The 57,152-nt window shown below is 65.2% G+C and carries 46 protein-coding genes and 1 pseudogene (1 of these 47 cut by a window edge); 33 read left to right on the top strand and 14 right to left on the bottom strand.

The features are described 5' to 3' along the window. Window positions 1-164: 164 nt before the first annotated feature. Both BBA01S_RS21370 and BBA01S_RS21375 read right to left on the bottom strand, forming a co-directional pair. Window positions 165-410 carry a hypothetical protein gene (locus tag BBA01S_RS21370; protein WP_027818235.1) on the bottom strand — a complete coding sequence of 82 codons (246 nt, stop codon included), beginning with the start codon at window positions 408-410 and terminating at the stop codon, window positions 165-167. 241 nt (window positions 411-651) lie between these two features. Continuing rightward, window positions 652-1,392 carry a YdcF family protein gene (locus BBA01S_RS21375; RefSeq protein WP_174479175.1) on the bottom strand — a complete coding sequence of 247 codons (741 nt, stop codon included), beginning with the start codon at window positions 1,390-1,392 and terminating at the stop codon, window positions 652-654. 299 nt (window positions 1,393-1,691) lie between these two features. Here BBA01S_RS21375 and BBA01S_RS21380 point away from each other — a divergent pair, with 299 nt between their 5' ends. Then, window positions 1,692-2,015, top strand: coding sequence for a hypothetical protein (locus BBA01S_RS21380; protein WP_027818237.1), 324 nt, complete (start codon window positions 1,692-1,694; stop codon window positions 2,013-2,015). 236 nt (window positions 2,016-2,251) lie between these two features. Here BBA01S_RS21380 and BBA01S_RS21385 read toward each other — a convergent pair whose 3' ends face one another. Together BBA01S_RS21385 and BBA01S_RS21390 are read right to left on the bottom strand one after the other, a co-directional pair. Beyond that, on the bottom strand, window positions 2,252-2,563 hold the full coding sequence (locus BBA01S_RS21385; protein WP_027818238.1) for a hypothetical protein: 312 nt from the start codon (window positions 2,561-2,563) through the stop codon (window positions 2,252-2,254). Between the two features lie 383 nt (window positions 2,564-2,946). Continuing rightward, window positions 2,947-3,342, bottom strand: a pseudogene (locus tag BBA01S_RS21390) (transposase); the annotation flags it as partial. A 427-nt stretch (window positions 3,343-3,769) separates the two neighbouring features. Here BBA01S_RS21390 and BBA01S_RS21395 point away from each other — a divergent pair. From BBA01S_RS21395 to truB, 9 genes are all read left to right on the top strand, one after another. Continuing rightward, the gene (locus tag BBA01S_RS21395) at window positions 3,770-4,669 is read left to right on the top strand and encodes a LysR family transcriptional regulator (RefSeq protein WP_027818240.1); all 900 of its coding nucleotides are present in this window, start codon (window positions 3,770-3,772) and stop codon (window positions 4,667-4,669) included. Window positions 4,670-4,779: 110 nt separating this feature from the next. After that, window positions 4,780-6,021, top strand: a complete 1,242-nt coding sequence (locus tag BBA01S_RS21400; RefSeq protein WP_027818241.1) for a pyridoxal phosphate-dependent aminotransferase — start codon at window positions 4,780-4,782, stop codon at window positions 6,019-6,021. 350 nt (window positions 6,022-6,371) lie between these two features. Then, complete coding sequence (gene scpB / locus BBA01S_RS21405) at window positions 6,372-7,379, top strand: SMC-Scp complex subunit ScpB (protein WP_027818242.1); 1,008 nt, start codon at window positions 6,372-6,374, stop codon at window positions 7,377-7,379. A 62-nt stretch (window positions 7,380-7,441) separates the two neighbouring features. After that, window positions 7,442-9,268 carry a 23S rRNA pseudouridine(2605) synthase RluB gene (gene rluB / locus BBA01S_RS21410; protein ID WP_027818243.1) on the top strand — a complete coding sequence of 609 codons (1,827 nt, stop codon included), beginning with the start codon at window positions 7,442-7,444 and terminating at the stop codon, window positions 9,266-9,268. A gap of 473 nt (window positions 9,269-9,741) precedes the next feature. Beyond that, window positions 9,742-10,200, top strand: coding sequence for a ribosome maturation factor RimP (gene rimP, locus BBA01S_RS21415; protein WP_027818244.1), 459 nt, complete (start codon window positions 9,742-9,744; stop codon window positions 10,198-10,200). Further along, entirely contained in the window at window positions 10,197-11,672 is a 1,476-nt protein-coding gene (gene nusA / locus BBA01S_RS21420; protein ID WP_027818245.1) for a transcription termination factor NusA, read from the top strand. The genes rimP and nusA overlap by 4 nt, the downstream gene beginning before the upstream one ends. Before the next feature lie 177 nt (window positions 11,673-11,849). Further along, window positions 11,850-14,795 carry a translation initiation factor IF-2 gene (gene infB / locus BBA01S_RS21425; RefSeq protein ID WP_027818246.1) on the top strand — a complete coding sequence of 982 codons (2,946 nt, stop codon included), beginning with the start codon at window positions 11,850-11,852 and terminating at the stop codon, window positions 14,793-14,795. A 210-nt stretch (window positions 14,796-15,005) separates the two neighbouring features. Then, the gene (gene rbfA, locus BBA01S_RS21430) at window positions 15,006-15,371 is read left to right on the top strand and encodes a 30S ribosome-binding factor RbfA (protein WP_027818247.1); all 366 of its coding nucleotides are present in this window, start codon (window positions 15,006-15,008) and stop codon (window positions 15,369-15,371) included. Between the two features lie 10 nt (window positions 15,372-15,381). Continuing rightward, window positions 15,382-16,341 carry a tRNA pseudouridine(55) synthase TruB gene (gene truB, locus BBA01S_RS21435; protein ID WP_042297648.1) on the top strand — a complete coding sequence of 320 codons (960 nt, stop codon included), beginning with the start codon at window positions 15,382-15,384 and terminating at the stop codon, window positions 16,339-16,341. A 112-nt stretch (window positions 16,342-16,453) separates the two neighbouring features. On the opposite strand, the gene BBA01S_RS21440 is transcribed toward truB, so the two are convergent. The 4 genes from BBA01S_RS21440 to BBA01S_RS21455 form a co-directional block, all read right to left on the bottom strand. Continuing rightward, window positions 16,454-18,022: a DHA2 family efflux MFS transporter permease subunit gene (locus tag BBA01S_RS21440; protein ID WP_027818249.1), complete on the bottom strand. Its 1,569-nt coding sequence runs from the start codon at window positions 18,020-18,022 to the stop codon at window positions 16,454-16,456. 55 nt (window positions 18,023-18,077) lie between these two features. Further along, a complete protein-coding gene (locus tag BBA01S_RS21445) occupies window positions 18,078-19,301 on the bottom strand; it encodes an EmrA/EmrK family multidrug efflux transporter periplasmic adaptor subunit (protein ID WP_027818250.1) in 1,224 nt (407 codons plus the stop codon). Window positions 19,302-19,377: 76 nt separating this feature from the next. Beyond that, window positions 19,378-20,967 (bottom strand): efflux transporter outer membrane subunit, encoded by a 1,590-nt coding sequence (locus BBA01S_RS42100; protein WP_084162431.1) that lies wholly within the window; start codon window positions 20,965-20,967, stop codon window positions 19,378-19,380. Between the two features lie 136 nt (window positions 20,968-21,103). Then, on the bottom strand, window positions 21,104-21,637 hold the full coding sequence (locus BBA01S_RS21455; RefSeq protein ID WP_027818251.1) for a MarR family winged helix-turn-helix transcriptional regulator: 534 nt from the start codon (window positions 21,635-21,637) through the stop codon (window positions 21,104-21,106). Window positions 21,638-22,106: 469 nt separating this feature from the next. Between BBA01S_RS21455 and typA the strand changes: the two genes are divergently transcribed. The 6 genes from typA (at window position 22,107) to BBA01S_RS21485 (ending at window position 31,917) form a co-directional block, all read left to right on the top strand. Then, entirely contained in the window at window positions 22,107-23,927 is a 1,821-nt protein-coding gene (typA, locus tag BBA01S_RS21460; RefSeq protein ID WP_027818252.1) for a translational GTPase TypA, read from the top strand. A gap of 362 nt (window positions 23,928-24,289) precedes the next feature. Next, window positions 24,290-27,154 carry a 2-oxoglutarate dehydrogenase E1 component gene (locus BBA01S_RS21465; RefSeq protein WP_027818253.1) on the top strand — a complete coding sequence of 955 codons (2,865 nt, stop codon included), beginning with the start codon at window positions 24,290-24,292 and terminating at the stop codon, window positions 27,152-27,154. Between the two features lie 107 nt (window positions 27,155-27,261). Beyond that, entirely contained in the window at window positions 27,262-28,536 is a 1,275-nt protein-coding gene (odhB, locus tag BBA01S_RS21470) for a 2-oxoglutarate dehydrogenase complex dihydrolipoyllysine-residue succinyltransferase (protein WP_027818254.1), read from the top strand. A 124-nt stretch (window positions 28,537-28,660) separates the two neighbouring features. Beyond that, window positions 28,661-30,091, top strand: a complete 1,431-nt coding sequence (gene lpdA, locus BBA01S_RS21475) for a dihydrolipoyl dehydrogenase (RefSeq protein ID WP_027818255.1) — start codon at window positions 28,661-28,663, stop codon at window positions 30,089-30,091. A 129-nt stretch (window positions 30,092-30,220) separates the two neighbouring features. Beyond that, on the top strand, window positions 30,221-31,318 hold the full coding sequence (zapE, locus tag BBA01S_RS21480; protein ID WP_027818256.1) for a cell division protein ZapE: 1,098 nt from the start codon (window positions 30,221-30,223) through the stop codon (window positions 31,316-31,318). Between the two features lie 143 nt (window positions 31,319-31,461). Beyond that, window positions 31,462-31,917, top strand: coding sequence for a transposase (locus BBA01S_RS21485; protein ID WP_027818257.1), 456 nt, complete (start codon window positions 31,462-31,464; stop codon window positions 31,915-31,917). Between the two features lie 105 nt (window positions 31,918-32,022). Here the strand turns inward: BBA01S_RS21485 and BBA01S_RS21490 are convergent, their stop codons facing one another. The 4 genes from BBA01S_RS21490 to BBA01S_RS21505 all read right to left on the bottom strand — a co-directional run bounded on the left by BBA01S_RS21490 (window position 32,023) and on the right by BBA01S_RS21505 (window position 37,851). Further along, entirely contained in the window at window positions 32,023-32,496 is a 474-nt protein-coding gene (locus tag BBA01S_RS21490) for a DUF2147 domain-containing protein (RefSeq protein WP_042297649.1), read from the bottom strand. Between the two features lie 200 nt (window positions 32,497-32,696). Further along, a complete protein-coding gene (locus tag BBA01S_RS21495) occupies window positions 32,697-34,415 on the bottom strand; it encodes a ShlB/FhaC/HecB family hemolysin secretion/activation protein (RefSeq protein ID WP_027818259.1) in 1,719 nt (572 codons plus the stop codon). A 236-nt stretch (window positions 34,416-34,651) separates the two neighbouring features. Beyond that, the gene (locus BBA01S_RS42105; RefSeq protein ID WP_042297650.1) at window positions 34,652-36,160 is read right to left on the bottom strand and encodes a collagen-like triple helix repeat-containing protein; all 1,509 of its coding nucleotides are present in this window, start codon (window positions 36,158-36,160) and stop codon (window positions 34,652-34,654) included. Between the two features lie 83 nt (window positions 36,161-36,243). Beyond that, window positions 36,244-37,851: a collagen-like triple helix repeat-containing protein gene (locus tag BBA01S_RS21505; RefSeq protein WP_027818260.1), complete on the bottom strand. Its 1,608-nt coding sequence runs from the start codon at window positions 37,849-37,851 to the stop codon at window positions 36,244-36,246. Window positions 37,852-38,549: 698 nt separating this feature from the next. Here BBA01S_RS21505 and BBA01S_RS45495 point away from each other — a divergent pair. The 14 genes from BBA01S_RS45495 (at window position 38,550) to BBA01S_RS21580 (ending at window position 52,656) form a co-directional block, all read left to right on the top strand. After that, window positions 38,550-38,741 carry a Flp family type IVb pilin gene (locus tag BBA01S_RS45495; RefSeq protein WP_027818261.1) on the top strand — a complete coding sequence of 64 codons (192 nt, stop codon included), beginning with the start codon at window positions 38,550-38,552 and terminating at the stop codon, window positions 38,739-38,741. A gap of 133 nt (window positions 38,742-38,874) precedes the next feature. After that, the gene (locus BBA01S_RS21520; RefSeq protein ID WP_027818262.1) at window positions 38,875-39,375 is read left to right on the top strand and encodes an A24 family peptidase; all 501 of its coding nucleotides are present in this window, start codon (window positions 38,875-38,877) and stop codon (window positions 39,373-39,375) included. Next, window positions 39,372-39,872 carry a TadE/TadG family type IV pilus assembly protein gene (locus tag BBA01S_RS21525; RefSeq protein ID WP_042297652.1) on the top strand — a complete coding sequence of 167 codons (501 nt, stop codon included), beginning with the start codon at window positions 39,372-39,374 and terminating at the stop codon, window positions 39,870-39,872. The genes BBA01S_RS21520 and BBA01S_RS21525 overlap by 4 nt, the downstream gene beginning before the upstream one ends. A gap of 91 nt (window positions 39,873-39,963) precedes the next feature. Beyond that, complete coding sequence (gene cpaB / locus BBA01S_RS21530) at window positions 39,964-40,914, top strand: Flp pilus assembly protein CpaB (protein WP_027818264.1); 951 nt, start codon at window positions 39,964-39,966, stop codon at window positions 40,912-40,914. 55 nt (window positions 40,915-40,969) lie between these two features. Further along, complete coding sequence (locus BBA01S_RS21535; RefSeq protein ID WP_042297653.1) at window positions 40,970-42,409, top strand: type II and III secretion system protein family protein; 1,440 nt, start codon at window positions 40,970-40,972, stop codon at window positions 42,407-42,409. 108 nt (window positions 42,410-42,517) lie between these two features. After that, window positions 42,518-43,756 carry a P-loop NTPase family protein gene (locus BBA01S_RS21540; RefSeq protein ID WP_027818266.1) on the top strand — a complete coding sequence of 413 codons (1,239 nt, stop codon included), beginning with the start codon at window positions 42,518-42,520 and terminating at the stop codon, window positions 43,754-43,756. A 3-nt stretch (window positions 43,757-43,759) separates the two neighbouring features. Beyond that, window positions 43,760-45,100 carry a CpaF family protein gene (locus tag BBA01S_RS21545; protein WP_027818267.1) on the top strand — a complete coding sequence of 447 codons (1,341 nt, stop codon included), beginning with the start codon at window positions 43,760-43,762 and terminating at the stop codon, window positions 45,098-45,100. Next, entirely contained in the window at window positions 45,093-46,178 is a 1,086-nt protein-coding gene (locus BBA01S_RS21550) for a type II secretion system F family protein (RefSeq protein WP_027818268.1), read from the top strand. The genes BBA01S_RS21545 and BBA01S_RS21550 overlap by 8 nt, the downstream gene beginning before the upstream one ends. After that, on the top strand, window positions 46,175-47,209 hold the full coding sequence (locus BBA01S_RS21555) for a type II secretion system F family protein (protein ID WP_027818269.1): 1,035 nt from the start codon (window positions 46,175-46,177) through the stop codon (window positions 47,207-47,209). Before BBA01S_RS21550 ends, BBA01S_RS21555 begins: the two co-directional genes overlap by 4 nt. A 40-nt stretch (window positions 47,210-47,249) precedes the next feature. After that, window positions 47,250-48,131: a tetratricopeptide repeat protein gene (locus BBA01S_RS21560; RefSeq protein ID WP_027818270.1), complete on the top strand. Its 882-nt coding sequence runs from the start codon at window positions 47,250-47,252 to the stop codon at window positions 48,129-48,131. 44 nt (window positions 48,132-48,175) lie between these two features. Then, the gene (locus tag BBA01S_RS21565; RefSeq protein ID WP_027818271.1) at window positions 48,176-48,526 is read left to right on the top strand and encodes a DUF3613 domain-containing protein; all 351 of its coding nucleotides are present in this window, start codon (window positions 48,176-48,178) and stop codon (window positions 48,524-48,526) included. Between the two features lies 1 nt (window position 48,527). Continuing rightward, entirely contained in the window at window positions 48,528-50,456 is a 1,929-nt protein-coding gene (locus tag BBA01S_RS21570; protein WP_027818272.1) for a TadG family pilus assembly protein, read from the top strand. Window positions 50,457-50,465: 9 nt separating this feature from the next. After that, window positions 50,466-51,854 (top strand): sigma 54-interacting transcriptional regulator, encoded by a 1,389-nt coding sequence (locus BBA01S_RS21575; RefSeq protein ID WP_027818273.1) that lies wholly within the window; start codon window positions 50,466-50,468, stop codon window positions 51,852-51,854. A 55-nt stretch (window positions 51,855-51,909) separates the two neighbouring features. Then, on the top strand, window positions 51,910-52,656 hold the full coding sequence (locus BBA01S_RS21580; protein WP_027818274.1) for a DUF2968 domain-containing protein: 747 nt from the start codon (window positions 51,910-51,912) through the stop codon (window positions 52,654-52,656). 132 nt (window positions 52,657-52,788) lie between these two features. Here BBA01S_RS21580 and BBA01S_RS42115 read toward each other — a convergent pair whose 3' ends face one another. Then, window positions 52,789-52,980, bottom strand: a complete 192-nt coding sequence (locus BBA01S_RS42115) for a hypothetical protein (RefSeq protein WP_042297654.1) — start codon at window positions 52,978-52,980, stop codon at window positions 52,789-52,791. A 156-nt stretch (window positions 52,981-53,136) separates the two neighbouring features. Continuing rightward, entirely contained in the window at window positions 53,137-53,646 is a 510-nt protein-coding gene (hfq, locus tag BBA01S_RS21590; RefSeq protein WP_027818275.1) for an RNA chaperone Hfq, read from the bottom strand. A gap of 853 nt (window positions 53,647-54,499) precedes the next feature. On the opposite strand from hfq, the gene BBA01S_RS21595 reads away from it, so the two are divergent. The 3 genes in view from BBA01S_RS21595 to BBA01S_RS21605 are tightly spaced (at most 19 nt apart) and all read left to right on the top strand, a layout consistent with a single transcriptional unit that may run on beyond the window. Next, window positions 54,500-55,063: a sigma-70 family RNA polymerase sigma factor gene (locus tag BBA01S_RS21595; RefSeq protein ID WP_027818276.1), complete on the top strand. Its 564-nt coding sequence runs from the start codon at window positions 54,500-54,502 to the stop codon at window positions 55,061-55,063. Continuing rightward, window positions 55,060-55,914, top strand: a complete 855-nt coding sequence (locus tag BBA01S_RS21600; protein ID WP_027818277.1) for an anti-sigma factor family protein — start codon at window positions 55,060-55,062, stop codon at window positions 55,912-55,914. The genes BBA01S_RS21595 and BBA01S_RS21600 overlap by 4 nt, the downstream gene beginning before the upstream one ends. Window positions 55,915-55,933: 19 nt before the next feature. Continuing rightward, window positions 55,934-57,152: the 5' portion of an FAD-binding oxidoreductase gene (locus BBA01S_RS21605; protein WP_027818278.1), read on the top strand. It continues 368 nt past the right edge of the window; 1,219 of the gene's 1,587 nt are visible here — the first part of the coding sequence; its start codon is at window positions 55,934-55,936; its stop codon lies beyond the right edge, outside the window.

Below are 57,152 nucleotides of genomic sequence, written 5' to 3' on the forward strand. Positions count from 1 at the left end.
CCCGCGCGCGCGCCGCCCAGTGGGCGAGTTGGGCGCGCTGACGTCAAATCCGCGCCTGCTTCGTTCGACGCCCCATACGGCGGACATGAAAAAAGCCGAGACCGGAGACCGGTATCGGCTTTTCGAACGCTTTGCTCCTGCGCCCTTGCGGACGCACGGGCGTATTACTGATCCGACTTCGGCGGGGCCTTGTGATGCGGGTGGCCGCCTTTCTTGTGATGCTTCATCGGCGCTTCGGCCGGGGCCTGCTCCATCGCCTGCTGGCGCGCCTGGAGATCCTGCGCGCGCTGCTCGACGTCGGCGGCCTTGGCCGGATCGGTGCTCATCATGACGCCGTTGTCCGACTGTGCATAAGCGGCGCCCGTCAGAGCGGACAGCGAAATCAGGACTGCGAGGGACACTTTTTTCATCACTACCTCCGAAGGAGCGGTTTATGGACCCAGCTGGTGCCTGCCGAGCAGGATAAGGCACGTCATTCTAACGATCCTGATGTCGTTGCCGATGACGCGGCGTAAGGTTCGCGCGTGCGTTTTACAACTCCTTACATATCCTCAAGTACATCCTGGCACATCTGACCCGATCACGATTGGGACTTGTCCGCTGGCGTGTTTCAGCACCGGCTCGGGCCCGCCTGCGCGCGCCACCGGAGCGCTAGAACCAGCCGAGCAGCACGTAGACGTGAAATTGCGCAATCCCGATCAACTCGTGCAAGGCGGTTTCGGCGTTGCGCAGGTTGCCCGCACGCGGCCAGAACCCCAGTCGCACATGCCGTACCTCGGACACGGCAGGCACCGGATGCATGCCGAAGCGCTCGAAGTCCAGCATCGCGCGTGCCATGTGATAGGCCGAGGTTACGACGAAGATCGTATCCGCGCGTTGGGCGTGCACGATGGGCGCGACATTGCGCGCGTTCTGCCAGGTCGTGAGGCTGGTGTTTTCGAGCACGAGGTTCTCGCGAGCGATGCCTGCGCGCAACAGCCAGGGCGCGTAGGTATCGGCTTCGCTGGCGCGGTGATGCTGCGGATTGCCGCCGCTCGCGATCACCTTGCAGACGCCCCCCGCCGCAAGGCAGCGCGATTGCAGCGCCGCCGAGAGCCCAATGCGCGCGTAGACGTCGTGTTGCGGCACGAGTGCACCATCGGGCAGCACGTCGGTGCCGCCGCCCAGCATGACGATGGCGGTGCGCGCGCCGAACGATGCTGCGCCCGGCGCGGCGGGATCGTAGGGAGTCCGATAGGGCGCCGGCTGGGCCAGGTCGACCAGCGGTTTCGCGAGCCAGCCCGACGCGAGCAGCCAGAAAAAGATGACAGTCGTTACGGCGACGAACCGACGGCCATGGCGCCACAGCACGAACAGCGCAAAAAATAGCGCAAATATTCCGAATAGAATCAATTTGAATGAGGTAACGTATTGTTTTCGGGATGAAGCGTGTCTCGTGCGCGTGAGCGGCAACAACGGCCGCCGCGTCGATCATGCCGGAAGCTACGGCCTCGGGCGGCGCAGCGTTCAATGACGAGCGGCTGGCGTTGCGCGTGGTGCCTGACGCTTCCGCGGGGGCCCGAATAACCTGCAGTCCGTGCCACGGCGCAGGATAGCGGCAAGGCGCGAGGCGATCAGCTTCGCGGCGCTTGCCGCCATTGCGCCGCAGCAGGCTCAATGGCAGCAGGACTGCATTTTAAGAAAGAAGTGAGATGACCACGTATTCCAACGAAGCAGTACTCGAAGCCTTGCGGCGGGTGCAGTATCGGCAGGTCCCGTGGGCGCGTAGTCCCAGAGTATTTCAATATCTGCGTAACCTTGGCCTGATGGATACCGTCAGGCAGCGCACCGTCGCTCCCGCACCGGGCTTCCATGCTCCCGTCGATATCGCCGTGCTGACCGACCGCGGCCGCGCGGAATTCGCGCGTCTGGCACGAGACGAGCGCACCCTCCAGTGGACTGATCATCGTACGGCTGATTACGTGGCCGAAGCGCTCGAACAGCCGTCCGACGCCGCAGGCTCAACCGCTTTATAGCCAGCCAAAAAAAAGCCCGTATCGAAAGATACGGGCCTACCGGAATTACTGCTGCCACGCTGTGCTTAATGGCAATAGATAGACCGCATGTGCTTGCGGTGGTTCCCGTCATCGTCACGTCTTCGACATCTCGTCGACACTCATTGACAAGACAAGTGCGCAGTGGCGCGTTGTCGATCCGCTTTTGACCTCTTTCGATCTATTTGGCATTACTGCGCAAACGGGAAAGGCATGGCTCAATGGCGTGTACGCGGAGGTTCGGTGCGCGGCGGCGGACTGCGGCGCGCGTTGTCGACAATGTCGCCGCGCAGGTCGCCACGCGGCACGGGCTGAGCGGCGTTGTCGGCGGCGCGATTGCCGGTGGGCGGCCACGCATGTGCACCCGTTCGCGCAATAGGCCAGTGGGCCGAGCCGGATTGCGGGGGCTGGGCCGACGCGTCGTCGGAGAGCCACGATGCCACTTTGGCGGGCAGCGTGAGCGACGCGAGCAGGGCGAGGGCGGACAGCGAAACCATGATGCCCCGATTGTGCAGAGTCATGGATTTCATGGCGGCCTCCCGTCAGAGCGGGTTTTCGACGTAGGTGAACATGCTCCTAAGGTACGGGCGAGCGCGAAAGCATGCTGTAAATATTGGTAAATAGATGTTTCGCGCGCATCGATCGTGCGCTTGATCGTGCGCTTATCGACGCAACATCGACGCGAAGTCGGCGGGAAGTAGAGCGTGGGCACCAGAGTGCGTACCGTCACGCCGCGTTGTGGCGGCGAGACAACGCCTGACGAAAGGCGCAGGCGGCGAGCGCCGCACGAAATGCGAGAAAGTGTCAGCCGGGCGCAAGGCGCGCCCGGCGGAGAGAGCGTGAGGAGTCCATCCGGGCGCGTTGCCGCGCCCACCGGATTCAATCGGCTCGAATCCGGTTTAAAGCTGCTTCAAGCCATCTTGACGGGAGCGCGCCACGATTCCGGATTCGTCCAGAATGCGCCGCGCAGGCGGTCGCGGCTCGGCGGTGCGGGCGGCTTGGTGGCAGTCGCGCCAATGCGTCCGCGCAGCGAAATTTCGCGGCCGCTCGTGCCCAGGCGCTTCACGATTTCGGCGAGCGTGCCGTCAGCCTGCCATTCGTCGAAGCGGCGGCGGCAGGTGGGCGGCGAGGGGTAGCGGCCCGGCAGCTTCGACCAGCCTTCACCCGTCGACAGCACCCAAAGCACTGCGTTGACCACGGCACGCGCTTCGACGCGAGGCCGTCCGCGTCGCTCGCTCCGTGCGGGTTCCGCACAGAACAACGCCTCGACCAGGGCCCATTCGTTATCTCTCAAATCGTCGAACAGCATCATGTTTCACCTCAGCGAAGCTATCTCCGGTGCGCTGCCCCGCGCTGCGCACTCTTCATGTACTTCCGGCCGGTTGGCGGAGTACCAGGCGGAATCGGTTTTGGACGGGCCAGTCTCATCAAGCATCGGACCGTCCGCCGATCCTGTGTCTGCCTTAATGCGAGAAGCGTGCCAGCTCGCACACTTTCGTCTCGAAGCCGCGTGGCATCAAGCCCGCGCGGGTGCTTGCCAGGGGCGTATGAGACTCGAAAACGCATCGCCGGGAAATCGGGACAATCACCAATCTTGTGCAAACAGGCCCGCCAGGCGTGCGTTTTCGGTGTATTGCTGCACTGCGTCGAACAATTGCCGGGCGGATTCACGATGCTGTAACGATCCAGCAACCGTCTAAAATTGCATCAAACAAAGTGATTCATGAGGCAGGCAGATGAATGTGACGTTGCGGCAATTGCGGGTGTTCATCGAAGTCGCGCGGCTGCAGAGCTTTAGCCGCGCAGGGGACGAAATCGGCCTCACGCAGTCGGCGGTGAGCCGCTGCGTGCGCGAACTGGAGGCGGAAATGGGCGTGAAGCTCGTCGATCGCACCACACGCGACGTGCAACTGACCGACGTGGGCGCCAATCTGATCGCCACGATCCCGCGTTTGCTCGGCGACCTCGACGACGCATTGCGCGAGATCCGCGAAATCGGCGAGCAGCGGCGCGGCCGTGTGGTGGTGGCGGCCAGCCCGACGGTCGCCTGCCGGTTGATGCCTGAGGTGGTCGCGGCGTGCGGGCGGCAGTTCCCCTACGTCACGCTCGGCCTGCGCGACGACGTGCAGAGCGACGTGATCCGCAAGGTGCGCTCGGGTGAGGTCGATTTCGGCGTGGTGATCGGGCCCTTCACAGGGGCGGCGGCGGAAGATCTCGAGACCGAGTTGCTGGCGACGGATTCGTTCTGCGTGGTCGTGCGCGGCGATCACGTGCTGGCCGGTCACGACGAGGTGCCGTGGAAGGCGCTCGACGGCGAACGTCTGGTGATGCTCGATCATGCTTCGGGTAGCCGTCCGCTGATCGACGCCGTGATGCACGAGCAGGGCGTGAACGCGCGCGTCGTGCAGGAACTGGGGCATCCGGCGACGGTGTTCGGGCTCGTGGAGGCGGGTGTGGGCGTGAGCGTGCTGCCGTGGCTCGCGTTGCCGGTGCCCGCTGGATCGTCGCTGCTGGCGCGCTCGCTCGTGCCGCGCGCCGAGCGCACGGTCGAACTCGTGCGGCGGCGCGACCGCTCGCTGTCACCGGCCGCCGAGGCGGTCTGGACGCTGATCCGCGAACTGGGTGGCGAGCGTTAAGCGCAGGCACGGGGAATAAAGACATTGGCGCATGCGCGGCTACACTGGTGCACAGTTGCTGCTGTTTAACCCAACGCATAAGCCAACCGCCCAAGCCAACGGAACCCTCGATGCGCGATCTCGACCTGTCTTCGTCCGCCACCCCGTCGCTCAACACGGTGCTTTCATCGTCGACCGCGCCCGCCATGGCGCGCGATGCGGTACACGCACTGCGCGCGTCGCAGATCCGCGAAGTGGCCAATGCGGGCTTTGGCGTGCCCGACGTGCTGCCGTTCTGGTTCGGTGAATCCGATCGCGTGACGCCCGGTTTCATTCGCGACGCCGCCGCCCAGGCGCTCACGCGCGGCGACACGTTCTACACGCACAACCTCGGCATCGCGCCGCTGCGTGACGCGCTTTCGCGCTACGTGGGCGACCTGCACGGGGACACCAGCGCCGACCACATCGCCGTTACCAGCGCGGGCGTGAATGCGCTGATGCTGGCGGCGCAGCTCGTCACGGGCGCGGGAGATCGCGTGGTCGCCGTGACGCCGCTGTGGCCGAATCTCGTCGAAATCCCGAAGATCCTGGGCGCAAGCGTCGAAACGGTGGCGCTCGATTATGGTGCGCGCGGCTGGGCACTCGATCTCGAGCGCCTGCTTGCGGCGCTGAGGCCGGGCACGAAGATGCTCATGATCAACTCGCCGAACAACCCGACTGGCTGGGTGATGACGCGCGACGAGCAGCGCGCCGTTGTGGAGCATTGCCGCCGCCACGGCATCTGGATCGTCGCCGACGAGGTCTACGAGCGCCTTTATTACGGCAACGCCGGTGAGCGCACTGCGCCGTCATTCCTCGATATCGCCACGCGTGACGAGCGTCTGATCTGCGTCAATTCGTTTTCGAAGGCGTGGCTCATGACGGGCTGGCGGCTCGGCTGGATGGTCGCGCCGCGCGCGCTCATGGACGATCTCGGCAAGCTGGTCGAATACAACACGTCGTGCGCGCCGTCCTTCGTCCAGCAGGCCGGGATCGTCGCGCTGGAGCAGGGCGAGGCGTCCACGCAAGAGCTCGTTACCGATCTGCGCGTGTCGCGCGATCACCTCGCGGCGGCGCTCGCGCGCTTGCCGGGCGTCGACGTGAAAACGCCGCATGGCGCCATGTACCTGTTTTTCCGCCTCACGGGGGCGCAGAAGAGCCTCGAACTGTGCAAGGCGCTGGTGCGCGAGGCGGGGCTTGGACTCGCACCGGGCAGCGCATTCGGCCCCGAAGGCGAGGGTTTCGTGCGCTGGTGTTACGCATGCGATCCGGCGCGGCTCGATGCGGGCGTCGAGCGGCTCGCGCGGTATCTCGAGCAGCACGGCGCGGCCTGAAACTCGGGGCGAGGGAACATCGGCATGCGGGCCGCATCGATCAATACGGTATTGACGTTAGCGGGCTAAAACCCGCGTCGCCGCGACTTTACGCCCCCGTCGTTTTTGCGTAAGATGACGCTCAGTCACGCGATTCCCTGCGGGAATTTCGCTGCTCCGTCCGGCTGGGTCTGGCACTTTGTAGCTCTCCAAGTGTGCAAGGTGTTGTTTAGCGGCCCCCCGGTGCGTGCTCCCATCAATATGACCGATCAGAATTCGGGCGAGCGCGTCTCCAGTTCCATATCGTCTTTCGTCTGTCTGATCCGGTTCCCTGAACCTGATTTACCTTACTTAGGGTCTGACCTGGCTGCATGAATACCCAAGAGGCGAAGATCGTCCTCGAGACTGCATTGATCTGCACGCAGGAGCCGCTGAAGATCGGCGAGCTGCGCAAGCTGTTTGCCGACGACATCTCGGCCGACACCGTTCGTAACCTGCTCGAAGACCTGCGGCAAGAATGGTCTGGACGCGGCGTGGAACTGGTGGGCCTCGCGTCCGGCTGGCGCTTCCAGAGCAAGCCGGCCATGCGCACGTACCTCGACCGCCTGCATCCCGAAAAGCCGCCGCGCTATTCGCGCGCAGTGCTCGAAACACTCGCGATCATCGCGTACCGGCAGCCGGTCACGCGCGGCGATATCGAGGAAATCCGCGGGGTGACGGTCAATACGCAGGTCGTCAAGCAGCTTGAGGATCGCAACTGGATCGAAGTCATCGGTCATCGGGATGTGCCGGGACGCCCGGCGCTGTACGCCACGACGCGCCAGTTTCTCGACGATCTCGGTTTGAGGTCGCTCGACGAACTGCCGCCGCTCGACGATCCGTCGAACCAGCTGGGCGAGCAGTTGCTGGCCCAGCATGCGATCGAATTCCCGGAAAGCGAAGTCGCGCAACTGATCGCCGAAGCCGCAGCGGAGCATGGCGAAGATTCGCTCGCAACGGGCACGGCCGAAGCAACGACGGACGTTGCGGTTGATGCTGCGGATCTGGACGCGGGGCGCGAAGCGCAAGAGGCGACGGGTGAAGCGGCTGTCGAGCCGGCAGTTCAAGCGGCAGCTGAGCCGGCAGTCGAAGCGGCTGGTCACACGGCGCCGCAACTGGCCGCCGTGCAGGCGCATCTCGACGAATCCGCGTTCGCGCAGGACGAGCCGGGCGCACACGACGCGCAGGATCTCGACGCCGCGCTGGCCGATGCCAGCGCGACGCAGCCCGCTGGCCATGCTGCCGGCGAGCCCGCAGAAGAACACGAAGACCGCCGCGACGCGGCGCAGGACGACCCCGTCTCGACGACGGACGACGACGCCGCCCGACGCGGCATCTGAAGCAACAAACACACTGACGCGCCCCTCCCATCGGGCGCGCAACCTGACATTTCGAGGTTGTTTTGACTGATATCCACGACACCGATTCGACCGACGCGTCCGAATCCGCGCGTCGCGCGTCCTCCACGCGCGATGACGACACGCGCGCTGCCCGCGATGGCGGCGAGGTCGCTGGCCCGCAGGCAGGCGAGCACGCCGCCGAGGGCGAAGACCGTCCGCGCCGCGGCCTGCGCCGCGGTCCGCGCAGCCTGATCGCGCGTCGCCGCGCGGGCGCGAAAGGCAAGACCGAAGGCGTTGCCGCAGACGGTGCGCAAGAAGCACCCGCTGGCATCGAAACGCCGCCGGACGGCGTGGTCGTTGCGCAAAAGCGCGCGCCGCGCAAGGACAAGGATGCACCTGCGAAGCCGGGGCGTCGCGCTCCCGCCGCGAAGAGCGCGGAAGGCGCGAACGCCGCCGCACCGGCAGGCAAGCCCGCAAAAGGCCGTGGCGGCAAGGGCCGCGCAGAAGCGCCGGCAGCCGCAGCAGCAGCGGAAGGCACCCAGGACGATCTGTTCCTCTACGTGACGTCGCCGGCATTCGACGCCGACAACGGCACGGGTGCGGGCGTGCGTGCGCCGATGCTGCGCCGAGGCGGCCGCGCCCAGCAGCCCAAGCGCGTGCTGAGCCCGGACGACGACGCACCGAAGCTGCACAAGGTGCTGGCGGACGCGGGCATGGGCTCGCGCCGCGACATGGAAGAGCTGATCATCGCCGGGCGCGTCTCGGTGAACGGCGAACCCGCGCACATCGGCCAGCGCATTCTGCCGACCGACCAGGTTCGCATCAACGGCAAGCCGATCAAGCGCAAGCTGGCCAACAAGCCGCCGCGCGTGCTGATCTATCACAAGCCGACCGGCGAAATCGTCAGCCACGCCGACCCGGAAGGCCGCGCCTCGGTGTTCGACCGCCTGCCGCCGATGAAAACGGCGAAGTGGCTGGCTGTCGGCCGTCTGGACTTCAACACCGAAGGCCTGCTGATGCTCACGACCTCGGGCGACCTCGCCAACCGTTTCATGCACCCGCGCTACAGCGTGGAGCGTGAATACGCGGTGCGCGTGGTGGGCGAGCTGAGCGAAGGCATGCGCCAGAAGCTGCTCAAGGGCGTCGAGCTCGAAGACGGCCCGGCGAGCTTCCTGCGCATCCGCGATGGCGGCGGCGAAGGCACGAATCACTGGTATCACGTCGCGCTGGCCGAAGGCCGCAACCGTGAAGTGCGCCGGATGTTCGAGGCAGCGGGCCTGATGGTGAGCCGCCTGATCCGTACGCGTCACGGCCCGATTGCGCTGCCCAAGGGCCTCAAGCGCGGCCGCTGGGAAGAGCTCGAGGACAACGAAGTGCGCGCGCTGATGGCCGCAGTGGGCCTGAAGGCGCCGAGCGAAGAGAAGGGCGGCCGTGGCGGCAAGGAGCAGGAGCGTCGCCAGCCGGATCCGATGCAGACGTCGATGGGCTTCATCAACCGTGAGCCGGTGCTGAGTTCGCACGGCGCGATGGGCCAGCCGCGTCAGCAGCGTGGCGGCGGCGCCGGTCGTCGTGGCGCGCAGGCTGGCGGCTTCGGCGCGGGTGGCGGCTTCGGTGGCGGCATGGGCGGCAACGCCGGCGGTGGCCGTGGCGAGCGCGGCAATCGCGCCAACGGCGGCGGCAATGGCCGTGGCGCGCGTGGCGACGTCGACGGCAACCGCGCACCCACCGGCGGCAAGCGTGCCGGTGGTAACGCAGGCGGTAACGCGGGCGGCAACCGCCGTGGCGCGGGCAATAACGCGGGCGGCAACGCCAACGGCAACCGCGCAGCCAGCGGCGGCAATCGTACGGGTCAGCGCGGTGCGCCGCGCAACCGTACCCGCGGCCACTAAGCCACGGATTCAGCGAGCGCGCCTGACGCAAGGCGCCAGCGCGGCGCTCGCTGAGACAAACCCGCAACTGCACGCAATTGCCCCGATTCGGTCTTGAAAACGCTTTCAGGGCGGCCTTATCAGGCTTTAGGCACTGTGGCGCGAACGCCTCGCGGTTTGCCTTAAAAGCGAAAAAAGGCTACAATCTCGAAGTCGCTGGGCGTGCGGCTTTTATTTGCGTCCCAGGTGCGACCACCTGGCTAAGTGAGAAGATGGGCGTTTCGCCCATTTTTTTTTGGTTCGGCCGATTGTGCAGGTTGTCTTTCATGGCATCGGGCTCAATCGCGCAGCGCAACCAGCCATCACTTCACGTCAGGTTCGGCTCGCCCATCTGGGTTGAAGTGCAAGAGCGCGCGCTCACCTGGCGCGCGGCCCGCGAATCCCGAATCACAGGAAGTTGCCGGCTCGCTGCGCGAACATCTGGAGTGGGCATTGTGCAACTGACGGAACTGATTGAAACCACGGTCACCGGGCTCGGTTACGAGCTGGTCGACCTCGAGCGCACCGGGCGCGGCATGCTGGCCATCTACATCGATCAGCCTGCGGGTATCGCGATCGAGGACTGCGAGAAGGTCACGCGTCAGCTGCAACACGTTCTGTTTGTCGAGAACATCGACTACGAACGTCTTGAGGTCTCGTCGCCCGGCCTCGACCGTCCGCTGAGGAAACTGGCGGACTTCGAACGCTTCGCGGGCTGCGAAGCGGTCATCACGTTGAAAAAGCCATTGGACGGACGGAAATCGTACCGCGGCATCGTGCATGCCCCGGAAGGCGAAACCATCGGTCTGGAATTCGAAGGGAAGGCGGGGCCTGCGATGCTCGATTTCACGCTCGCGGACATCGATAAAGCCCGTCTGATCCCCAAAGTTGACTTTAGGAGCCGCAAACAATGAGTCGCGAAGTGTTGATGCTGGTGGATGCGCTGGCACGCGAGAAAAATGTCGACAAGGACGTGGTGTTTGCCGCCCTTGAAGCGGCGCTTGCGTCGGCCTCCAAGAAACTCTTCGACGAGGATGCGGACATCCGTGTGCATATCGACCGTGAAAGCGGCGAGCACGAAACGTTTCGTCGCTGGCGCGTCGTGCCGGACGAGGCAGGTCTGCAGGAGCCGGATCAGGAGATTCTCCTGTTCGAAGCTCGCGAGCAGAACGCCGACGCGCAAATCGACGAGTTCATCGAGCAGCCGGTGCCGTCGGTCGAGTTCGGCCGTATCGGCGCGCAGGCTGCCAAGCAGGTCATTCTGCAGAAGGTTCGTGACGCTGAGCGCGAACAGATCCTGAACGACTTCCTTGAGCGCGGCGAAAGCATCATGACCGGCACGGTCAAGCGCATGGACAAGGGCAATTTCATCGTTGAATCGGGCCGTGTCGAAGCGCTGCTGCGCCGCGACCAGCTGATTCCGAAGGAAAACCTGCGCGTGGGCGACCGCGTGCGCGCCTGGATCGGCAAGGTCGACCGCACTGCGCGCGGCCCGCAGATCGAACTCTCGCGCACGGCGCCCGAGTTCCTGATGAAGCTGTTCGAGATGGAAGTGCCGGAAATCGAGCAAGGCCTTCTCGAGATCAAGGCGGCAGCGCGTGATCCGGGCGTTCGCGCCAAGATCGGCGTGGTGGCCTACGACAAGCGTATCGATCCGATCGGCACCTGTGTCGGCATTCGCGGCTCGCGCGTGCAGGCTGTGCGTAACGAGCTCGGTGGCGAAAACGTCGACATCGTGCTATGGTCGGAAGATCCCGCCCAGTTCGTGATCGGCGCGCTCGCGCCGGCTGCCGTGCAGTCGATCGTCGTCGACGAAGAAAAGCACTCGATGGATGTTGTCGTCGACGAAAGCGAACTCGCAGTCGCCATTGGCCGCAGCGGCCAGAACGTGCGTCTTGCCGGCGAGCTGACCGGCTGGCAAATCAACATCATGACGCCGGACGAATCTGCGCAGAAGCAGAACCAGGAGCGCACGGTGCTGCGCGACCTGTTCATGGCGCGTCTCGACGTCGATGAGGAAGTCGCCGACATCCTGATCGACGAAGGCTTCACGAGCCTCGAAGAGATCGCCTACGTGCCCCTCAACGAAATGCTGGAAATCGAAGCGTTCGACGAGGACACCGTGCACGAACTGCGCAACCGCGCGCGCGACGCCCTGCTCACGCAGGCCATCGCGAACGAGGAAAAGGTGGAAAGCGCCGCGCTGGACCTCAAGAGTCTGGACGGCATCGACCCGGAGCTGCTCGCGAAGCTGGCGCAGCACGAAGTTCACACCCGCGACGAGCTCGCCGAGCTGGCCGTGGACGAACTGACCGAAATGACGGGAATGGAAGAGGACGCCGCCAAGGCGTTGATCATGAAGGCACGTGAGCACTGGTTCGAATGATCTGCGGGGGAGCGATCCCCTCACGATGATTCACCAGGGCGTGACGAGCAGGAAGCGACCATGACCCACTGAACTGATCGCGGCCGCCCCGCAGCTAGCAGTACGAGCGCGGGGCAAACGGTGCCGCATGACCCGATGTCAACCGCAAGGAATCGATCCTTGCATTAAGAGGAATGAATGGCGAGTAACAACGTAGCCCAATTTGCCGCGGAACTGAAGATGCCTGCTGGCGTGCTGCTTGAGCAGCTCCAGGCGGCGGGCGTCACGAAAGCGAGCGAAGCTGACTCCTTGTCCGAAACGGACAAGGCGCGTCTGCTCGACCACTTGCGCAAGTCTCACGGCTCGACTGATGCAGACAAGCGCAAGATCACGCTGACGAAACGGCATACGTCGGAAATCAAGCAGTCCGATTCGACGGGCAAGGCTCGCACCATTCAGGTCGAGGTGCGCAAGAAGCGCACTTTCGTCCGCCGCGACGAATCCGCCGAACAGGCGGAGGCATCGAATCATGCCACCGACGCCGCAGCCGCCGCCGAAGAGGCGGAGCTGCAGCGCCGCGAAGAAGAAGCTCGCCGCGAGGCCGAGCTTCTGGAGCGTCAGGCTCAGGAACTCAAGGAGCGTCAGGAGTTGCTCGCGCGTGAAGAGGCCGAGCGCCGCGAACGCGAGGAAGCAGCCGAGGCGCAACGTCGCCGTGCCGAAGAAGAGGCCGCCAATAAGAAGGCCGCGGCAGATGCCGCTGCGCGCGAACTGGCCGCTCAGGCCGTCGCTGCCCAGCGCAATGCCGAAGCAGAAGCGAAGGAAGTGAAGCAACAGCAAGACGATGACCGCGCCGCCGCCGAGCGCGCCGCGCAGCGCGAAGCCGCGCAGAAGGCCGAAGTAGCCGCGCGTGAAGCCGCCGAAAAGGCGCAGAAAGAACAGGAAGAGATCGCTCGCCGCCGTGCGGCTGCAGAAGCCGAAGCGCGCGCGATCCGCGAAATGATGAACACGCCGCGCAAGGCGCAGGTCAAGGCGGTCGAACCGCCGAAGCCCGTCGAGCCGGCCAAGCCTGCCGAAGCCAAGGGCACGCTGCACAAGCCGGCCCGTCCGGAAGGTGCTGCACGTCCGGCCGCTGGCGCCGCTGGCGCGAAGAAGCCTGCCACCACGGCAGCGCCTTCGACGAGCGCACCGGGTGCTGGCGCGGGCGACCGCAACAAGAAGCCGGGCGCAGGCAAGGGCGGCTGGCAGGACGACGCGTCGAAGCGCCGCGGCATCAAGACGCGTGGCGATTCGTCGGGCGGCGTTGACCGCGGCTGGCGCGGTGGCCCGAAGGGCCGCGGCCGTCACCAGGACAGCGCATCGACGTTCCAGGCGCCGACCGAGCCGATCGTGCGCGAAGTGCACGTGCCGGAAACCATCACGGTGGCTGACCTCGCGCACAAGATGTCCGTGAAGGCGTCGGAAGTCATCAAGGTGATGATGAAGATGGGCCAGATGGTCACCATCAACCAGATGCTGGACCAGGAAACGGCAATGATCATTGTCGAAGAACTGGGCCACCGCGCCGTCGCTGCGAAGCTCGACGATCCGGAAGCGCTGCTGGTCGAAGGCCAGTCCACGGTCACGGACGCCGAGCAACTGCCGCGTCCGCCGGTCGTCACCGTCATGGGTCACGTCGACCACGGCAAGACCTCGCTGCTCGACTACATCCGCCGCGCCAAGGTTGCAGCGGGCGAAGCGGGCGGCATTACGCAGCACATCGGCGCATACCACGTCGATACGCCGCGTGGCGTCATCACGTTCCTCGACACGCCGGGTCACGAGGCCTTCACGGCCATGCGTGCTCGCGGTGCGAAGGCAACCGACATCGTCATCCTGGTGGTCGCAGCCGACGACGGCGTGATGCCGCAGACGAAGGAAGCAATCGCTCACGCGAAGGCTGCGGGTGTGCCGCTCGTCGTGGCGATCAACAAGATCGACAAGCCGGACGCCAATCCGGAGCGCGTCAAGCAGGAACTCGTCGCTGAAGGCGTCGTGCCGGAAGAGTACGGTGGCGATTCGCCGTTCGTGCCGGTGTCGGCCAAGACGGGCGCGGGCATCGACGACCTGCTCGAAAACGTCTCGCTGCAAGCCGAAGTGCTGGAGCTGAAGGCACCGGTCGAAGCGCCGGCCAAGGGTCTCGTCATCGAAGCGAAGCTCGACAAGGGTAAGGGCCCGGTTGCAACGATCCTCGTCCAGTCGGGTACGCTCAACCGTGGCGACGTCGTGCTGGCAGGCAGCGCCTACGGCCGCGTGCGTGCGATGCTCGACGAAACCGGCAAGCCGACCAAGGAAGCTGGCCCGTCGATCCCGGTCGAAATCCAGGGTCTGTCGGAAGTCCCGGGTGCAGGCGAAGAAGTCATCGTCCTGCCGGACGAGCGCAAGGCGCGCGAAATCGCCCTGTTCCGTCAAGGCAAGTTCCGCGACGTGAAGCTGGCGAAGCAGCAGGCTGCGAAGCTCGAAAACATGCTCGAGCAGATGACGGAAGGCGAAGTGCAGAACCTGCCGCTCATCGTCAAGGCAGACGTGCAGGGCTCGCAGGAAGCGCTGGTGCAATCGCTCGTCAAGCTGTCGACCAGCGAAGTGCGCGTGCAGATCGTGCACAGCGCGGTCGGTGCGATCAGCGAGTCGGACGTCAACCTGGCAACGGCTTCGAAGGCAGTCATCATCGGCTTCAACACGCGTGCGGATGCACAGGCGCGTAAGGTTGCCGAAGCGAACGGCATCGACATCCGCTACTACAACATCATCTATGACGCAGTGGATGAGGTGAAGGCGGCAATGTCCGGCATGCTCGCGCCGGAGAAGCGCGAGACGGTGACGGGTATGGCCGAAGTGCGCCAGGTGATCCGCGTGCCGAAGGTTGGTCTGGTCGCGGGTTGTATGGTCACGGACGGTTTCGTCAAGCGTTCGTCGTCGGTACGTGTGATCCGCAACAACGTGGTCATCCATACCGGCGAACTCGACTCGCTCAAGCGCTTCAAGGACGACGTCAAGGAAGTCAAGCAAGGCTTCGAGTGCGGTATGTCGATCAAGAACTTCAGCGACATCGTCGAAGGCGACCAGTTCGAAGTGTTCGAGATCACGGAAGTCGCGCGTACGCTGTAATGCAGCGGCGCACGCGGGCAGGCCTCAAGACCTTGAGGCCGCCGCGGGCTTACCCGAAAAGGGGCGGGGCGGGCGCTAGCCAGCCCCGCCCTTTGTTTTTTGCCCGACAGTTTTTTGTCCGACAGTTTTTTGCGCGGCCGCGCGCGCCGGAATGTCCGGTCATCGATTGCAGCGCGCCGTAACGAATGCCGCCAGAGAGGTGGAATCATCATGCCGAAAAAACGTACTTCCCCGAATCGCAACGTGCAGATCGCCGACCAGATCCAGCGCGATCTTTCCGAACTGATGCGCGAAGTGAAAGACCCGCGCGTGGGTCTCGTGACGATCCAGAGCGTCGAGCTGACGCCGGACTACGCACACGCCAAGGTCTATTTCACGACGCTCACGGGCGATCCGCAGCAGACCCAGGAGGCGCTCAACCACGCCGCGGGCCACCTGCACAACCAGCTCTTCAAGCGCCTGCATATCCATACGGTGCCGACGCTGCATTTCCACTACGACCAGTCGGTCGAGAAGGGCGTGGCCATGTCGCGTCTGATCGACGAAGCGAACGCTTCGCGCGCGAAGGACGACTGATCTCGCCAGCATGACTGCATCATCGAAGAAGAACCCGGGCGAGGCTCGTCCGAAGGTGCCGCGCCGCCTGCTGGACGGCGTGCTGCTGCTGGACAAGCCCGTCGGCCTGTCGAGCAACGATGCGCTGATCCGCGCCAAGCGGCTTTATCGCGTGAAGAAGGCGGGGCATACGGGCACGCTCGATCCGCTCGCTTCGGGCCTGCTGCCGCTGTGCTTCGGCGAGGCGACCAAGTTCTCGCAGGACTTGCTCGAAGCCGACAAGACCTACGAAGCGACCATGCGCCTGGGCATTCGCACGACGACGGGCGACGCCGAAGGCGAAGCGGTCGAGACGCGCGAAGTGACTTGCGACGAAGCCGCCGTGCGCGAAGCGATGGCGCGCTTTCTGGGCGAGATCGTGCAGGTTCCGCCAATGTATTCGGCGCTCAAGCGCGACGGCAAGCCGCTTTATGAGTACGCGCGGGCGGGCCAGACCGTCGAGCGCGAAGGCCGCCAGGTGACGATTCTTGCGCTCGAGATGATCGCCTGCGCGTTGCCCGACGTGACCTTCCGCGTGACGTGCACAAAGGGCACCTATGTGCGCACGCTGGCCGAGGATATCGGCGAGACGCTGGGCTGCGGCGCGCATCTCGTGATGCTGCGTCGCACGGGCGTGGGCGCACTCACGCTCGACCATGCGGTGACGCTCGATGCGCTCACGGCCATGGACGAACCCGCGCGCGATACGTGGCTGCAACCGGTGGACGCGCTGCTTTCGACGTTCCCGCGCGTGACGCTCGACGCCGAATCGGCGCGGCGCTTCACGCATGGTCAGCGCCTGCCGCTCAACGCGCTGGTGCTCGACCGCAACGAGTGCGAGGCCGCCGATCGCGTGCGTGTGTACGACGAAGCCGGCAGGTTGCTGGGTGTGGCGAAGGCCGCGAACGGTGTGCTCGCGCCAGAACGCCTGGTGGTGAGCGCTCCGGTTTGAGCGTACGACGGCGCTAGCCGTCCAGGTCGGCCATAAAAAAACGGCACGCCGGTTTCGAACCGGACGTGCCGTTTTTGTTGGTGCGCTCGATTCGAGCGCACGCTTGACGTCTTTAGTGCGCCGCCGAAGCCGCCGCGCCTGCATCGGCGCTGCCTGCGCGCTCGGGACGCGTAATCCAGATCAGGCCGATCAGCACGATAAAGATCACCGACGAAACCCAGAACAGATCGTTCACGCCAAGCTGGGCAGCCTGCTGCGTCACGAGGCGATCGAACATGCCATGCGCCTGCGACGGGTCGAGCCCCACGGAACTCTGCATCTGCTGCATCGACTGGTTGAACACCGGGTTGGTCGGCGTTGCCTGCTCGGTCAGACGCGCATGATGGAAGATCGTGCGGTGATCCCATGCGGTTTCGAAGATCGAGGTGCCGATGCCGCCGCACATGATCCGCACGAAGTTCGACAGGCCCGAGGCCGCCGGAATGCGGTTACCCGGCAGGCCCGAGAGCGTGATCGAAACCAGCGGAATGAACAGGCCCGCCATGCCGATGCCCTGGATCAGCGTGGGCACCGTGAGCGCCCATGTGTCTACGCCGGTCGTGTACTGCGAGCGCAGCCAGAAGCACAGCGCGAACACCACGAACGCGGTGGTGGCGATATAGCGCGGATCGGTGCGAGGCAGGATCTTGCCCGTGATCGGCGAGAGCAGGATCGCGAAGAAGCCCACGGGCGCCATCACGAGACCCGCATCGGTCGCGGTGTAGCCCAGATCCGTTTGCAGCCACAGCGGCAGCAACACGAGATTGCCGAAGTAAAGGCCGTAGCCCACCGCCAGGGCGATCGTGCCGCCCGTGAAGTTACGCCGCGCGAACAGCGAGAGATCGACGACCGGATGCGCCGCCGTCAACTCCCAGATCACGAAGAAGGCGAACGAAATCACGGCGGTCAGCGCGAGCACGATGATCGTCGTCGACGAGAACCAGTCGAGATCCTTGCCCTTGTCCAGCATGATCTGCAGCGAGCCGACCCAGAGGATCAGCAGGCCAAGACCCACGCCGTCGATGGGCGCCTTGCGGATCACCGAATCGCGGGTGCGGAAGATCATCCACGTGGCGATCGCCGCGACGATGCCCACCGGAATGTTCACGTAGAAGATCCACGGCCAGGAGATGTTGTCCGAGATCCAGCCGCCGAGAATCGGGCCCGCCACCGGCGCGATCAGCGTGGTCATCGACCACATCGATAGCGCCATGGGCGCCTTGGCGCGCGGATAACTTGCGAGCAGGAGCGTCTGCGACAGCGGGATCATCGGGCCCGCCACCGCGCCCTGCAGCACGCGCGCGGCGAGCAGGAAGGGCAGCGTGGGCGCGAGGCCGCACAGCCACGACGAGATCACGAACAGAATGATCGACGCCATGAACAGGCGCACCTGGCCGATGCGCTCGGTGAGCCAGCCCGTGAGCGGCACCGAGATCGCATTGGCCACCGCGAACGAGGTGATGACCCATGTGCCCTGATCGGAGGCGACGCCCAGGTCGCCGGAGATCGACGGGATCGACACGTTCGCAATCGACGTGTCCAGCACGTTCATGAACACCGCGAGCGAGACCGCGATGGTGCCGAACACGAGCTGCGCGCCTTGCAGCGGCGGATGGACGACGGGTTGTTGTGCTGCTGCCATTGAGTGCTTTGTTGTGTGCTGCTAATTGCGGCTTTGATACGTCGCGTCGCTGATATCAGCTTCGCGCAGGCTTGGCCGCGCGCACGTTGGCCGACGAGACCTGCTTCGCGCCCGGGCCTGCGTTTTCCGAGATGATGCGGGCGATTTCCGCATCGGCTTCGTCGCCGTACTTCTCGAACACGTTGGTCTGGTAGACCGTGTTCTGCGCGTTGCCGAGCTGCGTGCCCGTGTCGTCCTTGATGTTCACGTCCACCTGCATCGACAGGCCGATGCGCAGCGGGTGCTTTTCGAGGTCGGCCGGATCGAGCGCGATACGCACCGGCAGGCGCTGCACCACCTTGATCCAGTTACCCGTCGCGTTCTGCGCCGGCAGCAGCGAGAAGGCCGAGCCCGTGCCTGCCGAGAAGCCCACCACCTTGCCGTGGTAGACCACCGACGAACCGTAGACGTCCGCCGTCATGTCGACGGGCTGGCCGATACGCATGTGCTTGAGCTGGACTTCCTTGAAGTTCGCGTCGACCCACACGGCGTTCAGCGGCACCACCGACATCAGCGGCGTACCCGGCGACACGCGCTGGCCCACCTGCACCGAGCGCTTGGCGACATAGCCCGTGACCGGCGCGGGCAGCGTGTTGCGCGCGTTCGTCAGGTAGGCGTCGCGCACCTTGGCGGCGGCGGCCATCACGTTCGGGTGATTGGCGATCGTCGTGTTGGCGGTCAGCGCGCGATTCGCGGCCAGTTGCTGCTGGGCGGCGTCGAGTGCGGCTTCGGCGCTCTTCACGGTGTCGCGTGCGTGCGAGATTTCTTCCTGCGAAACCGCGCCGGTCTGCGCGACCTGCATACGGCGGCGCAGGTCGTCCTGCGCGCGCGAGAGGTCGGCCTGGCGCACGGCCACTTGCGCTTCGTACTGGCTGTCATCGGCAAACAGGCCGCGCACCTGGCGCACGGTCTGGCCGAGGTTGGCTTCGGCCTGCTGGAGCGCGATGCGCGAGTCAGCCGGGTCGAGCTGCACGAGCGGGTCGCCGATCTTGACGGTCTGCGTGTCGTCGGCGTTCACCGCGATCACCGTGCCGGTCACCTGCGGGGTGATCTGCACGACGTTGCCGTTGACGTAGGCGTCGTCGGTGCTTTCCGAGAAGCGCGCGACGAGGAAGTAATAGAGGCCGTAGGCAATGGCTGCAATCACGATCACGAGGACAAGCAGCGTCATCATGCGCTTGCGCTTGCCGTTGTTCGCGTTCGGCTGCGGATTGGCTGCCGGTTGCTGAGGGGTGCTCATGGAAGGATCTCCGGATTCTTGCGTGCTGTTCGTTCAGTTATTGGCTTTTTGCGTGGTTCGCGTGGCTTGCATGCGCTCAGTTCGCGGCCGTGGCAGGCACCGACGAAGCGGGCGCCGTCCACGGCGCATCGCGCCACGGGCCGCCGTTCACGTCGCTCTGGCCTTTTACTTCCTTCGCGTCGCTGCCGACCTGCGACGGCGCCACGAGGTTCACGTCGTGCGCGTTGTGCGCATCGAAACCGCCGCCGAGCGCCTTGATCAGCGCCATCTGCTGGTCGCGGCGCTGGGCCTTGAGGCTCGTCACCGTCTGCTCGGAAGCGAGGCGGTTCTGGTCGGCGTTGAGCACCTGCAACTGCTCCGACAGGCCCGCCTTGTAGCGGATCACCGCGAGCTGGTAGGCCTTGGTCGAAGCATCGAGCGCATTCTGCGCGTCGACCAGTTGCTTGTCGGCCGAGCGGATCGACGACACCGTGGTCGCCACGTCCTGGAGCGCGCCGATCAGCGTCTGGTTGTAGTTCGCCACGTCCAGGTCGAAGTCGGCGTAACGGCCCTTCAACTGCGCACGCAACGCGCCCGCATCGAAGATCGGCAGGTGCACGGCCGGGCCGAACTGCGCCTGGCGGCTCGCGAAGTTGAGGAATTTGCCCCAGCCGAATGCATCGAAACCAAAGCCCGCGGCGAGGTTCACGTCGGGGTAGAACTCAGCCTTCGCTTCCTTGACGTCGTGCATCGCGGCTTCGACCTGCCAGCGCGCGGCGACGATGTCCGGACGGCGCGCCACGAGATCGGCGGGCAGGTTGTCGGGCAGGGCCACTTGCGCGAGCGGATTCAGCACCGGGTTGGCGATCTGCAGCCCACGATCCGGGCCCTTGCCGAGCAGCGCGCCCAGCTGGTAGCGCACGGATTCGATCTGGCCGTCGATCTGCGTGAGGTTTGCCTGGCTCGTGGCGATATTGCCGTTGGCCGTCTGGCGCTCGACGTTGGTGTCGAGGCCCGCCACCACGCGACCGTTCGTGATCGAGCCGATGGTCTTGCGGTTGTCGATTTCGCGCGCGGCGATGTCGCGCAGCGCGTAGAGCTGCGCGAGCTGGTTATACGTGCGCGCAACCGAAGCGGCGAGCGTCACGCGCGCCTGCTCCATATCGGCTTGCGCCGCGCGCTGCTCGGACACGGCCTGCGCGAGGCGCTGACGGTTCTTGCCCCACAAATCCAGATCCCACGACGCGCTGGCGAGCGCATTGTTCTCGCTGAACCAGGTGCCGCCGTACGGAGGCGGGAAGAGCGCGTTGGCCGAATACAGCTCGCGCGTCCACGAATAGCTGGCGCTGACCTTGGGTGCGAGCGCCGACTTCGACGTATCGATATACGACGAGGCCTTGGCGATGCGCGCCTGCGCCTGGGCGATGCTCGGGCTGCCTTCGAGCGCTTCGTCGATCAGCTTCGGCAGTTGCGGGTCGCCGAACTGCTGCGCCCAGTCGAGCGTGGGCCACTGGCCGCCCTGTGCCGGGATGCTCTGCGAGGACTCGAACTGTTGCGGCTGCGCGATGGTCTTGTCGCTCTTGATGCCGAAGTAGTTTGCGCAGCCCGAAAGCGCGAGCGCCGCGACCGCGGTAGCCACCGCTGCTCGACAGGTATGCGCGCGCGCAAACTGGGTTAGGGATGTCATTGCTCGTCTCGTTGCGTGAGAAGGTGAGGTGATACTGGACAGTGCAGCTATTTTCCCGTGCGACGGTTTCAAAATTGCCTGCCTCGTCATCTATTGTTCGTACCGATCTGGCAAAAAATTGACGCCAGCCGGCGCGTCAATCGTCCTGCGACGGCTGGCCTGCTGCCGTGCCGGTGGCGTTGGCGGCATTGGCGTTCTGGTTAGCTTCGCAGCTATTGACCAGAATCCGCCGCAACATGCTCTTCAGGAACCCGACTTCCTCGGGGGTGAAGCCTTTGGAAAGCTCGTCGGTCACGCTCGTGAAGATCGCCGGCATGCGCGCCGCGATGACTTCGCCCTCGGGCGTCAGCGCGAGGCGCACGGCGCGGCGGTCTTCGGAGCTGCGCACGCGCTGCAGGAGGCCGCGCTTTTCGAGCCGGTCGACGAGACGCGTCACGGCGCTGGCGTCGATGCCGTATTCGCGCGCCAGTTCGGCGGCGAGCACGCATTTGCCGCTCGCCACCATGAACAGGACGCTGGCCTGCTGGCTGGTGACGCCAAGCTCCGCCACGGTGCGTTGCGTGACCAGGTTCGACATGGACGAGCGCACGCGGGAAATCAGGTAGCCAACGCTTTCGCCGAGGTCGTAATCACGGATTTCGGGCGGCGGCGTGGGAGTCGGATCCGTCATGGTTCTGCTGCAACTGCAATGGTTGACCAGGCAGGCATTATAGGGTTCGTTAGTTGACGCGGCAAGGTTTATTGTCGCTGGGTCGAGAAACCTTTGCTAAGTAGGGCCTTAATCGCGCAGGCAAGCGCATGAGAAAATCGGGCGGGCAGGGCGGCGCCGCTTTGCGTGGGTGCTGGCGCGGGTGCTGCAAATTTTGCTGGCGCAATCGCGAATACACGATCATGTGACTGATCAAGTCATCATCACGTGCTATAATTTCAGGTTCCCAAAAGTGCGTCATGGTAGCCCTGACGAATCGAGTCGGTTTCGCTGTCCGGAACGACTCGGAATCGACATGGCATCGGCCCGCGACCCAACCCGCCGCAAGCGTCTTCGGAGGCTTCCGGCAGCAGGCTGGGGCGGCGTTCGAGCCCAAGTGTGAGGCCCGCCGTCGAGCCCGCATGACGCACTCAACTGTACCCAGGTTCCTATGTCCCGCGCCCTTCGCAATATCGCCATCATTGCCCACGTCGACCACGGCAAGACCACGCTCGTCGACCAGCTCCTCCGTCAGACCGCCACGTTCCGTGACAACCAGCAGGTCGCTGAGCGCGTGATGGACTCGAACGACATCGAAAAAGAGCGTGGTATCACGATTCTTTCGAAGAACTGCGCGGTCGAGTACGAAGGCACGCACATCAACATCGTCGACACCCCGGGCCACGCCGACTTCGGCGGTGAAGTGGAGCGCGTGCTGTCGATGGTCGACTCGGTGCTGCTGCTCGTCGACGCCGTCGAAGGCCCGATGCCGCAAACGCGCTTCGTGACCAAGAAGGCGCTGGCGCTTGGCCTCAAGCCGATCGTCGTCGTCAACAAGATCGACCGTCCGGGCGCGCGTATCGACTGGGTGATCAACCAGACGTTCGACCTGTTCGACAAGCTCGGCGCGACCGAAGAACAGCTCGATTTCCCGGTGGTCTACGCTTCGGGCCTGAATGGTTACGCTTCGCTGTCGCCGGACGCGCGCGAAGGCGACATGCGTCCCCTGTTCGACGCCGTGCTGAAATACGTGCCGGTTCGCGACGCGGATCCGGAAGGCTCGCTGCAGCTCCAGATCACCTCGCTCGACTACTCGGCGTACGTTGGCCGTATCGGCGTGGGCCGTATCAAGCGTGGCCGCATCAAGCCGGGTCAACCGGTTGCGCTGCGCTTTGGCCCGGAAGGCCAGGTCATGAACCGCAAGATCAACCAGGTGCTGGCGTTCAGCGGCCTGGAGCGCGTGCAGGTCGAATCGGCTGAAGCCGGCGACATCGTGTTGATCAACGGTATCGAAGACATCGGTATCGGCGCGACCATCTGCGCGGTGGACAACCCCGAAGCGCTGCCGATGATCACGGTCGACGAGCCGACGCTCACGATGAACTTCCTCGTGAATTCGTCGCCGCTCGCTGGCAAGGAAGGCAAGTTCGTGACGAGCCGCCAGATCCGCGATCGTCTGACGAAGGAACTGAACCACAACGTCGCGCTGCGCGTGAAGGACACGGGCGACGAAACGACGTTCGAAGTGTCGGGCCGCGGCGAACTGCACCTGACCATCCTGATCGAAAACATGCGCCGTGAAGGCTACGAGCTGGCCGTTTCGCGTCCGCGCGTGGTGCTGCACGAAGTCGACGGCGTGAAGCAGGAGCCGTACGAAATGCTGACCGTTGACGTCGAAGACGCCAACCAGGGCGGCGTGATGGAAGAACTGGGCCGCCGCAAGGGCGAAATGCTCGACATGGCGTCGGATGGCCAGGGCCGTACGCGTCTTGAGTACCGCATTCCGGCACGTGGCCTGATCGGTTTCCAGGGTGAATTCATGACGCTCACGCGCGGCACGGGCCTGATGAGCCACGTGTTCGACGCTTACGGTCCGATCAAGGAAGGCACGCTCGGCGAGCGCCGCAACGGCGTGCTGATCTCGCAGGACGACGGCGCAGCTGTCGCTTACGCACTGTGGAAGCTGCAGGACCGCGGCCGCATGTTCGTGAAGCCGGGCGACGCGCTGTACGAAGGCATGATCATCGGTATCCATAGCCGCGACAACGACCTTGTCGTGAACCCGATCAAGGGCAAGCAGCTGACCAACGTGCGCGCCTCGGGCACCGACGAAGCCGTGCGCCTCGTGCCGCCGATCCAGATGTCGCTCGAGTACGCAGTCGAATTCATCGACGACGACGAACTCGTGGAAGTGACGCCGCAGTCGATCCGTCTGCGCAAGCGCCACCTGAAGGAACATGAGCGTCGCCGCGCAAGCCGCGAAGCCGAATAAGTTTGCTGTCTAGACTTTTTCGCGCACTGCAATGCATGTAAGAAAACAAGAAAGCCGCCGCTGTCTGGGCGGCTTTTTTGCATTCGTTTTACGAGTACCGCGGAGATTGCCCTGCGGTGCCGGAAGAGTCTGTTGCTGATGTTGCAAAGCGCCGCAAAAGCCCCATGTAGTAAGGGTTTGCGTGCGATGTTGTGTCGCATTGCATCTTATGGGGAGTATCACTTATGTGCTATGCTCCGCCGATGCATGATTTAGGTCCTTCCAAGCAGACTTGATTCGCAATCCGCTAAACGGTCAGGCCGTGGCGCGGAAGGTTGAGTAACCCGCTATTTCTCGAGAAACTCGAAGAAAGGTGAGCGTAAATGTCGGAAACGATGAAGCAATTCCAGCTGAACTCCTATCTGTTCGGCGGCAATGCTCCGTATGTCGAAGAGCAATACGAAGCATATCTTGACAACCCTGCGTCCGTTCCGGACCAATGGCGCGAGTACTTTGACGCACTGCAAAACGTGCCGTCATCGAGTGGCTCCGCTGACAGCGATGTCGCTCACGGCCCGATCGTCGAGTCGTTTGCGCAGCGCGCAAAAGCCAATGCATTCGTCCCCAAGGGTGGCGGCGAAGATCTCGCAACGGCTCGCAAGCAGGTCTACGTTCAATCCCTGATCGGCGCATATCGCTTCCTGGGCTCGCAATGGGCCAACCTGGATCCGCTCAAGCGTCGCGAACGCCCGCCTATTCCCGAACTCGAACCTGCGTTCTACGACTTCACCGAAGCCGATATGGACCAGACGTTCAGCGCCACGAACCTGTATTTCGGTTTCGAGCGCGCGACGCTGCGCGAGATCGTCAAGGCACTGCGCGACACGTACTGCGGCACCCTCGGCGCCGAGTACATGTACATCAGCGATCCGGAGCAGAAGCGCTGGTGGAAGGAACGCCTCGAGTCGATCCGCTCGACGCCGAACTTCTCGAACGACAAGAAGAAGCACATCCTGCAGCGCCTCACGGCTGCTGAAGGTCTTGAGCGCTTCCTGCACACCAAGTACGTCGGCCAGAAGCGTTTCTCGCTCGAAGGCGGCGAATCCTTCATCGCTGCGATGGACGAAGTCGTTCGTCACGCTGGCGCGAAGGGCGTGCAGGAAATCGTCATCGGCATGGCCCACCGTGGCCGTCTGAACGTGCTCGTCAATACGCTCGGCAAGATGCCGGCTGACCTGTTCGCTGAATTCGAAGGCAAGCACGTCGACGACCTGCCGGCTGGCGACGTGAAGTACCACAAGGGCTTCTCGTCGGACGTCGCAACCGAAGGCGGCCCGGTTCACCTGTCGCTCGCGTTCAACCCGTCGCACCTTGAAATCGTCAACCCGGTGGTCGAGGGTTCGGCGAAGGCACGTATGGATCGCCGCGGCGATGCAGAAGGCCTGCAGGTGCTGCCGGTGCAGATCCACGGCGACGCGGCCTTCGCAGGCCAGGGCGTCGTGATGGAAACGCTGAACCTCGCGCAAACGCGTGGTTACGGCACGCACGGCACGCTGCACATCGTCATCAACAACCAGATCGGCTTCACGACGTCGGATCCGCGCGATGCGCGCTCGACGCTGTACTGCACCGACGTGGTCAAGATGATCGAAGCGCCGGTGCTGCACGTGAACGGCGACGATCCTGAAGCGGTCGTGCTGGCGATCCAGCTCGCGGTCGACTTCCGCACGCAGTTCCACAAGGATGTCGTCGTCGACATCATCTGCTTCCGCAAGCTCGGCCACAACGAGCAGGACACCCCGGCGGTCACGCAGCCGCTGATGTACAAGACGATCGCGAAGCACCCGGGCACCCGTGCGCTTTACGCAGAAAAGCTCGTGCAGCAGGGCGTCATCACGGCGGAAGACGGCGACAACTACGTCAAGGCGTACCGCGCCGCGATGGACGAAGGCCACCACACGGTCGACCCGGTGCTCTCGAACTACAAGAGCAAGTACGCGGTGGACTGGGTGCCGTTCCTGAACCGCAAGTGGACCGACGCTGCCGACACCGCAGTGCCGCTCGCGGAACTCAAGCGCCTCGCAGAACGCATCACGACGATCCCCGAGAACTTCAAGGTTCACCCGCTGGTCGAGCGCGTCGTCAACGACCGCCGTGCGATGGGCAAGGGCGAAGCGAAGCTCGACTGGGGTATGGGCGAGCATCTCGCGTACGCATCGCTGGTCGCATCGGGCTACTCGGTTCGTCTGACGGGCCAGGACTCGGGCCGCGGCACGTTCACCCACCGCCACGCTGTTCTGCACGACCAGAACCGCGAGCGCTGGAACGACGGCACCTACATTCCGCTGCAAAACATCGGCGAAAACCAGGCGCAGTTCACGGTGATCGACTCGGTGCTGTCGGAAGAAGCAGTGCTGGGCTTCGAATACGGCTACTCGACGGCTGAGCCGAACACGCTCGTCGCGTGGGAAGGCCAGTTCGGCGACTTCGTCAACGGTGCGCAGGTCGTGATCGACCAGTTCATCTCGTCGGGCGAAGTGAAGTGGGGCCGCGTTTCGGGTCTCACGATGCTGCTGCCGCACGGCTACGAAGGCCAGGGTCCGGAGCACTCGTCGGCACGTATCGAGCGTTTCCTGCAGCTGTGCGCCGAGCACAACATGCAGGTCGTTCAGCCGACCACGCCGGCCCAGATCTTCCACGTGCTGCGCCGCCAGATGATCCGTCTGTTCCGCAAGCCGCTGATCATCTTCACGCCGAAGTCGCTGCTGCGTCACAAGGAAGCCGTGTCGGATCTGTCCGAACTCGCGAAGGGCTCGTTCCAGCCGGTCATCGGCGAAGTGGACGAAACCATCGACGCGAAGAAGGTCAAGCGCGTGGTCGCCTGTTCGGGCCGCGTGTACTTCGACCTCGTCGCGCATCGCCGCGAAGCGAAGGCAAACGACGTCGCGATCATCCGTATCGAACAGCTCTATCCGTTCGCTCACAAGCAGTTCGAAGCAGAGCTGAAGAAGTACGACAACGCGACCGAAGTGGTCTGGGTGCAGGACGAGCCGCAGAATCAAGGCCCGTGGTTCTACATCGAGCACCACCTGAAGGAAGGCATGAAGGAAGGCATGAAGCTGGCATACAGCGGTCGTCCTGCTTCGGCCTCGCCGGCTGTTGGCTACTACGCGAAGCACTACGAGCAGCAGAAGGCGCTGATCGAAGGTGCGTTCGGCCGCCTGAAGGGCGCGCAGGTCGCGAAGTAAGCACATTGAGCTAATCGAACCGGGAAAGCGTGCGAACGTACAGCGCGCTTTCCCGCGCTCACGTGCGCGACCCGGTTCGTACCCAGATACGTATTCAGGAACATCAAATGGCTATTGTTGAAGTCAAGGTCCCGCAGTTTTCGGAGTCGGTGTCGGAAGGCACGATGCTGCAGTGGAAGAAGAAGCCGGGCGAAGCGATCGCTCAGGACGAAGTCGTCATCGAGATCGAAACCGACAAGGTCGTGCTCGAAGTCCCCGCACCGGCAGCCGGCGTGCTGGCTGAAATCCTGATCGGCGACGGCGCAACCGTCACGAGCGACCAGGTCATCGCGAAGATCGACACGGAAGCCAAGGCTGGCGCCGCTGCAGCTCCCGCAGCCGCTGCCGCTCCGGCCGCAGCGCCCGCCGCTGCACCGGCAGCTGCTCCGGCCGCTGCTGCTGCATCGACGTCGAGCAGCAACATCGCATCGCCGGCAGCGACCAAGCTGATGGCAGAGAAGGGTCTGGCAGGCGGCGACGTCGCCGGCACGGGCCGCGACGGCCGCATCACCAAGCAGGACGTGCTCGGCGCAGGCGCACCGAAGGCGGCTCCCGCAGCGGCACCGGCTGCTCGCCCGGCTGCTGGCAAGCCCGCGCTGCCGCAAGTCAACGCACCGGCATCGGCTGCGAACTGGCTCAACGACCGTCCGGAACAGCGCGTGCCGATGTCGCGTCTGCGTGCGCGTATCGCCGAGCGTCTGCTTGAGTCGCAGCAAACCAACGCCATCCTCACGACGTTCAACGAAGTGAACATGGCGCCGGTCATGGACCTGCGTAACAAGTACAAGGACAAGTTCGAGAAGGAACATGGCGTGAAGCTCGGCTTCATGTCGTTCTTCGTGAAGGCGGCTGTTCACGCGCTGAAGAAGTTCCCGCTCGTCAACGCGTCGATCGACGGCAACGACATCGTCTACCACGGCTACTTCGACATCGGTATCGCTGTCGGCTCGCCGCGCGGCCTGGTGGTGCCCATCCTGCGCAACGCAGACCAGATGAGCCTCGCCGACATCGAGAAGAAGATCGCCGAATTCGGCCAGAAGGCCAAGGACGGCAAGCTGTCGATCGAAGAAATGACGGGCGGTACGTTCTCGATCTCGAACGGCGGCGTGTTCGGCTCGATGCTGTCGACCCCGATCATCAACCCGCCGCAGTCGGCGATCCTGGGCGTGCACGCGACCAAGGAACGCGCAGTGGTGGAGAACGGCCAGATCGTGATTCGCCCGATGAACTACCTCGCGATGTCGTACGACCACCGCATCATCGACGGCCGCGAAGCCGTCCTGTCGCTGGTCGCAATGAAGGACGCGCTGGAAGATCCGGCTCGCCTGCTGCTCGACCTGTAATTCGCGATGTAGCGCGAGTGGGGCTCACGTCCCGCTCGCGCGTCCAGTCTCACACTGAGCGACGCGCGCGCAGCTTCCGGAAGCCGGAGCCCGCGCGCCGCGCTCACGTATCGAAAGGATGACCATGTCCAAAGAATTTGACGTCGTCGTGATCGGCGCAGGCCCCGGCGGCTATATCGCGGCGATCCGCGCGGCTCAGCTCGGCAAGTCGGTTGCCTGTATCGAAAAGTGGAAGAACCCGGCCGGCACGCTGAAGCTCGGCGGCACCTGCCTGAACGTCGGCTGCATCCCGTCGAAGGCGCTGCTCGCTTCGTCGGAAGAGTTCGAGAACGCCCAGCACCACCTGGTCGACCACGGCATCAGCGTGGGCGACGTGAGCATCGACGTGTCGAAGATGCTCGGCCGCAAGGAAGCCATCGTCGAGAAGATGACGAAGGGCATCGAATTCCTGTTCCGCAAGAACAAGATCACGTGGCTCAAGGGCCACGGCAAGTTCACCGGCAAGAACGACGCTGGCGTGCAGATCGAAGTCTCGGGCGAAGGCGAAACCGAAGTCGTGACGGCGAAGAACGTCATCATCGCCACGGGTTCGAAGGCTCGCCATCTGCCGGGCATGCCGGTCGACAACAAGATCATCGCCGACAACGAAGGCGCGCTCTCGTTCGACTCGGTGCCGAAGAAGCTGGCCGTGATCGGCGCAGGCGTGATCGGCCTGGAACTGGGTTCGGTGTGGCGCCGTCTGGGCGCGGAAGTGACCGTGCTCGAAGCGCTGCCGGAATTCCTCGGCGCCGCTGACCAGGCGCTCTCGAAGGAAGCTGCGAAGCTCTTCAAGAAGCAGGGTCTGGACATTCACGTCGGCGTGAAGGTGGGCGAAGTCAAGGCCACCGACAAGAACGTCACGATCAACTACACGGACAAGGACGGCAACGCGCAGGTGCTCGAAGCCGACCGCCTGATCGTGTCGGTTGGCCGCGTGCCGAACACCGATAACCTCGGTCTCGAAGCCATCGGCCTGAAGACCAACGAGCGTGGCTTCATCGACATCGACGACCACTGCGCAACGGCAGTGCCGAACGTGTACGCGATCGGCGACGTGGTGCGTGGCCCGATGCTCGCGCACAAGGCCGAAGACGAAGGCGTGCTGGTTGCCGAAATCATCGACGGCCAGAAGCCGCACATCGACTACAACTGCATTCCGTGGGTGATCTACACCGAACCGGAAATCGCATGGGTCGGCAAGACGGAACAGCAGCTCAAGGCCGAAGGCCGCGAGATCAAGACGGGCCAGTTCCCGTTCATGGCCAACGGCCGCGCGCTGGGCATCAACAAGGCCGATGGCTTTGTGAAGATGATCGCCGACGCGAAGACCGACGAGCTGCTCGGCGTGCACATCATCTCGGCGAACGCATCGGATCTGATCGCGGAAGCCGTGGTGGCGATGGAATTCAAGGCTGCCGCCGAAGACCTCGGCCGCATCTGCCATCCGCACCCGTCGCTGTCCGAAGTCATGCGCGAAGCGGCACTCGCTACCGACAAGCGCGCGCTCAATATGTAATGCATGAGGGCAGGGCGGCGGTGCAGTGAAGGCCGCGCCCGGCCTGACATACCTTGCGGTAGTTGCATCACGTACAGAGGCGGACGGGTTCGAAACCCGCTCCGCCTTTACTCATTTGTGGCCCACGAAATGAACGTCACCGAATACTACGAATCAGAACTGCAGAAACGGGGATACAAGCCGGATGCGGCGCAACGCGTCGCCATCGATCGACTGCAGCGCTGCTATGACGAGTGGGTCGAGTACAAATCGCGTCGCTCGAACGCGTTCTGGAAGCTGATCAATCGCCCCGACCTGCCGCGTGGCGTGTACATGTGGGGGGGCGTCGGGCGCGGCAAGAGCTTCCTGATGGACAGCTTCTATGCGGTCGTGCCGGTGCAGCGCAAGACGCGTCTGCATTTCCACGAATTCATGCGCGAAGTGCATCGCGAACTCGAAGAACTGAAGGGCCAGGCCGATCCGCTCGACGAACTCGCGCGTCGCATCGCCAAACGCTATCGCCTGATCTGTTTCGACGAATTCCACGTCTCCGATATCGCGGACGCGATGATTCTGTATCGCCTGCTTGACCGCCTGTTCTCCAACGGCGTGCAGTTCGTGATGACCTCCAACTACGATCCCGATCTGCTCTATCCGGACGGCCTGCATCGCGACCGCATGTTGCCCGCGATCGCGCTCATCAAGGAAAAGCTCGATGTCCTGAACGTCGATGCCGGAGTCGACTATCGCCAGCGCACGCTCGCGCAGGTCGAGGTCTATCACACGCCGCTGGGCGCGGCGGCGGACAAGGCGCTGCGCCACTCGTTCGCGGAGCTGGCCGCGGTGCCCGACGAAAGCCCGCTGCTGCGCATCGAAAAGCGCGAGCTCAAGGCATTGCGCAAGGCTGACGGGGTGGTGTGGTTCGACTTCGCCACGCTGTGCGGCGGCCCGCGCTCGCAGAACGACTACCTCGAACTGGCGAGCCGCTTCCATGCGGTGATTCTGTCGGACGTGCCACAGATGACGCCGCGCATGGCCTCCGAGGCGCGCCGCTTCACCTGGCTCATCGACGTGTTCTACGACCACAAGGTCAAGCTGCTGATGTCGGCGGCGGTGCCGCCCGAGGATCTCTATCCTGAAGGGCCGATGGCCAACGAATTCACGCGCACGGTCTCGCGTATCGTCGAAATGCAATCGAAAGAGTACCTGGAAACGCCGCGTCGTATCGTCGACACGACGCTGACCTGAGTCGTTCGGAGCGGGGGCGCAATGTCCCCGTCATCGCGAAATAGACGTCGAATCGTTTTTTCAAGATTCGGACTCGTCTGATATGGGCCGCCGGGTCAAGTCGATATCTTTTGTCAGGATCGTTTCCGACAAAGGAGTAGACCATGACCCCCCATCGCGATATTACCGAGGAAGAATGGCAGCGCGTCATGCCGCTGCTGCCCGAGTTGCGTCCGCGCTCGGAAATGCGCGGGCGTCCGCTTGCCAATACCCGCTCGGTGCTCAACGGCGTCCTGTGGGTCATGTATAGCGGCGCCACCTGGTCGGCCATGCCGCGCCGCTATCCCTCGTATCAAACCTGTCATCGGCGCTTCAAGGCGTGGCACGATGACGGCGTGCTCAAGCGCGTGATGGCCGAGCTGTTCGGCGAAGAGGGCGTCGTGCTGTGCGACACGATCGAGGCCCGTATGCGCAAGCATCTGAGCCGCGCGGAAAAAGCCGCCGCGCGCGTGCAGGAAGGCCTGCAGGCCGCGCCGCGTAATTCGCCGTTCAGTCCTGCCGTGGCGCAAGGCGTGTCGCCTTCGCTGGGTTATCGATCGGTGTATCGGCATACGGCGTGAATACGGCATGACCACGCTATAACGTCGCGCACCAATAAGCAAAGAGGCCGCCTTGCAACAAGGCGGCCTCTTTGCTTTCGGGGTGTTAAATCGTTGTCCGAATCATTATTGCTGGCGCACCCAGGTCTGCGAGCGCCCCAGCAGCGAGATGCCCATATAACCGCGCACGACCAGCTTCTGGCCGCCGTCTTCGGTGTGCATCTTGCAGCGATAGATCTTGCCGTTTTCCGGATCGAGGATGTTGCCGTCGTCCCATTCGTTGCCGGTCTTCTTCATGCCGTCGATGATCGTCATGCCAAGGATCAACTGATCCTTGCGCGAATCCGTGCAGGCGGTGCAACGGCGATCGGGCTGGTCGTTCGCACCCAGCCCCTTGATGACCTTGCCGGAGAGCGCGCCGCTGCCGTCGTCGCTGATCTGCACGAGCGCCTTCGGCTGGCCCGTGTGATCGTCGATGGTCTGCCACACGCCCACGGGCGAATTCGTTTGCGCGTGCGCGGCCACGACCGCGCCGAGCAGTGCGCCCGCGAGCGCGATTTGACGTGCCGCGCGCTTGAATGTCGGGTTGAATGCTTTCATCTGTCTTCCTCCACTGATGTTTATCTATGTGTGATGAACCGCTTCGCGCCGTGCCTTCCAGCTACTGCTGCGCACGACGGTCAGGGCAGGATACGCGAAAGCGCCGCGCGCGTTTGCGAGGAGAAACTCTAGTCGGCGGGCACGGCCGCGCACCGCACGGCGCGTGCCCGCTTGTCAAAGCGCTCGCTTGAATAGCGCGATCAATTGAGCTGATAGGAGAACGTCGCATTGAAGCGCGGACTGCGCGACGGGCTCTCGACGGGCGCATCGGCAAGCGCCTTCGCCACCGAAAGATCGACGCTGTAATAGCGCCCGTCGCTCAGCCGGAAACCAATCGACGCCGACGACAGCCGCGAAGGCGAGGGCGTGCCCGCATGCAGATAGACGCGCGCCATATCGAACGACACATAGGGCGTGAACGTCTGCAGCCACACCTGGCCGATCTTGAACGGGCGGTTGAGTTCGAGCGAATACGCCCAGCCCGAATCGCCCGATGCTTCGCCCGGCTGATAGCCCGCCGCGAAGCGCTGCGCGCCGAACGAAATCTGCTCGGAGGTCGGCAGCGAAACCGGGCTGTACTGTCCGATCACCGCCACCGTGGTGCCGAAACCCATCGGCCATTCGTTGCTCTGCGAGAAGGACGCGTTGGTGCGCACGAAATTCAGCGACGCCGGATTTTGCAGCGTGAGGCCTGCAATATTGGTATCGGCCGACTTCGACGCGCCAAGAATGTTGAATGCCTTCGCCACCGCGATGCTCGCCTTGCGCACCTGGCCGGTCTGCACGTCGGTGTAATCGGCCTGCAACTGGATCACGCGCACCTGCGACTTCAACCCGTATTGCAGGCCGTTGATGGTGTTGTGATAGCGGTCTTCGTCGTGCGTCGCGTAGGCGCTCACGGTGCCCACCACGCTGCGCGTATTGCTCAACAGCAGCGGATACGACAGCGCGCCGGTGATCTTGTCGCTGATGACGGTGCGCTCGACGTAGTTCGGCAGGCCGGGGTTGTCGGTCGGGTTGCCGCGATAGTGCGAGGCATCGACCTTCGCCATCAGGCCGTCGCTCGCAATCGGCACCGATGCGTGCGCGGCCAGATACGTGACGTTGTCGCGCCCCTTGGGCAGCAGCGCGGACACGCTCAGTTGCTCGCCGAACGGTGTCAGGCCGTTTTCGGTGAGCGTGAGCAGGCCCTGCACGCCGGGATGATTGAAGTCGATCCCGGTGCTGATGTCATAAGGCTTTTGCGTGGCGTCGAGTTCGAGCGTGGTCGCGCCGTCCGTGTTCGTGGGCGGCGGCACATTGGCCTTCACCTTGAGCCCCGGCAGCAAGCCCAGCACGTTGATATAGCGCTGGAACGTGGCGGTGCGCAGCGGCCGGTCTTCGACGATATGCGCGGCGATCGCACGCATCTTGTCTTCGAGCTTGCCGGGCTTGCCCGTCACCTTCACGTCGCCCACATAGCCTTCAACGACGGTGATGCGCACCACGCCGCCCGCGAAATCCTGCGCGGGAACGAACGCGAACGAGAGCGCATAGCCGCGCTCCTGATAGAGCTTCGTCACGTCGTTGGCCGTCTCGATGAGCTGGCCAATCGTGATGTCGTGGTTCGCCAGCGGCGCGAATCGCTTCACGACCTCGTCGAACGGAATCGATTTCACGCCCTCGACCTTGAAACTGGTCGGCGTGATATGCGTTGCGAGTAACTGCTGCAACTGCGGCGTCTGCTGTTGCACCTGCACCGTGACGTTCGGCGCTTTCTGCGGTGCGTTGACCTGAGGCAGTGCGTCGAGCGGGTTCCCTGCTACTGGATTACCGCCCGACGCCGGCCTTTGTTGTGCTACTGCCACCCCCGTCAAGCCGCTGCCCGCCATCACCCCCAACGCGGCGAGCACGGCCCATTCTGCGACTGCGCCTTTCATCGGACTACCCTCGGACTTGTCGGACGGCGCGCAGCGGTTCCCTGAAACCTCCGTTGCGCGCCGCCTCTTTCTGTCGCCTTTGCGGCGATCTGTGGCTCCCTGATTGCCTGTGTTTATTGTTCCTGCGGACTACGTACTACCTGTCCCTGTCCTGTCCGGGCCAGTCGTGGCGCGGTGTCTCTCTCCAGACCCCCGCGCCACGCAGCGCCCATGTTGCCCGATGATTGTTGCGCGCGCTACGGCAGCTTATGAAGCAAGCCGCTCAGTAGTCCCCCCGATGTACTCGTGCTGCCAGAACTGCTTGAAGACGTGCTGCCCGCGGTCGCGCCAAGCGCCCCCGTGACCGTGCCGACGATCACCGTGACCGGCTGCAGCAGCGAGCCCGTGCCGCTGGCCGTCGTGCTCGTTCCCGAGGTGCCGCCCGTCGCCGACGTCGCGGTGCCTGCCGCCGAAGTCGCCGTCGAGACCACGCCCGCGAGCAGCGTGCCGACCACCGGCACGCCCGACAGGCCGCTCGTGATCGCGCTCGTGCCGCCGGTGGTGCCGGTCAGGCCCGTGAGGGTGCCCAGCGGCGAGCTGCCCAGGCCGAGGCTCGCAACCACCGCGTTGAGCGGGCCGAGCGGGCCATTGGCGGCTGCGCCGGTCGGCGGGCCGCTGGCGACCAGCGCCGTGCTGCCGCCGACGAGGCTCGTGATCAGGCCGGGAATCGGCGCTGCGCCGTTCGCACCGTTCGGATTCACGAGGCCGCCTGCATTGGTGACGGTGTTGCCGAGCGCGCTGACCAGCGTGCCGACGTCCGCGCCGACTGGCGAGAGCGGCCCGAGTGCACCGCCCGCCGTCGATCCACCCGCCGTCGACGAGACTTTCGAGCCCGCCGTTTGCAGCGCGCCGCCCACTTGCGCGAGCAGACCCGAAACCGGCGTGCCGAGGCCTGTCGAGGTGCCGACTTGCTGCGTGACGAGGCCGGCCGTGGTGACGATCGGCGTGATCGCCGTGCTGAGCGGCTGCGTGATCTGCTGCACCGGCGCCGACGACAGCGCATTGCCGAGCATCTGGCCCGTGGCGTTGACGGTGTTGGCCGTCGTGTCGAGCGCCGAGGCGAGCGGCGTCGTGACCGGCGACAGCGGCGACAGCGGGCCGCTGCCGAGGCCGTTGACCGTGGTGGCGACGCCCTGGACTACGCCGCTCGTCGCGCTGACGACATTGCCGAGACCTGCGACGGTCGTGCCGACCGGGTTAGCCGTCGAGCCGGTCTGGCCGAGGCCGTTCGAGACTGCATCGGCGAGTGCGCCCGCAACGGTTCCGGTGCTCGACACCGTCTGGCCGAGGCCCGAAGTGACCTGCGAGCTGACGCCGCCGGGCAGGGTGGTGGAGCCGATCGCGTTGCCCAGGTCGCTGGTGGTCTTGGCGACCGTCGAGACGACGCCGGACGTGCCCGTCGAGCCGCTGGTGCTGCCGCCCGACGTCGATCCGCCCGTGGTCGAGCCGCTGGTGCCGGTGCCGCCGCTCGTCGAGCCGGTCGTGCTGGTGCCGGTGCCGCTGCTGCCGTCCGAACCCGTCGAAGCCGAGGGCGGCGTGTAGCTGCTGCCACCGCAGGCGGCGACGCTGCACGCCACGGCTGCGGCAAGCGCGCTCAGGCGCAGGGTGCGTACGAGCGTGGCGCTCGCGCTGGTTGCGTTGGTCGATTCGCTGGCGCGTTGCGCCGATTTAAGCTTGTTTTGAAGCGTGTAGATGCGGCTGGACATGACGCTGTCTCCTGATCGAATGGGGACGCTTGAACGGTGTAGTGGGCCGATTAGTGGGTCGACTAGTGAGCCGGTTGCCGGGATTACTTCTTGGCGCCGAGCAGGCCGCCTACGAGCGAAGTGAGGCCGGCGAGCGGGCCAGTCGTGCCGCTGCCCGAGGTGCCGCCCGTCAAGGAACTGAGCGAAAGCGCCGGCGTCGTGCTCGTGCTGCTCGATGAGCTGGACGTGCTGGTGGACTTCGCGCCTGCTGCGATACCTGCGCCAGCGACGATCGAGCCGCCTGCCGTGCCGACGCTGTTGACCGTGCTCGTGACCGCGCCGACGACGCCGCTCACGAGGCCCGTGACCGGAGCGAGCGCGCCGGTGCTGCCGCCGGTTGCCGAGGTCAGCGCGCTGGTTGCCGTCGTCAGTGCGCCCGTCACCGGTGCGAGCGGGTTGCTGCCGCCCGACGTCGCTGCCACGCCGACGCCTGCGCCGATGCCGATTGCCGCGCCGCCAGTCGAAGCGCCCGTCAGGCCACCCGTGAGGCTGCCCAGCAGGCCCGTGACCGGATTCGTGCCGCTGCCCGAGGTGCTGCCCGTCAGCAGGTTGCCGGCGGTGGCGACCGTCTTGCCCGTATCGGCGACGAGGTTGCCTACGCCGGTCGTGACGGGGTTCGAGCCGCCCGATTGCGCGACGAGCGCGCCGCCTTTTTGCAGGCCGCCGCCGAGCGTCTGCAGCAGACCTGCGACTGGCGCGCCCAGACCCGTTGCCGTGCCGACCGTTTGCGTGGTGTTGGCGACCACCGAAGTGATCGGCGTGATGGCCGAGCTGAGCGTCTGCGTGACCTGTTGCACCGGGCCGGTCGAAAGCGCGGTGGTGAGCGTGCTGCCGGCGTTCGTGACGGCGGTGCCGAGCGTGCTGACGGCCGTGCCCAGCGGCGTGGTGACGGCGGCAAGCGGAGCGAGCGGGCCGCTGCCGAGGCTCGTGACGAGCGCCCCCGTGCTGCTGACCGCCTTGCCCGCGTCGGCCACGACGCCGCCCGTGCTGGAGAGCGTGGTGCCGACCGGGTCGCTCGTTGCGCCGAGCTGGCCAAGACCGTTTGCGAGACCGCTGCCGAGCGTCGAGACGGCGTTGCCGACGTTCTGCACGATGCCGCCCGCGGCTTGCGTCGTTTGCGAACTTACGCCGGGCACCGATTGCGAAGCGATCGTGCTGCCCAGACCCGATACCGTCGAACCCACATCGCCGACGACCGTGCTGGACGTGTGCACGACCTGGCCGACTGCATTCGCGGCGGTGGCCGAACCGCTGCCGCTGCCACTGCCGCTACCACTGCCGCTGCCGTTCCCGCTGCCGCCGCTGCCGTTGTCGCCGGTGGTCGAGCCGCTGCCGCTGCCACTCGTGTTGCCGCTGCCGTCGCCGCTGCCCGTACCGGTGCCGCTGGTGCTGCCGCTGCCGTTGTCGGCGGTGGTGGTGCCGGAGCCCGTGCCGCTGTCGCTCGTGGTCGTGCTGCCGCTGGTGCTGCCGCTCGAACCGCTTGAGCCGCTGCCGTCGCCGCTCGTGCCGCCGCTCGTTTGCAGCGCGCCGCCACTGCCGGTGCCGCTGCTGAGCGATCCCGAACCGCCGCAGGCGGTCAGGGAAAGCAGCGTCGCGATGGTGGCCGCAATGGCCGTGAGGCGTACCGCCTGCGCGATGTTGTGGTTGTTCATGGTGTGCCCTCGTCTCGTATGGTGTGTGTGTTGTCTATGTGTTGTGTGCTCGGTTTGTCAGACCTGCGCCACCTACACTGCAACAGCTGTGCCAATTCGAAATCGCACACGAAAAACAACAGTTTTAAAGCGTGGAGGGTTTCGTCTAATCAAGGCGCGACAAGCCTTTGCCCGATCGTTTCGTCGAACGAATAAGACGATATAAAACGTGGGGTGACAGCGTGACGTGCGTTACGTCACGTAACGTGGCGCGCGTGGTGTTACGAACGCAGGGGGTAACGATGCGAGTGCTTATGCGAAATGGGAAATTGCATACGCATCGAATTGCCGCGAAACGCGCGGTGCTGCGTGCTCACGCGTTTTTATGCGTGAAAACGTTTGAGGTGGAAATGGTTTGCGACTCCTGAATAGTTTGGGTAATGGTTTATCCGGAGTCAGAGTTAAAACGCATATGCCGATAATGATGTTACGTCCCGTCCGTTGCGTAACGAACGATTGCGTAACGAATTCGGTTACGCTATAAAAAACGCACTGGGCACAAAACAACACAAAACAGAGCTGCACGTTGGCAAGTCCGAGGGGAATGCTTACGATTCGGCCATCGTTGTTGGCGGACTGTCATGAGTCCGTGGACCGGATGTGTCGACGCAATCCAAGCGGCATACGCAGGCGTCGATGCAGAACAGCGTGAGAGCGCTATAAAAGAGAGAGGGCCGAAAATGAACAAGCTGTTGAAGCATTTCTTGAAGTCGGAAGACGGGGTCACTGCGCTGGAATATGGGCTCATCGCCGGGCTCATTGCCGTTGTCATCGCCGTGAGTGTGGGCAAGCTCGGAACCCAGCTTGACCAGGTCTTTACGTACATCACGTCGCAGATCTCGTCGGCGTAACGCTGGCAGGACGAATGACGCGCGGCGCGATCGCAGTTGGCGATCACGCCAATTCATTCAGTTAAACGTAGCAGTTGCGCTTCACGTGCGCCGTTGATCCGGCACGCGTGGTGTGGCTGCACGTCTATCCGCGATGACCTCATTGATCTTCAGCCTCGCGTTTGTCGCGTGGGCGGTGACCGTTGCCGTCTGCGACTGCCGCGCACGTCGCGTGCCAAACAAGCTGGTCGGCGCCGGTCTGTGCGTCGCGCTCGCGGCATCGTTCATGCACGCGGGGCCCGCCCATCTCAGCCTGTTCTCCTCGCTTGCCGCGGCGGCGGTGGGGCTGGCCGCACTCATGCCTTTCTTCGTGCTCGGCATGATGGGCGCGGGCGACGTGAAGGTCTTCGCGGTGCTCGGCGCGTGGTGTGGAATGCAGCCGCTGCTCGATCTGTGGATTGTCGCGAGCATCGCCGCGCTCGCTCATGCACTCGTCAGGCTGATCGTACTGCGCATGCGATCGCAAGTATTTGTAGGACGCCAAACTAATGATGTGGCGCCGGGAGGGTGGCGCGGAACGCCTTTCGCCGCCTGCCTCATGGCGCCCGCACTCGGATGGCTTGCGTTCCAGGCGATGACCGGAGGCCTGCGATGAAGACGCATGCGTCCAATCGTCTGGTGCGCAAGGGAAGCGGCGCGCGTCGCGACCGTCAGCGCGGCGTGGCCGCCATCGAGTTCGCGCTTGCGTTCCCGCTTTTCTTCGCGATTCTCTACGGGATCGTGATGTACAGCATGATGTTTCTCGTGCAGCACAGCTTGACTTCAGCCGCCGCTGAAGGCGCACGTGCGGCGCTGGTCTACCAGAACGCGACGACCGTCTCGGGGGCGCTTACCAGCCGCGGCACGGCGGCTTGCGCGCGCGCGCTTGCGGTCGTGAGCTGGCTCACGCAGCCGCCGACATGCAACCAGACTGTCAGCACCGCGCCGGCTGGATGCTCCGACAACGCCGCCATGGACTGCGTGCAGATCACGCTGTCTTACGGATGGAAGGCGAACCCGCTCGTGCCGCCCTTGCCATTGATGAACCTGCTTGCGCCGACCTGGCTAACCGGTCAGGCCACGGTGCAGATCGATCCGGTGAACATCCTGTGATGACTGCGCCCAACATCGCCGCCCATTTACTGCTTCGCTCGCCGCGCGCGTCGCGTGGCGTGCATCCTGTACGCATCCGGAATCATCGTTGATGGCCAACCTGACAAAAATTGCCGCAGGACTCCTGATTGCCGCCGCGCTCGTGCTCGGCCTGTTCGCGGTCATGCTCGCGCGCCGCGCGCCGGCGCCGCAACCGGCCGTGCAGCCGGTAAGCAGCACGCAAGCGCTCACGCCGGTCGTCGTGGCGACGCGCACGCTGCCCGCCGGCCAGCCGATTCCCGCAGACGCGCTGAGGGTGCAGCCGCTGCCGATCCATCCGATTGGTTCCGTGAACGACAGCGCGCTGGTGGCAGGCCGCGTGCCGCTCGCCGATATCGCCGCCGATACGCCGGTGCTCGACCAGCAGCTCTCGTCCAGCCTCGCGGCGAGTCTGGCGCCGGGTGAGCGCGCCGTGGCCGTTCGCGTCGATGAGACCAACGCGGTGGGCAACCACCTGCACGCGGGCAACTATGTGGACGTGTTTTTCACGCTGCGCCGCGATGGCAATGGCGCAGGCGCAGGAACGGGGGAGGTGGGGCGCACCCAGGCGCGTCTGCTGATTTCGAAGGCGCGTGTACTCGTATTCGGCGCGCAGGCCGACGATGGTGCGGCGGGCTCACAGCGCACGACGAACTTCGGCACGCAAAACGCGGTGCCGCGCACCGCGGTGCTGGCCGTGCCCGTCACCCAGGTTGACCGGCTTTCGCTCGCGCAAAGCCAGGGACAGCTGATCCTCGCGCTGCGTAATCCGACTGACGACGAGCAGGTCGATCCGGACGCATTTGGCCCGCAGCCCGGTGTTCTCAAGGTGGTGTCGAAGGCGCAACCGGATGGGACGACGCGCGCGGCCGCCGGTATCGCGCTCGACCAACTGGCGGGCGGCAGCAACAGCGGCAGCGCACCGAAGCCGGTCGTGCAGGCCGCACCGCATCCGGTGGGCGCGCCCGCACGCGGTGGACTGGAAGTGATACGGGGTGGGCGAGCCGAGACGGTCGCCTGGTAAGTGAAAAAAGAGCACCGCGCATGACGCGGCTGCCTACGAGAGAAGCAGGAACACGATGACGATAACGAGGAAACTCGCCGTGGCGGTGGCCGCGTCCGCTTGCGCCGGCGGTCTCGCACTTGCCACTTTGCCCGGTTGGGCTGCGCCGCCTGCGCGCGCCGGCGTTGCGCAGGAGCCGCTGCCGTCGAGCTTCGACATCGCGGTGGGCGAACAGCGCACGTTGCCGGTGATGGGCACGCTTACGCGCGTCGCCGTCGGCGATCCGTCGGTGGCCGATGTACTGGTCATTCGCGGCGACCGGCGCGGTGGACTGCTGCTCGTCGGTAAAGGTGCGGGCACAACCAATGTGATGGTGTGGGAGAGCGGCGTGCAGCGGACTTTCACCGTCAACGTGACGACCAATGCGGCGCGCGCGCTGCTGGGCCCCGGCACGCCCGACGTGAAGGTGCTGGGCGGCACCGCGATCATTACCGGCAGCGCCGCGACCATGGAGCAGCATCAGCGCGCCGTCGCGGCGGCCGAGGGCTCGGTGGGCGCAAGCGGCAGGGGCGGCAGCGCCAAGGGGGGCGGCGGTGGCAAGGGCGCCCAGGACGCGGGCGGCGGCGACGCAACGGTGCTCGACAACTCGACGATTGCAACGCGCGCGGTCGTCCAGGTCGATGTACGGGTGGTGGAATTCAGCCGTACCGTGCTCAAGGAAATCGGCTTTAACTTTTTCCGCCAGAACAACGGCTTTTCGTTCGGCTCGTTTACGCCGACGTCGATCACCTCGTCGAGCACCGGTTCGACGGGTTCTTCGGTGACGGCAGGCCTGCCGATCGCGTCGGCGTTCAACCTGGTGTTCTCGTCGGCGTCGCATGGCCTGTTTGCCGACCTGAGCCTGATGGAGACGAACAACCTCGCGCGCGTGCTGGCCGAGCCGACGCTCGTCGCGCTCTCGGGCCAGAGCGCGAGCTTCCTCGCGGGCGGCGAGATTCCAGTGCCGGTGCCCCAGGCGCTTGGCTCGACCTCGATCGAGTACAAGCCCTATGGCATTGGCCTTTCGCTCACGCCGACGGTGCTTTCGCCGCAGCGCATTGCGCTGAAGGTCGCGCCGGAGGCGAGCCAGCTCGACTACTCCAATGCCGTGACGATCAGCGGCGTGTCGGTGCCCGCGATCACGACGCGGCGTACCGAAACGACCGTCGAACTCGGCGATGGCGAAAGCTTCGTGATTGGCGGCCTGATCGATCGCGAGACGGCGTCGAATGTGAACAAGGTGCCGCTGCTGGGCGACCTGCCGGTGATCGGCGCCTTCTTCAAGCAGTTGAGTTACCAGCAGAACGAGAAGGAACTGGTGATCGTGGTCACGCCGCATCTGGTGTCGCCGCTCGCGAAGGACGCGAAGCTGCCGACGACGCCGGGCGAGCTGTCCGAACAGCGCAACGCGCCGGTATGGCGCTCGCTGCTGGGCGGAGCGGCTGCACGTGAGCCGGTGCCGGGATTTTCGCCTTGAAGTAACGCAGGAGATCGCAGCGCAAGCCTGAGTGCCTGCGCCGATCACCACTGATTCACATGGCTTTTGCAGCGCAACCGCGCTCGCAAAGGCTGACGGGAGCCTGTGATGAATGCGAGAGCGCACTTGATGAATCAATCCACCGTGGCGGATTCGTTCGTCTTCGCTTCGGCGAATGACGCACACACGCGCTGGCTGGCGCAGACGCTCTTTCCGGCAGGCAAGGTCGAGTCGGTCGCGCTCGATCCCGCGCTGGTCGCGCAGCGTATTTCCCAGCACATGCCATCGCTGCTGCTGGTGGACTTTTCTCAGGGGCGCGGCGCCATCGCGAGCGCGGTGGCCGCTGCGGCGCACGCTGCCTTTCCCGGCTTGCAGGTGGTCGCGCTCGGCACGCTCAGCGAGCCGGAAAGCGCGCTGTCCGCGCTGCGCGCCGGCGTACGCGATTTCGTCGACGTAGCCGGAGACGGTGAGGATGCCTTAAGAATCGTCAAGCAGGTGCTCGACAACCGCGTCGAGCCCGTGAGCCGCCATGGCCGCCTCACGGTGCTGCTCGGTGCGCGTGCGGGCATGGGCGTGACGACGCTGGCCGCCAGTCTCGGGGCGATGCTCGCGCGCAAGGGCGCACCGACCAATCGCCACGCCGCGCTGCTCGACCTTGGCTTGCCTGCGGGCGACGGCGCGCTGCTGCTCAACGCGGACAACGGCTTCAATTTCGTCGACGCCGTGCGCAACCTGAACCGTTTCGACCAGACCTTCGTGCATACGGCGCTCGCGCGTCACGAAAGCGGTCTTGCGCTCACCACGCTGCCCGCCGATCTCAGCGCGTTCCGCGAAGTGTCGTTTCAGTCGGCGGTGGCGCTGCTCACGCGTCTGCGCGCGTTTTTCGACCAGCAGCTCGTCGACATGGGCGGCTTCAGCAACAGCGAATTCGTCGCCGAAGTTGCGCAAAGCGCCGATCAGGTCTGGCTCGTCTGCGACCAGAGCGTCGCGTCGATCGTCGCGGCGTCGCGTCAGCTCGAAATGCTGCGCGAAGCCGGGGTGGAGAACGATCATCTGCGCCTCGTGCTCAACCAGTACGAAGCGGAAATCGACCTGAGCGCCGCGCAGATCGCCGAGCGCCTGGGCATCGATCTCGCCGGGGCATTGCCCGCGCGCCGCGTGGCGCTGTGCCAGGCCGCCAATCGCGGCCAACTGCTGGTGGACAGCGCGCCGCGCGATCCTTATGTGCGCGCGCTGGAAGCGCTCGCGCAGCAACTCGACGGCATGCGCTCGCGCACGCCCAACAAGCTGGACGCGCTGCGGCGTCCGTTGCGCGGTCTTTTCCCTCACTCATCGAAGCGTTCGTAGACCATGGCGGATAACATCGAGTTTGCCGACGACGCGCCGCTGTTCGCGCATAGCCAGCAGTTCCAGGACATCAAGAACGCGGCGCACGAGCACCTGCTCACGCGGATCGAGGAACTGGGCGCTGAATTTGGCCGCTGGTCGCGTCACGCGATCAACCAGTTCGTCGATCTGGAAATTGACAGTTTCGTGCGGCTGCGCCACATCCCGATCAACGAAAGCGAGGTGCGCGCGATTGCCGAGGCGCTCACCAAGGAGCTCGCGGGCTTCGGGCCGATCGAGGATCTGCTGGGCGACCCGGCCGTCGAAGACATCCTGATCAACGGCTATAACGACGTGTACGTGTCGCGGCACGGCATTCTCGCCAAGATCCCCGTGCGCTTTTCCGACAACGCGCATCTGCTGCGGATCGTACGGCGCATTCTCGCGCCCATTGGCCGGCGTCTGGACGAATCGAATCCGATGGTCGATGCGCGCCTGCCCGACGGCGGCCGTATCAACGTGGTGATCGAACCGCTGTCGCTGGCGGGCCCGATCGTCTCGATCCGCAAGTTCCGCAAAGACCCGCTGCGTCCCGACGATCTGGTCAGCAACGGCACCTTCGGCACCGAGATCGGCGCGCTGTTCGAAGCGGCGGTGCAGGCGCGCTGCAATATCCTGGTGTCGGGCGGCACGAGTTCGGGCAAGACCTCGCTGCTCAACGCGCTGGCCTTCTACATTCCCGATGTCGAGCGCGTCGTGACGATCGAGGACACGGCCGAGCTTTCGCTCAATCACCCGCACGTCGTGCGCCTCGAAACCCGCCCGGGCGGCTTCGACGGCGTGGGCGTGGTGACGATCCGCGACCTGTTGCGCAACACGCTGCGGATGCGCCCCGACCGCATCATCGTGGGCGAAGTGCGCGGCGGCGAAGTGCTCGAAATGCTGCAGGCGATGAACACCGGCCACGATGGCTCGATGGCGACGGTGCACGCGTCGTCGCCGCGCGAATGCCTCTATCGGCTGGAAATGCTCGCGGGCTTCGCGGGTTTTCAGGGCACCGAAAGCAGCCTGCGCCGCCAGATCGCCAACGCAATCGACTTCATCGTGCAGATCGGCCGGCTGTCCAACGGACGCCGCCGGATTCTTTCGGTTACCGAAGTAACGGGCCTCGCCGACAATATCATCGCGACCCAGGAGCTATATCGCTACGAGCCCGCCATGACGCCCGACGGCGAAGAAGTCGACCGCTGGGATTCGCTCGGCATCCATCCGCATTCGCCCAAGCTGGCGCGCTTCCGCCAGGCCGTGTCGGCATCGTCGAATTTTGGCTTCGGCGGCGGGCGTGATGGAGGATTCAATGTCTAGCCTGCTCGTGCTCGCCGCAGGGCTCGCGCTGCTGTGCGCGGGCGGCGGGCTGATGCTCTGGCAGCGTGCGCAGCAGCGCACGTCGCGCGAGCGCGTGTCGCGCTTCGTCGACAGCAGGGTGGCGGCTGCCAGCCAGGGGGCGGCGGGTGCGTCCGTGGGTGCGCTCGGTGCGGGCGGCTTCGGCGGTTCGGCCGGACAAGGTGTCGCGCCGAGGAACGACGCCATGCGCGCGGCGTATGTCGGCGGCAGTGCATCGACGCGCGGCGGGGCGGTCGCGAACGGCGCCGCGGCGAATGCTGCCCCGGCCTCGACCTTGCAGCGCTGGCGCTTGCGGCTGGCGCTCGCGTTCCAGCACACCCTGAGCCGCGCGGGCATCGTCGATGCGCGCAAGCCGCTCGCCTTCATCGGCTTCCTCGCGCTTGCGCTGACGTTGTGGGCCTTCATACTCGCCGGCGCGGCGGCGGCCATCGCGATGCTGGTGGCCGTGGTGGCCAGCGTCGCGTTTGCGCTGTCGTTGCGCATGCAACGGCGTCGCCAGCGGCTCGTGACGCAATTGCCGTCGTTCCTGGATGGCATCGTGCGCCTGATCGTGCTCGGCAACAGCGTGCCCGCCGCGTTCCAGGCAGCGCTGCTGACGACCGAAGCGCCGCTGCGCGAGTGTCTCGATCATGTTTCGCGCATGCTGCGCTCCGGCGTCGAAATCGATCGCGCGCTGCATCAGGTGTCGCAGGTCTATCGCACCAGGGAACTCGAACTGGTGGGCGCGGTGCTGCGCCTTTCCGTGCGCTACGGCGGACGCGCCGACGTGATGCTCGAACGCATGGCGACCTTCATGCGCGATCTCGAACAGGCGCAGCGCGAACTGACGGCGATGTCGGCCGAAACGCGCCTCTCGGCCTGGGTGCTCGCCGTGTTGCCGCTGGGCATTGCCGGCTTTCTCATCGCGACGAACCCGGTGTATTTCGGCTCGATGTGGAACGACGATGGCGGGCGCAAGCTGGTCTACCTGGCGGCGGGCCTGCAGGTGTGCGGCGCGTTCCTGCTGCATCGCCTCACGCGCCTCAAGGGGGTGCTATGAGCCCGGACACGCTCGAAGTGTTCGCACTGCTGCTAGCGGCGCTCGGTGTTGCGCTGCTTGCGGCATTGGCTTGCCAGCGCATCGTGGCGGCGCGCAAGAGTACGCGCACGCTCGAACAGGCCATGGCGCGCACGGTGGCTCAAGCGTCGACAGGTGCAGCGGCAGCGCCGGCGAATGCGGGCCGCTCCACGCAAGTCGGCAACGCCGCGCAGTCCGCCAACGGCAGCGTCGACACGCCTCCCGGCGTACGCAAGCGATCAGGATTGCCAGGCATGATCGACGCGCTCGGCACTCGCGGCGTGCGCTGGCTCGACTCGCCGTTCGGCAAGCTGGTCGTCGCCGATGAAGACCGTCGCCTGATCGAACAATGCGGTTACGTTGATCCGCGCGCGCGCGGCCTGTACTGCATCATTCGGCTCGCCTGCGCATTTATCGTCGCCTGCCTGGGCATGTGGTACGCCTTCGCGCACGACGACAAGCCCGTGCTCTTTGGCGCGATCGGCTTGCTGCTGGGCTTTTTCTTGCCGAAGGTGTTCATTGGGCGACGTGCGCACGCGCGTCTCGAATCGGTCGCCGACGAATTGCCGATGCTCGTCGACCTGCTGCGTCTGCTGCAAGGCGTCGGTCTGTCGCTCGACCAGAGCCTGCAAGTGCTGATCAATGAGTTTCGCCTCGTGCTGCCGGTGCTGGCGGGCGAAATGGAAATCGCGCAGCGTCAGTTCGTGACAGGCCGCACGCGCGAACAGTCGCTGCAGCGGATGGCGTCGACCTATGAAAACGAGGATCTGCGCGCGGTCATCCGCCTGCTCGTGCAGGTCGATAAACACGGTGGGGCGGTGCAGGAACCGCTCAAGCAGTTCGGCGACCGGCTGCGCGATGTGCGTCGCGCCACGCTGCGCGAGCGCATCGGCAAGATGACGGTGCGCATGACTGGCGTGATGGTGGTGACGCTCTTGCCCGCGCTGCTGATCGTCACCGCAGGCCCCGGCATCATCGCCGTCCTGCATTCGCTTTCGCAGATTCATCGTTGAGGCCCAACGTCGGAATGCCATGAATACGGCCGGAATCATCATGAAGAATTTCACTGTTTTGACGCGTCGCGCGCGCGCCGTGGCGGGCTGCGTCGGCGTAGCCGCGTCGCTGGCCGCGTGCGGCACGCCGCAAGGGTATGGCGTCGGCGCGCAGGCGCAGGCCGAGATGCAGATGCGCGCGGCGACCAGCAAGGATTCGACGCCGGACACGCCCAGCATGTACCTCGGGCTGATTTCCCGGATGCAGGCGGAAGGGCTCTATTACGCGTCGCTCGCGCACATCGACGCGTTCGAACGCCAGTACGGCAAGACGCCCGATTCGATCGTGCTGCGCGCAGACGCCTTGCGCGCGACCGGCCAGGCGGGCGCGAGCGCCGCGTGTTACACGCAGCTGCTCGACACGCCGCTGGCGGCGCGGGGTCATCGCGGCCTCGGTTTGCTGGCGGGCGGAGCGGGCGATTTCCGCAAGGCCGCGCAGGAGCTCGATGAAGCGTCGGTGCTCGACCCGACCGACGCGACCACGCTGTCCGATCTCGGCTATGCGCTGCTGCGCGACGGCGACGTGGCGCAGGCGCGCGTGCCGTTGCTCAAGGCGCTCGAACTGGATCCGCATAACGCGAAGATCGTCGCGAACGTGGCGCTGCTGTTCGAGGCGAGCGGCAGCGATGCCGATGCGCAATCGATGATGGCGCAGCAAGGTTTGCCTGCCGCCGCGCGGGCGGCGGTCATGAGCGATGCGCAGAAGGTACGCGATGTGCAGCGTGCGCGCGAAGTCGCGCAGCAGCGCGAAACGATGCAACAGCAGGCGCAGCGCGTCGCGAAGATCGCCGCCATACCGGCGCCGCGCGCGCTGGCGAGTTCGCAGGGTAGCTGGCCGGGCAGCGATGTCCAGCCGCGTCTGGTAGACCGATTCGCGCAATGAAGATGTCCGCGCGTCGGCACGCCCGCGCCATACGGGGAGAGACGATGAAAACAAACCACATTGAGAATACGTTGTTCGCGGCACGACTCGGCAAGGCGATGTTTGCGGCCGCGGCGCTCGCGCTCGCCATGATGCCTGCCGCCCGGGCGCAAAGCGCCAGCGTGCCCGACACCGAAATCGGCCATTCGACCCAGGCATGGCTCGAACTCCAGCGCAGCAACGCCCAGTCCGCGCCCGAGCTGCCGATGCTCGGCGCCGAAGCGGGCTACGCCTGGCAGCGCTACATGAAGTCCTTCGACACGGCCATTCCGGCCAGCTTCGGATCGACGATGCAGTCCGGCGGCGCCCAGGGCGGCGGCAGCGGGTCGGGATCGTCGGGCGGCGGCGCTTACTGAGATGGCCTGGCTTCCTCGCCGTTCTGCTTCCGAAGCGACGGCTGCGCGCAAACGACGGGCATGGCGCTGGGGTGCGTTCCCGCAGGGTCGCGCCCAGCGTCAGCGCGGCTCGTTCGCGGCGGTCGCGGCGATCGGGCTCGTCGCGGCCGTGGCGGCGCTGGGCGTGCTCGACGTGGCGAATCTCTATCTGTCCAAACGCGCCCTGCAGAATGTCGCCGATCTTGCGGCGCTCGCAGCCGTGCAGCAGATGGACGACCAGTGCGTCCAGCCGCTCGCGACCGCACAGGCGAACGCGGCCAGCAATGGCTTCAGTGTCAGCGGCACGACCAACACGCTCGCGGTGCAGTGCGGCCGCTGGGACTCGAACAGCAGCGGCGCGATGAGCTTCGTGACCGCCAGTCCGACGCCGCCGCTCAACGGCGTGCAGGTGACGGTATCGAAAGTCGCGCCGTACTTCTTCGTCGGCCCAAAGCGCACGCTGACGGCGAGCGCGACGGCCAAGGCGTCGGTCATCGGCAGCTTCCAGGTGGGGACGTCGCTCGCGCAGGTGAATCTGCTCAACGGCATGTTGAGCGCGCTGCTGGGCGGCACGTCGGTGAACATCGATGCGGTGTCGTGGCAGGGTTTGGCCAATGCCTACATCAAGGTTTCGGATCTGGCGGCGGTGGCGACCAATGCGGGAACGTACGACGGCCTGCTCGCGTTGCAGACGTCGCTGACGGGGAACTCTACGAGCAACCCTGGGCTTGCGTCCATTCTGGCCAGCGCCTTGACGAAGGATAGTGCGCTGACTGCGGATGTCTCGGCGGCGCAGAACGCGCTCTCGGTGATTGCCGCGCTCGCGCCGCAAGGCTCGCTCAACCAGATCAAGGTTGCGTCGATCGACGGTTCGCAGGCGCTGTTGCAACTGGGCGTCGCCAATGCGCAATACGCCGCCGACGCCACGGTGAACGTGCTTCAAATGCTGATCGTCGGCGCGGAGATCGCGGCGGCGGGTAAGTCGCCGATCTCGGTCAACCTTGACCTGAGCAACATGAGCGGCCTGGGTAGTGTCCTCCCGGTGAGCGCCAGCGTGACCTTGCAGGTGATCTCGCCGCCCACGATGGCGGCGGGCGAGCCGGGCTATGTTGCGGGGACAACGAAGTGGCGGACGATGGCGCAGACCGCGCAGATCCTGCTGGCCGTGAACGCCGGGATCTCGACGCAGAACGTGCCCATCGTCGGCAGCATCATCGGCCTGACGGTGCAGATACCGTTCTATGTCCTCGTGGCGCCGGGGCAGGCCTGGTTGAAGTCCGCGCAATGTGCCGCCACCAAAGCAGCCAGCACCCAGGTGATCGGCGTCCAGACCGGCATCGCCAATGTCTGCATCGGCACGCCGCTCGCCGCGGGTTACACCACCAGTACCGTCAGCGGCTTTCAATGTCCGAACTCGACCTGGTCGGTCGCCAACGTGAGCCTGAACACGGGCTTGCCGCTGGGCACGCTGAACATCGCCTCGGTCACGGCGCAGACCATTGCGGTGCCGGTGGTCAACGCCGCCTCGTCGACGCTCGCCTTCGATGGTTATGGCAACCCGCTCGCTGGCAACTCGGTCAACTCGAACCAGATCGGCGCGGTGCTGAACAACACGCTGCAATCGGCCGTAACGCAGATCGGCCAGTTGACGGCTGGCGGCCTGCAGATCCAGGTGCTTCCCCAGACCGGACTCGGCGCCGTATTGACCCTGCTGGTTCAGACGATTCTCAGTGCGTTGTCGCCGGTGATCATGCCCATCATTACCGGCGTGCTGTCCACGCTCGCTCCGATACTCAGCGGCCTCGACACCGTCTTGATCGGCCCCTTGCTGCAACTGCTCGGCGTCCAGATCGGCGTCGCTACCGTGACCGACTACCCGCTCGCCTGCGGCGTCGCAACACTCGTCAAATAAGAAGATACGATGCGTACCACCAATGCCATCGAGGAACTCGACCTCTACGTCTGGGAAGGCAAAGCCGACATCGTCGAGCGCGTCGCGCGCTGCATGGCGAGCCTCGACGTCGAAGTGATCCGCGCCGACGACACGGCGATCTCGCCGCAGCGCATTGCCGCGCGCGCGTCGATCGCCGTCGTCAGCGTGAGCGTGATCGATACGGGCGCGCTCGCGCTGCGCGACTGGCAGGCCACCCACGGCATGCCCGTGATCTGGGTCGGCGCCGCGCCGCGCGACAACGACCCGGCCTCGTATCCCGCCGAGTACTCGCACATCCTGCCGCTCGACTTCACCTGCGCCGAGTTGCGCGGGCTCGTCTCCAAGCTCGTGATCCAGCTGCGCGCGCACTCCGCGCAGACCGCGGGCGCCGACGTGCTGGTCGCCGAGTCCGACACCATGCGCGCGCTGCTCAAGGAAGTGGACACCTTCGCCGATTGCGAGACCACCGTGCTCGTGCACGGCGAGACTGGCACCGGCAAGGAGCGCATCGCCGAGCTTTTGCATCGCAAGAACAATCGCTACGGCACTGGCCCCTTCGTCGCGGTCAACTGCGGCGCGATTCCGGACGGCCTGTTCGAGTCGCTGTTCTTCGGCCATGCGAAGGGCTCGTTCACGGGCGCGGCGGTCGCGCACAAGGGCTATTTCGAGCAGGCCGACGGCGGCACGCTGTTCCTCGACGAAATCGGCGACCTGCCGCTCTATCAGCAGGTCAAGCTGCTGCGCGTGCTGGAAGACGGCACGGTCACGCGCATTGGTTCGTCCACGCCGCTGAAGGTGGATTTCCGCCTGGTCGCAGCGTCCAACCGCCATCTGCCGCAGTACGTGAAGGAAGGCAACTTCCGCGCCGACCTTTACTACCGGCTTGCGGTGATCGAGCTGAGCGTACCGTCGCTGGAGGAGCGCGGCGCGGTGGACAAGATCGCGCTCTTCAAGGCGTTCGTGTCGACCGTGGTGGGCGAGGAGCGTCTGGAGGCGTTGTCCGAACTGCCTTACTGGCTGGCGGACTCCGTGGCGGCGATGCGCTTTCCCGGCAACGTGCGCGAGCTGCGCAACCTGGCCGAACGGGTGGGGGTGACGGTGCGCCAGATGGGCAGCTGGGACGCCACCCGGCTGCGTCGTTTGCTGGCCGGATCAGGCGGCGCGCAAGCGGTCGCGGCGGAGCCCGCAGCGCCCGTCGTTGACCGCAGCAAATGGGACATGGCCGAACGTGGCCGTTTGCTCTCTGCGCTCGACGCAAACGGTTGGCGTCGCAAAGATACGGCCCAATTCCTCGGAATTAGCCGAAAAGTGTTGTGGGAAAAGATACGGAAGTACCAAATTTTCGACGAGGAACCCGCAACCGGCGAAAGTGAGTAATAATTGTGCCGATTTGTAAAATCGTAAAAATAGAACTGTTCAAAACAGGGACTTCATGGACTACAAGTGGAGAGTTCGACAAGTCGCGTTGGCCGCGCTTTTGTTGATCGGGGGTGTCGAAACCGGTTGCGCTCAACCGCTGCCGGACAGCGCAGCGGCGAACGCAGCGGCACAGGCGGGCACGGTTGCCGCGCAGGATCAGGGCGCAGCCGTGCAGCAGGCTCCGACCGCTGCGGCGGCACAGCCTCTGCCGGGCACACCCACTGCGCTCACGCCGGACGAGGCGCAGCAAAGCGCCGCCGGCAATGTGGCGGAGCTTCAGCAGATGATCCGCGGCTCGGAGCTCAATGAGCTGCGCACGACTTACAACGGCACCTATGGCGCGAGCCTGCTGTTCTACGGCAAGGAAATGACGTACTACGTGGCGCTGTTCCAGAACAAGACGTTCTGGCGCGTCATCAAGACGAGCGATGAAACGCGCGCCGAGCTGATCTACCGCGACTTCGTGCAGAAGACGCTGCAGCTTTCGGACGTCGAGATCCGCCGTACGCGTCTCGATGCGCAGAAGGCATTCACGAACCGCATGATCGCGCTCACGCAGGATCACGCGAACCGTCTGCAAGCCGATCTCCAGGTGGCGCAACAGCAGCAGGCGATTGTCGCGAGCCAGCAGAAGCAGACGCGCGACCAGGCGAATGCCCTGCAGGTCGAGAAGGCCGCGGCGCAGGATCAACTGCGTGCGGTGCAACGCCAGGTGCGCGACCTGCAACGCCAGGTGGAAGGCGGCCTGCCGATTCGCTAACGTTCGCACGGACAAGCAGCAAACCCTGCAAAGGCGGGCGTCGACACGACGCGCCGCCTTTTGTCATTTCTGCTTTGTCTTTTCTGTCGCGAGGCTGGCCGCTGGATCAGCAGTGTGCTCGACGTGACGTGCCTAATGCTTGCCGTGTCGATGATGGCCGTCGTGGCCTTTCTTCGCGTCGGTTTCGCGATCGGACTGCGCGGGTGCGGGAGCCGGCGACGGATCGATGGAAATGGGGTCGCTGGCCGGGAAGGTTTCCTCAAGCGCTTCGTCGAGTGCATCTTCCTGCTGAGGCGGGGGGGACTTCGGCTTGGATGCGCTCATGGCATTCTCCGGATGCGAACAAGGTCGCATTCAGGATAGCGCAAAGGCTAAATCCGTGATGTCAGGCGGAAACAAGGCGGAAACAAGGCGCAAAGAAGGTGCAAACAATGCGCAGGCGATGCGCGCAGGGCGCGCGCATCGTCGTGAACAAACTGCTTAGCTGTTGTTCGAGCCGTCCTGGCCGTTGCCGCCGTTGTTCACGGCGCCATAGAGACGGCGGCGGCGCGTCACGACGACCGGGCCGTCCTGCGACGGGCGCTCGGACGAACCCGGCGCGGACGACGACGAGGGCGCCGACCACGATTCGCGCGGCTCGCGAGGTTCACGGGGTTCGCGCGACTCACGGGGCTCGCGGGGTTCACGCGGGCCGTGGCCGCCATGACCGCCGTGATTGCCATGCGGGCCGCGGCTCGTGTGCTCGCCGTGCGCCGGGCGCGGTGCACGCGGGCCCGGACGCGTGCCGGTGTCGAGCTGGATGGTGGAAATGGCGCGTTTGTAGATGCCTTGCAGGCCAACGGGCGTGCGCAGCATCACCAGGTACTGATCGAACGACTCGATGCATCCGGTCAGGCGAATGCCGTTGACCAGATAGATTTCGACGCGCTTGCGCTCTTTGCGCGCGGCGTTCATGAAGTCGTTTTGCGGGTGCGATTCTGCGGAAGGCATGGACGAATTCTGGCCGGGCGGCTCAATGCCGCAATTCAATTGGAAACGTTTGCTCGCCGGGATTTTACCTTGTGTCGGCGAAGCGCGCGTGCGTGGACAACCTTAACTGTAGAACTATACCGGCTCCGGGCCGGCGCGGCAGTTTGCCGGCAGGAATGCATTGTTACGTCCCCGTGCATAACGCGTGGCGGGCAGCACTGCTTTTCCTGTGCCGGATCGGCGTGCGCGCGCCTGCAGTGCGGGCCTGAGCGATTTCAGAACAATACACGAAAGCAGGGCGCGATCTGTGGCAGTTGGACGCAGATGCGACCGGTACGTTCAACAGCGTAGTGCATGGCGCGCGTGCGTGCGCGACGAATTCCCGTCATTTCATCGGTCTTTCGGGGCGCGTTGCAGGGTTCGCGCCCGGCGCGGCGTGTTGCAGTTTGTTACGTGTTCTTCGCTCCCCTCATTGCGATGGTGCCTGCTTGTGCGAAAGCGAACCGTACGGCGGCGCACGTGCACCGCGCCCACGCAAAAAAATTCACGTCGAAGGCCGTAGCCCGGAATAAGCGAGCGGCTCGCGCCGTTTAACACATGTCGATGCGCGCAAGCGGTGTGTCCCAGACTCGGCTGCATTGGCTGCATCGGCAATTCGCTATCCCAGGCATTCATGCCGATCATGCGTCGGCGTGTGTCTGGTCGGGAGACCATCATGAAGCGTTTTCGCAGTGTGTTTGCGTGTGCCCTTTGTCTGGCGTTGGCCGCGGTGTCCGGCGCAGGCCTCGCCGCGTGTAGCGACATGAATTCGGCCAACGGGGCGTCCAGCAGCTCCGGCGGCTCGTCGAGCGGTGGCTACTGAGCGGCGCGCATCATGTTCGGCCGCCCCTCGCCGGAATTCGAAGCGCAGGTGGTCGCGCAACTCGCGCGCATGCGCCGCTATGCGCGCACGCTCACGGGCGATGCGGCCTGGGCCGACGACCTCGTGCAGGACGCCGCCGAGCGGGCGCTGTCGCGCGCATCGTCGTTTCGGCCCGACAGCAACCTGCGCGCATGGCTGCTGACGATCCTGCGCAACATCTACATCGACCAGTTGCGCGGACGCCGCGAATTTGCCGTCGACGACGAAAGCGCACCGTGGCGTACGCTCGAAGCGCCGCACGGCGAAGTCGACGGGCTCGTGCTGCGCGATCTGCAGCGCGCGCTCTATCAGCTACCGGCGGCGCAGCGTGAGGTGCTGCTGCTGGTTTGCGTGGAGGAACTCAGTTATCAGGAGGCATCGGCGGTGCTGGGCGTGCCCACGGGCACCGTGATGTCGAGGCTGTCGCGTGCGCGCGAGCATTTGCGCGCGCTGCTCGACAGGGATCCGGCGCAAGACCCGGCGCGGCACGCTGCGCCATTGCGGGTCGTGGGCAAGGCAATGGGGACGACGCGATGAACGACGACGATCTCGAACGCGAGCGCAGCGCGCCTTCGGCGGTGCCGGAAGGAGATCTGGCCGCGAATCTGGCTGATCTCGCCGCGCTGGGCGCCTTCGTGGACGGCGAGCTGCCGGGCGATACGCGGGCCGCGATGCAGGCGCGCCTGCACGCCGATGACCACGCGGCGCAGCGCGTCGGCGCGTACCGCGCGCAGAAGGCCGCGCTCCAGGCGCTCAGCCACGTGGGCGACGAAGCGGCTGTGCCCGCCTGGGTCGTGCTGCGCCGACGCGATCCGTGGTGGCACCGCGCCGGCATCGCTGCGGCCTGGGCCGTCGCGGGCGCGGGCTTCGCGGTGGCGGCGGCCTCGATGTTGCCGCAATGGCTGCCGCAGGGCGCCGGTCACGACAGCGTGCAGGTGGCGAGCGAGGGCGAAAACTTCGCGCAGCGCGCCGATGTTGCGTACGCCGTGTACTCGCCTGAAGTGCGGCACCCGGTCGAAGTCGGCGCCGCCGACGAGGCGCATCTCGTCGCGTGGCTCTCGAAGCGGCTCGGCCGTCCGCTGTCGATTCCGCCGCTGGCCGAATACGGCTACACGCTCGTAGGCGGGCGGCTGCTGCCCGGCGCGACCGGCCCGGCGGCGCAGTTCATGTACCAGAACGCAGGAGGCGAGCGCCTGACGCTCTACGTCAGCGTTTCCGGGCGCGAGCGCGACGCCGTGCATCTGCTGAGCGATGGCACGCGCCGCACCTTCTACTGGAGCACTGACCGCATGGGCTATGCGCTCTCGGGCCCGGACTCGGAAGGGCGTCTGCGCAAGATCGCGTACGAAGTGTGCGGCACGCTCGGCGGCACCCGGGCGCAATGGTGAGGGCGCGCGCGATGGCACGATGAACGCCGACCCCGTCTTGCCTCCTGGCGTGAGCGCCGCGCGATTTGCGCGCGCGCTCAGCGCTTTCGAATCGATCGTCGGCGCACCCAACGTGTGCCGCGGCGGCGCCGCGCTCGCGCCGTACCTCGACCCCTTCGCGCCCGTTGCCGATGCGCGTGCGTTCGCCCCTTCGGCAGCGCTGCTGCCTGCCGATGTCGATGAGATCCGCGCGATCCTGCGCATCGCCAATGCGGCGCGCGTGCCGCTCTGGACTGTTTCGACCGGGCGCAATTTTGCGTATGGCGGGGCCGCGCCGCGACTGGCGGGATCGGTGGTGCTCGACCTGCAACGGCTGAACCGCATCCTCGATGTCGACGAAAACCTGGCCTGGGCGCTCGTCGAGCCGGGCGTGAGTTATTTCGATCTGCACGCGCACCTGCGCGAGCGCGGCATGAAGCTGTGGGTCGACCCGCCCGCAGCGGGGTGGGGCAGCGTGATTGGCAATACGCTGGAGCGCGGCTTCGGCTACACCGCGTATGGCGATCATGCGGCCGCACAGTGCGGGATGGAAGTCGTGCTCGCGAACGGCGATGTGGTGCGCACCGGCATGGGCGCGCTCGACGCGGGCACGGCATGGCCGCTCTACAAGCCGGGTTATGGGCCCGCGTTCGACGCGCTATTCATGCAGTCGAACTACGGCATCGTCACGAAGATGGGGCTCTGGCTCATGCCCGCGCCGAGCGCTTATACCATCGGCGAAATCCAGTTCGAGCGCGAGGAGGATCTCGGCGTCATCGTCGATACGCTGCGCACGCTGCAACTGCGCGGCACGATTGAGCAGCATGCGGTGATCGAAGGGGCGATCCGGCGCGCGGCGGGCATGGGCCCACGAGCGCGCTGGTACTCGGGTAACGGGCCGATGCCGGAGGCGGCCATCGCGGCGATGCAGCGCGAACTGGCCATCGGGCGCTGGAACCTGCACTACGCGCTCTACGGCGAGCCCGAAGTGATCGACGTGCAGCAGCGCATGGTCGAGCGCGCGTTTGCTTCGGTAACGCACGCGCGCGTGACGTCGAAACGCTATACGGGCAGCGAAGAACCGCAAGGCGGCGGCGATCGCAACATGGCGGGCATTCCGGGCATGAGCGCGTTTCGCATGCTCGACTGGCGCGGCGGCGAGGGCGCGCATGTGGACTTCTCGCCGCTGTGTCCCGCCGATGGCCGCGACGCCTTGCGGC

Source organism: Paraburkholderia bannensis NBRC 103871 (assembly GCF_000685015.1).
GTDB classification, from domain to species: domain Bacteria; phylum Pseudomonadota; class Gammaproteobacteria; order Burkholderiales; family Burkholderiaceae; genus Paraburkholderia; species Paraburkholderia bannensis.

What these genes read in the sequence shown, in the direction of transcription:
- BBA01S_RS21385 (WP_027818238.1), bottom strand. Translation starts at nt 2,563, where the DNA reads ATGAAATCCATGACTCTGCACAATCGGGGCATCATGGTTTCGCTGTCC.
- scpB (WP_027818242.1), top strand. Translation starts at nt 6,372, where the DNA reads ATGAATACCCAAGAGGCGAAGATCGTCCTCGAGACTGCATTGATCTGC.
- BBA01S_RS21540 (WP_027818266.1), top strand. Translation starts at nt 42,518, where the DNA reads ATGAATGCGAGAGCGCACTTGATGAATCAATCCACCGTGGCGGATTCG.
- BBA01S_RS21395 (WP_027818240.1), top strand. Translation starts at nt 3,770, where the DNA reads ATGAATGTGACGTTGCGGCAATTGCGGGTGTTCATCGAAGTCGCGCGG.
- BBA01S_RS21495 (WP_027818259.1), bottom strand. Translation starts at nt 34,415, where the DNA reads ATGAAAGGCGCAGTCGCAGAATGGGCCGTGCTCGCCGCGTTGGGGGTG.
- BBA01S_RS21445 (WP_027818250.1), bottom strand. Translation starts at nt 19,301, where the DNA reads ATGAGCACCCCTCAGCAACCGGCAGCCAATCCGCAGCCGAACGCGAAC.
- BBA01S_RS21535 (WP_042297653.1), top strand. Translation starts at nt 40,970, where the DNA reads ATGACGATAACGAGGAAACTCGCCGTGGCGGTGGCCGCGTCCGCTTGC.
- BBA01S_RS21455 (WP_027818251.1), bottom strand. Translation starts at nt 21,637, where the DNA reads ATGACGGATCCGACTCCCACGCCGCCGCCCGAAATCCGTGATTACGAC.
- BBA01S_RS42105 (WP_042297650.1), bottom strand. Translation starts at nt 36,160, where the DNA reads ATGTCCAGCCGCATCTACACGCTTCAAAACAAGCTTAAATCGGCGCAA.
- typA (WP_027818252.1), top strand. Translation starts at nt 22,107, where the DNA reads ATGTCCCGCGCCCTTCGCAATATCGCCATCATTGCCCACGTCGACCAC.
- odhB (WP_027818254.1), top strand. Translation starts at nt 27,262, where the DNA reads ATGGCTATTGTTGAAGTCAAGGTCCCGCAGTTTTCGGAGTCGGTGTCG.
- BBA01S_RS42115 (WP_042297654.1), bottom strand. Translation starts at nt 52,980, where the DNA reads ATGAGCGCATCCAAGCCGAAGTCCCCCCCGCCTCAGCAGGAAGATGCA.
- BBA01S_RS42100 (WP_084162431.1), bottom strand. Translation starts at nt 20,967, where the DNA reads ATGACATCCCTAACCCAGTTTGCGCGCGCGCATACCTGTCGAGCAGCG.
- BBA01S_RS21595 (WP_027818276.1), top strand. Translation starts at nt 54,500, where the DNA reads ATGTTCGGCCGCCCCTCGCCGGAATTCGAAGCGCAGGTGGTCGCGCAA.
- BBA01S_RS21370 (WP_027818235.1), bottom strand. Translation starts at nt 410, where the DNA reads ATGAAAAAAGTGTCCCTCGCAGTCCTGATTTCGCTGTCCGCTCTGACG.
- BBA01S_RS21545 (WP_027818267.1), top strand. Translation starts at nt 43,760, where the DNA reads ATGGCGGATAACATCGAGTTTGCCGACGACGCGCCGCTGTTCGCGCAT.
- BBA01S_RS21570 (WP_027818272.1), top strand. Translation starts at nt 48,528, where the DNA reads ATGGCCTGGCTTCCTCGCCGTTCTGCTTCCGAAGCGACGGCTGCGCGC.
- BBA01S_RS21525 (WP_042297652.1), top strand. Translation starts at nt 39,372, where the DNA reads ATGAAGACGCATGCGTCCAATCGTCTGGTGCGCAAGGGAAGCGGCGCG.
- BBA01S_RS21555 (WP_027818269.1), top strand. Translation starts at nt 46,175, where the DNA reads ATGAGCCCGGACACGCTCGAAGTGTTCGCACTGCTGCTAGCGGCGCTC.
- zapE (WP_027818256.1), top strand. Translation starts at nt 30,221, where the DNA reads ATGAACGTCACCGAATACTACGAATCAGAACTGCAGAAACGGGGATAC.
- BBA01S_RS21580 (WP_027818274.1), top strand. Translation starts at nt 51,910, where the DNA reads ATGGACTACAAGTGGAGAGTTCGACAAGTCGCGTTGGCCGCGCTTTTG.
- nusA (WP_027818245.1), top strand. Translation starts at nt 10,197, where the DNA reads ATGAGTCGCGAAGTGTTGATGCTGGTGGATGCGCTGGCACGCGAGAAA.
- BBA01S_RS21400 (WP_027818241.1), top strand. Translation starts at nt 4,780, where the DNA reads ATGCGCGATCTCGACCTGTCTTCGTCCGCCACCCCGTCGCTCAACACG.
- BBA01S_RS21575 (WP_027818273.1), top strand. Translation starts at nt 50,466, where the DNA reads ATGCGTACCACCAATGCCATCGAGGAACTCGACCTCTACGTCTGGGAA.
- hfq (WP_027818275.1), bottom strand. Translation starts at nt 53,646, where the DNA reads ATGCCTTCCGCAGAATCGCACCCGCAAAACGACTTCATGAACGCCGCG.
- BBA01S_RS21560 (WP_027818270.1), top strand. Translation starts at nt 47,250, where the DNA reads ATGAAGAATTTCACTGTTTTGACGCGTCGCGCGCGCGCCGTGGCGGGC.
- BBA01S_RS21505 (WP_027818260.1), bottom strand. Translation starts at nt 37,851, where the DNA reads ATGAACAACCACAACATCGCGCAGGCGGTACGCCTCACGGCCATTGCG.
- cpaB (WP_027818264.1), top strand. Translation starts at nt 39,964, where the DNA reads ATGGCCAACCTGACAAAAATTGCCGCAGGACTCCTGATTGCCGCCGCG.
- BBA01S_RS21565 (WP_027818271.1), top strand. Translation starts at nt 48,176, where the DNA reads ATGAAAACAAACCACATTGAGAATACGTTGTTCGCGGCACGACTCGGC.
- rbfA (WP_027818247.1), top strand. Translation starts at nt 15,006, where the DNA reads ATGCCGAAAAAACGTACTTCCCCGAATCGCAACGTGCAGATCGCCGAC.
- lpdA (WP_027818255.1), top strand. Translation starts at nt 28,661, where the DNA reads ATGTCCAAAGAATTTGACGTCGTCGTGATCGGCGCAGGCCCCGGCGGC.
- BBA01S_RS21550 (WP_027818268.1), top strand. Translation starts at nt 45,093, where the DNA reads ATGTCTAGCCTGCTCGTGCTCGCCGCAGGGCTCGCGCTGCTGTGCGCG.
- BBA01S_RS21465 (WP_027818253.1), top strand. Translation starts at nt 24,290, where the DNA reads ATGTCGGAAACGATGAAGCAATTCCAGCTGAACTCCTATCTGTTCGGC.
- BBA01S_RS21485 (WP_027818257.1), top strand. Translation starts at nt 31,462, where the DNA reads ATGACCCCCCATCGCGATATTACCGAGGAAGAATGGCAGCGCGTCATG.
- BBA01S_RS21440 (WP_027818249.1), bottom strand. Translation starts at nt 18,022, where the DNA reads ATGGCAGCAGCACAACAACCCGTCGTCCATCCGCCGCTGCAAGGCGCG.
- BBA01S_RS21490 (WP_042297649.1), bottom strand. Translation starts at nt 32,496, where the DNA reads ATGAAAGCATTCAACCCGACATTCAAGCGCGCGGCACGTCAAATCGCG.
- BBA01S_RS21520 (WP_027818262.1), top strand. Translation starts at nt 38,875, where the DNA reads ATGACCTCATTGATCTTCAGCCTCGCGTTTGTCGCGTGGGCGGTGACC.
- BBA01S_RS21600 (WP_027818277.1), top strand. Translation starts at nt 55,060, where the DNA reads ATGAACGACGACGATCTCGAACGCGAGCGCAGCGCGCCTTCGGCGGTG.
- BBA01S_RS21380 (WP_027818237.1), top strand. Translation starts at nt 1,692, where the DNA reads ATGACCACGTATTCCAACGAAGCAGTACTCGAAGCCTTGCGGCGGGTG.
- infB (WP_027818246.1), top strand. Translation starts at nt 11,850, where the DNA reads ATGGCGAGTAACAACGTAGCCCAATTTGCCGCGGAACTGAAGATGCCT.
- truB (WP_042297648.1), top strand. Translation starts at nt 15,382, where the DNA reads ATGACTGCATCATCGAAGAAGAACCCGGGCGAGGCTCGTCCGAAGGTG.